The sequence below is a fragment of the Virgibacillus alimentarius genome, from assembly GCF_017874635.1.
GTDB classification, from domain to species: Bacteria; Bacillota; Bacilli; order Bacillales; family Amphibacillaceae; genus Virgibacillus_B; species Virgibacillus_B alimentarius.
Window position 1 is genome coordinate 57,672 of sequence record NZ_JAGIKX010000004.1, and the last position, 57,671, is coordinate 115,342.

Consider the following 57,671-nt stretch of genomic DNA (forward strand, 5'->3'; position numbering starts at 1 on the left):
TGAAAATCATGGTAAAGATAATCAAAAGTGTAAATAAACCATATAACAAATGGGACGTTGTTAATACCACATTACCTTCTTCCTTTCATTCTTGACTTGTGTGATTAGCCTATGCGCAATCAAAGAAAGAGGTGATGGAAATAGGGTAATAAATAATAACGAACATACAACGTGAAAACAACGATTATTAGTTCAAGCTCTTTTCTTGTTCTTCTGCGCAATAGTTACATAAAAGTGCACCATCTTTTTGATCCCCATCAAAAAATCCGTTTTCACAGTACACATTTTTTCCGCAATGCTGGCATGTTCCGATCAATTCTCGCATGTTATACACTCCGTTTTTACAATTTTCTTTATTATAGAAGGAATAGTTTTTAAGAAAAAGAGATATGCTTTTATTTTCATTAGTGATTAATAAAAGGCATAAATGGGAATGGATCAACATAGCTATTTATTTGGAGGGTTTTTCTGATGACAAAAACGAAATGATCGTTGACTGGCATAGTTCGATTGAATTTGTTGTGAAACATATGAAGCAAAGGGCACATTTAATTCGTATGATGCGGATATAATGTTTATGGTAAATGTCATAAGTATTGATACCAGGCAGAAGGATCGGGATGAACATGGAATACTACTTTGGAGACGGGTGGCATTCTTATTGACAAGGAGGTAAGTATGAATATTGAAATCAAAATGCATAAACAAGAACCAAGTAAATAAAAAGTGTATATCAGGGCAATACTAGCGTCTAGTATTGTCTTATTTTCGTTGAACTCTTTTGCGTTCTGTTGGAGGGTAAAAAAAATCAATATTAAAGGAGGAAAAATAGAATGGCTTTGAATGTTGCAAAGAAGTTAATAAAGGATCATCTTGTATCAGGAAAGATGGAAAAAGGGGAAGAAATAGGTCTAAAGGTTGATCAGACTTTAACACAAGATGCAACTGGAACAATGGTAATGTTAGAGCTTGAAGCGATGGGACTAGACTACGCGAAAACAGAGGCCTCTGCACAATATGTCGACCACAACCTTATTCAAGTGGATAGCAAAAACCCGGATGACCACTTATTTCTAGAAAGTGCGGCAAAGAAATTTGGGCTTTATTATAGCAGACCGGGAAACGGCGTTAGTCATCCTGTACATATGCAGCGACTGGCTAAGCCCGGTAAGACATTGCTTGGTTCAGACAGTCATACATGTGCAAACGGATGTATGGGGATGCTTGCAATGGGTGCTGGTGGAATTGACGTTGCGATGGCTATTACAGGCGAACCCATTTATATTAAAATGCCGGAAATTTTTGGGGTAAAACTAACTGGCGAACTGCCGGATTGGGTAAGTGCGAAAGACGTTATTTTTGAATTGCTCAGGAGATACGATGTAAAAGGCGGTGTCGGTAAAATTATTGAATATTACGGTCCTGGTCTTGATAACTTATCAGCAATGGACCGCCATGTCATCGCTAATATGGGCGCTGAACTGGGCGCAACTGCCACTGTTTTTCCTTCTGATCAAGAAGTGAAACGCTTCTTGAAGCAGCAAAATCGTGTTGATGATTGGATTGAATTAGTAGCGGATAAAGATGCTACCTATGACAAAAATGATGAAATTAATTTATCTGAATTAGAACCGCTTATTGCAAAACCATCAAGTCCTGGAAATGTAGTGCCTGTTAGAGAAATAGCTGGTACACCTATTTACCAATCCTATATTGGATCATCTGCAAATCCAGGATACCGCGATTTTGCTATCGCTGCAGAAACCGTAAAAGATAAAACGATCGCATCAGGCATGTCTTTTGATATTAATCCGACTTCCAGACAAATGCTCACTAGCTTGGTCGAAAACTTTCATATAGCGAGCCTTCTTCAATCCGGAGCAAGATTGCATCAAGCTGGTTGTAATGGCTGTATTGGGATGGGGCAGGCACCTGCTTCAGGAAGAAATAGTCTGCGAACCACTCCAAGGAATTTCCCGGGACGCTCAGGTACGAAGGAAGATAGTGTTTATCTATCCAGTCCCGAAACTGCAGCCGCATCTGCATTAACTGGAAAAATTACAGATCCGCGGGATTTAAATATGCCATATCCAAAAGTGAAAGAACCAACAAAAGTAAATGCGAAAGATGACCTTCTGGATCAACCGCTGTCTCACGAAGAAGCAAAAAAGGTTGATCTAGTAAAAGGTCCTAATATCGTTTCCATACCAGCAATGGATAAGCTGCCGGATGAGTTGGAAATTCCGGTTTTATTAAAGGTAGGAGATAATATCTCAACGGACGAAATCCTAGCAGGTGGAGCAAGGGTTCTCCCATACCGGAGTAATTTGCCGGAAATTAGTAAATTCACCTATGAAGCTGTCGATCCAACCTATGTAAAACGCGCCATGGACACGAAAGAAAAAGGTGGTCACGCAATTGTTGGTGGGTACAATTACGGACAAGGATCAAGCAGGGAACACGCAGCGTTAGCACCACGATATTTAGGTCTACGAGCGGTACTTGTCAAAGATTATGCCCGAATCCATTGGCAAAATCTTGTTAACTTTGGTATATTGCCACTTACATTTGTAAATGAAAAAGATTATGATGAGCTAGATGCAGGTGAAGTCATCAAGTTAACCAATCTAAAAGATACATTTATGAAAGAAAATAAATTAACTGCCACACTAGCTAACCAAAATAAAGAAATTGAACTAGCGTATAGTTTATCCGATAGACAAAAAGAAATTATTCTGCAAGGCGGGTTAATCAACTGGATTGCGGAAAAGAATAAAGCATCCAAATAAAATAAAAAGGAATGGGACAAAACCCTAGCACATGTAAAAAAGTCAGTTAGTTCATCTTTCGATGGACTAACTGACTTCTTTTATGAATGAGATAATTCTCGGTAACTTCGTTAGCTTCATAGAGGGCCAACCTTTTTACATGTATCGATTTGCATTTTATCGATTCAGAAATTGCCTTTCGTTAGTTAATAATAGTAAACAAAAAGGACACCATCTGATAAAATTAAAATCCCATACAATAACTATCGGAGGTTGTACAATAGAAATAAAGGAGGAGATGTCGTGATTGTTTATTATGATGGAAATTGCATGATGTGTACAAATACGTCGAAGTTATTAAATAAAATGGACATACGAAATAAGCTGACATTTACTTCGTTTCGTAAGATAGAGGACTATCCAAAAGCAATGAAAGAAAGTCTTCATGTTTATTACAAACACATAATCTTTCAAGGATATGATGCATTTATCCAAATTGCAAAGGTGTTGCCTATTATGTGGATTTTTTTGCCTCTCATGTATATTTTTAAGTGGCTTGGCCTCGGTGAATTTATTTATAAAAAAGTCGCTGCGAGCAGAAAGATCATCCCTGTAAATCAATGTGAAACAAACTGCAGCCTCTCAGACCGAACAAAACAATAAGCATTAATTTTCTGGTTCCCCGGTATGGACAGAAGAATATATTTTAATTCGCATTTCACCATCGTCTGCTTTGGCACGGATTAAAATTGGCTGGGAAAGCTTATTTTTAAATGAAAAATCAGGCCCCCACCAACTAACTGTCGCATCGCGTCCAGGTGGTACATACGGAACACTCCTGCTATGTGAATACCGCTCGACAATTTCAATTCCTTTAACGTCGACTGCATTATAAAGTGTGGAAGAAAGCTGACAAATTCCTCCGCCTATATCCTCCGTAAGCTCCCCTTCTTCAATAACCGGAGCACGTTTATAGCCTTTTTCTTCTGTTCGCTCACCGACTGTTTTATTAAATGAAAAGGTTTCCCCGGGAAAAACGACTTGATTATTGATAGCATCGGTAGCAAGTTTAATATTCGTTACGCGTTCTTTATTATCTTTTTTAAAATGCGTCACATAATCGCCAATTTCTTTTTCCCGGATTTCGGATAATAATTCACTATCAACCCGTGGATAAACACGCCTCATCGGCAGTTCCATTTCCGAAGGTTTTCCCTGATAAACGAATTTGCGAAAGGCGAGCTCAAAGGCTCGTTTATCCAGCGCTGTTCCGGGTTTACCAGAAACAATATTACCCTCATCATCCAACGATGCATCCACAGGCTTTTGATATACTTGATCATTTAATTGATCAAGCAAGACTTCTAGCTTACTTTCGTTGATGATAAACGAAAAAGCATATTCCCCAGGATCAATGGTTTGAACAACCTCACCATCCTTTTTTACCAATAGAGGATCGGATTCAGCTGCAGCAGATACCAGGGGGGTCATTACTAAAAAGAAAGACATCAAAAGAATTTTCATACACGATACCTCCTAATGATAGTATTCGGTATAATGCGAAAATCATGTAAAATAAAAAAACCAGGAATTCTCCCGGATTTTTAATAAAAGTAAAGATAAATTCCAAAAGCAGCGAGTGACAGCACAATCGTAATGGAGTAAATCCATATTTGCAGAGGCACGTTCGATTTTAATGAGCTTTTTTCATAATCAAGGGACCGCTTCATTTCATTTTCGATCGTATCCCCTTCTTTTTCATATTTCTTTAATTTATTCTCTTCTTGTTTAAAAATATAAAGTGTCCATACTGTAGCAATCATAAATAAAAGGATAATAACGATAATTAGTCCAAGACTCATCATGAGAACCCCTCCTATTCCTATTATATCCAATTTCTATTATAATATATTTATTATATAATGTCTGTGACTTAGAACATTTCACTATAAAAAAAGCCGCCTTGCCCTATATTATTCCTGGCAAAACGGCTTTTATGAACGCATCATTAACGAAAATCTCTTGTTTCTTCCATGCAGCGACCTGCAACTGCATAACCTACAACCGCTGCAATCGCAATTAAAAGACTATATAAAATCCCATTCTTCATTCAAAATTTCCCCCTTCTATTTGGAGCTTCATTGATTTAACATATTTTAATGGAAAATTAGAAAGGACGATATTTTCCTTTTTTAAGTAGCGTTCTTGTACCGCCCATTAAAAGTAAAGAACGGTTATCAACTACTTTTTTCATTGTTGCAGCTGGCTTTCCTCTTAGTTTTGTTCCAGAGAAAACGGTTCCGATTCCATCTGTTACACCAAGGGAAGCGACTGTTCCTTTATCATCAAATACAAAGTTTTCAAATGGCTGATTGTGCATTAATGCTTTAATATTATTTGCACAAACTGATGCATGTTGCATTGCTGCTTGTGCTGTCGGAGGGAATGGACGGCCTTCCTTCTCATTCATTACCCATGCACAGTCGCCTAGTACAAAAATGTTTTCTTCTCCAGGTGCACGCAGGTCACCATTTACAGTTACTTTACCTTTTGTAATTTCAAATCCGGATTTGCTAAGAACTGAGCTTCCTGTTACACCACCGGTCCATACAATTGTACCTGCTTTAATCTCTTCATTGTCTTCCCCAACTACAAAGCAATCTTCTTTACATTCTTGGATTTTTGCTCCCAAGCGGAATTCTACACCGCGATCTTCGAGTGATTTTTTCGCATATTCTACAAGATCTTTATCAAACATCGGTAAGATAGATGGCATAGCTTCCACATTGATGATTCTTACTTTACTGCGGTCAATGTCGTATTTTTTGCAAAGCTCTGGAACCTTTTCAGCAAGTTCACCAACAAATTCAATACCAGTAAAACCTGCTCCTCCAACAAGAATCGTAAGACTATCTTCGTCTTTTTCTTCTTCGTTGTTATATTTAGCAAATTGATATTCGATATGATCACGAATAAGGCGGCTTGAATCAATATCTACAATAGAGAAAGCGTTTTCTGCCATACCTTTAATTCCAAATGTATTTGTTTCAAATCCTAGGGCAATAACTAGGTAATCATATGTAATATCACTGTTTTCAAGTACAACGGTTTGGTCGTCCTTTTTCACTTCAACAACCGTATCATAAATCAGGCGAACGCGATTAGGATTAACAACATCACTGAGCATATAACGTGCTTGGTTTGGGTTAATCGTTCCGGCTGCCACTTCATGAAGCCATGTCGTTTCATAGTGGTAATTGTGTTTATTTACAAGTACAATTTCCGCTTCTTCTGGCAGTAAATTTTGTGTTAATTTTTTTGTTGTCATCAATCCTGCATAACCTGCTCCAAGGACAACAATTTTTGGTTTATTCATAGTCATGAACATCCACCTTCCTTGTTCTAAATAATAAATAAAATGATGTGTTGAGAAAATCGTTTTCTACACACAAATTAAGCCCATTGCAAAAAATAGTATCATACGATAAATACCTTTAAATAACATATCAATAATACCAAATTTTTTCTATTTAGGCTAATAAACCTATTTCTATTTGTCATATTTATTTATAACATATCTTGATAAATCTGTGAAATCTATTATATGATTTAGTTAGCATTTATATGAGGTGGATTATGGATAAACGAATCATTCATAAAGAAGACGAAGCAGTGAAAACATTATGTGCGAATGACCCCATCATGCGCAAATTAGTAAATGCTGTGGGGAGCATAGAGATCACATTGCGAAGTGATTATTTTAAATCATTAGTACGCTCCATTATTGGACAGCAAATTTCTGTAGCAGCTGCAAGCGCGATTTATGGCCGGCTTGATGCGATGTTAGATCATGAAATCACGGTCTCGTCCATCTATCAATTATCCGAAGCAAAATTGCGCGAGGCTGGATTAACCTTCAGGAAAATAGAATATATCAAAGATCTAGCAAATAAGGTTTACCATGCAGAGATAGACTTACAAGCATTAGCATCATTTGATAATCAAACAATTATAAAGCAATTGACAAGTATCAAAGGGATTGGAAAATGGACGGCTGAAATGTTCCTCATTCTATCTTTAGGCAGAATGGATATTCTGGCAATCGACGATATCGGTATTCAACGAGCTGCTAGATGGCTATACGAGACTGAAAAATCCGAGCGACGCAATATTTTAAAGGAAAAAGCCAAGCTATGGAAGCCTCATTATTCCATCGCCTCCTTTTATTTATGGGAAGCAATTCATCTTGACTTTGTCAAAAATTATGCATCGATTGATGATATAGAGGCCTGACTCACCGTTGGAGACAGACCTCCTTTTTATGGTTTATACCGGTCTTACGGTTATTTCATTCACATTTACATAGTCGGGCTGTGTAACGGCGTAAACAATTGCCCGGGCAATATCGTCTGTATCAAGTGGCCTACGATCACTATTGCTGCGCCCGCGTGACCGAGCAAGATCTGTGTCTACCATTCCTGGAGATATATTGGTAACCCTAACCCCAGTGCGTGCCAATTCTTTTTCCATTCCCATGGATAGCGCACGCACCGCAAACTTGGTTGCACTGTAAACAGAGCTGATCTTTGTTACTTCCTGTCCAGAGACAGAGGCAATGTTAATAATATGGCCGGTTGAGCGCTCGATCATTGTTGGAGTTACAGCATTTATACCATAAAGTGCGCCTTTGATGTTCACATCAATCATTTGTTCCCACTCTTCTACTTTCCCTTCCCGAACTCTCGCATCTAGCATTAACCCTGCATTATTAACATAAATATCGATATCACCAAAGGTTTCAGCAGCTTTTTTCACCATTGCCTCTACTTCGCTTCGATTTGCTACATTCGTAGGAACAGCCAATGCTTGTCCTTCCCCTGCTGTATTAATCTCTTCTGCTATTGTCCCCAGTTTTTCTTTTCTTCTCGCTGCCAGTACGACATTTGCCCCTTCATGTGCGAGATGCTTAGCAATAGTAGCACCTATCCCGCTGCTTGCTCCTGTTATAATCGCATTCTTTCCTGTTAACTGTCCCATTAGAAAATCCTCCTTATGATTGCTCATCCTCTTGTTCTTGTTTTTCATTATTAGGGTTATGGTTGGTCTGTTCGTTACCAGAACTAGCTTCTTTGTTTTCTTCATCTGATTCTTTATTAGATTCTTCTTCATTTGTGTCATTTTTTGTTTCTTCTTCATTATTCTGGTTTTTATCCTCTTCCCCCATCCCCTCATCATTTTCTACATTATCAGATTCTATTTTATTATTCGAATCAGCCGAAGAATTGGGTTCTGTACCCGGGCCTGACTTTGTTGGTGATGGGGTTGAAGGAGAACTTGAAGAATGTGAGTTAGTTGCTTGGTTCCCTGGTTCGTCATAACTGGAAGTTGTATGGCCAGAATCGTTCGATACAGATGAAGAATTTGGATCGGTTGCTGCTGGTTCTTGTACTGCATCTACTTCTTGTACATTTTCAACTTCTTTTTCCTTTACAACAACATTTTCCTCTTCTAAAGTTGGCTCCTCTTGAATTTCTTCCGTTTCTTCATTTTCTAATGTATCTTCTAATACCTCTGTATCCTTCTTTGCTACTTGGGACTGGGAGTTTATGTCTATTTCCTCCAGCTTTCCACCAACAGACATTTCATTCTTTAAGTCATAATAGTCTTGGATCAGGAAAGAAAAAAAGGTTGGTTTTTCCTCTTGTCTTTTATCTGCTAATTGGGTTTTTGGCGTTTCTATGTTTCTGAGTCCAGTACTTACAACAATAATAAAAGCAATAAACAGGACCAGATTAATGATGAGTAGCTTCTTATTGGCCATGTGATAATCTCTCCTTAAAAAAGGAACTTTTTTCCTAAATCTTTATACCCATTGTATATAAAACTCGACTTAAATTTCAAATTTTCTAAGAAATAAAACCAAAAAAAGAGATGACTAAATTTAGGGTAGTAATCTCTTCTTTTTGAGTTAAATTTATTTTTTGATTACGACTTGAATAACATGTCCAAGGCCTATATGTCTTTTTCCTTCATGGCGCTCCGCTTCACCGTAATAAAAATGAATACATTTATAGTCGTTAATCCAATTTAGAATGTCTGTTGGATCGTATAGCATATCAATCGACTTAGGGCCACCTGTTTGATAGGCGAGCTGATCTTTTGAATATACTTCAAAGATAACATGGCCGCCAGGTTTTACTGAATCTATCATGCTTTCCATTAAAAATTGCTGATCAGCTTTTGGAACATGACCAAAAACCATAATGGCAGCATCAAATTGATTTGACTCTACTTTTTCTTTTGTTAAATCGATCTCTGCGGTTTTTACGTTGACATTATGCTGACTTGCTAATTTATTCGTTTTCTCTAAACCGACAGCAGATTGATCATAGGCTGTTACGTCATGACCTAGCGTTGCTAAGTAAACTGCATTTCTTCCCTCACCTTCCGCAAAGCAGCCAATTTTGGAATGCTGGCGAATGATATTGCTTTTATGGTTTATAAATTCGTTTTCCGTCTCCCCATAAACAAAATCTTTATCTGAAAAGCTATTATCCCAATGTTCTTTTGACATATTGATTCTCCTTTTACTATCATACATTCTCTTACAATGTATCACAGGCTCATCAAATAAATGTAAGAATACGCTTATACTAATTTTTCAAATAATGAAAGCATCCTGGCTCGTGCCCGCGGAAAGCAGCCATCTGTAGTGAAAGGCAACGAAGTTACCAAAAAGTCAGGAACTCCATCGAAAGATGAAATATCTGACTTTTTTACATTTACTAGGGTTTTGCCCCAACCCCAAGGTTTAAATTCGGTTCTCCTATTAATCAAAACATAATTTTTTCATTCGAAATTGCTTAATTTTCCAAATAACGATATAATGTTGATTTACTAATGCCTGTCTTATTTTTAATATCGGCCAAGCTGTATTTTTTACTCTCATACATAACGATAGCACGCTGGACATTTTCATCAGGCTTTCTTGGTCGTCCTGTTGAAATACCTTTCTGTTTTGCTTTATTCAATCCCTTTTTTGTTTTTTCACTGATCACATCACTTTGGAATCCTGCAAGACACGTTACAACATAACGAAAAGAGTAACCATTTTTATTGCTCGTATCTATTCCTTCCTTTAATGATTGAAAATATACTTCTTTAACTTCCATTATATCTAATAACTCCATCAAATGGCGTGTTGAATCTGCTAGTGTATATAATTTATGGACAACAATTTCATCCCCTTGCTGAAGATGTTTCATCATATTCTCAAGTTGGATTCTTTTTTTAGCTGAAGCATGCGCTTCAGAGATAATTTGAGCGCAGTTTTGTTCTGTTAATTTTTTCACCTGTACTTCACAGTCTGGGTCATCTTGATCAGGTCTCATATATCCTATTCGCATCGATATTCTCCTCACTGAATTGATCACTTTAATAATAACATAGAGTTTAACATTATTTTTCCCATAATGGTTCCATTTTGGGAAAAGTAATGTTAAACTGTTGCTATTCCCTTTCAGCACCGACTTTTATGCCACTTTAAAAGTCTGAATATAAATAAAGAGGAGTAGGATTAGATTGATTGAAAAAATAAAAAGAGATTGGTTTTCCAATATTAGAGGAGATATTCTGGCCGGAATTGTCGTCGCATTGGCTTTAATACCAGAAGCAATTGCTTTCTCCATTATTGCTGGCGTTGATCCAATGGTCGGATTATATGCATCCTTTTGTATTGCTGTCATTATTTCCTTTACGGGTGGAAGGCCGGGCATGATTTCAGCAGCAACTGGTGCAATGGCTTTATTAATGGTTCCTCTGGTGAAAGAGTATGGCCTCAATTATTTATTGGCGGCAACGATATTAACAGGGGTCATTCAAATTCTTTTTGGTGTTTTTAAAATTGCTAAATTCATGAAGTTTATCCCAAATGCGGTGATGATTGGCTTTGTTAATGCTTTAGCTATTTTAATATTTATGGCTCAAGTACCACATTTTCTTGGAATATCCAATATGACGTATGTGTTTGTCGCTGTTACACTTGTGATTGTCTATGTTGTACCGAGATTTATTAAATCAATCCCTGCACCTTTAATAGCTATTATTCTATTAACGAGTGTTGCACTTTATACTAACATAGATTTGCGAACCGTTGGCGATTTAGGATCAATTTCAAGTTCACTCCCTGTATTTTTAATACCTGATGTCCCATTTACTTTAGAAACACTTGCAATTATCTTCCCGTATTCTCTATCATTAGCTATTGTTGGTTTACTCGAATCTTTACTGACTTCATCCATTGTAGATGATATGACAGGAACAGAGAGTAATAAGAACAAAGAAGCAAGAGGACAAGGAATCGCCAACACGATCACAGGCTTTTTCGGTGGAATGGCGGGGTGTGCAATGATAGGCCAATCTGTCATTAATGTAAAATCAGGTGGCCGTGGCAGACTTTCGACACTTGTTGCAGGATTATTCTTAATGTTTTTAATTATCGTATTAGGTAATTTAGTTGTACAAATTCCGATGCCCGTGCTTGCAGGGATTATGATTATGGTATCCATTGGCACGTTTGACTGGTCATCATTCTCCTATATCGTAAAAGCACCAAAAAGTGATGCAACCGTGATGCTAGCAACCGTAATCATTGTCGTCATGACAAATGATTTATCCAAGGGTGTTATTGCAGGGGTCATCTTAAGTGCAATCTTTTTTGTTGCTAAAATTTCAAAGATACAAGTGACGAAACAGTTAAAAGGGGACAATATCCTATTTCAAGTGAAAGGACAATTATTTTTTGCGTCTGTGGAAAGTTTCGTAAACGCATTTGATCTTGATAGGAAAGACGAAAACATTATCATTGATTTTTCTAATGCGCATGTTTGGGATGAATCAGCGGTTGGAGCCGTGGACAAAGTGATATTAAAATTCCGCGAAAGAAATAATACAGTAACCATACAAGGATTAAATGCCTCAAGTAAAAAGATGATTGATAAGCTTGCTATGCATCACATATAATTCATTACTAATTTATGTAAGGAGTGTTGGAATTGTATCAAAGAATACTCTTAGCAGTGGACGGGTCTGAACATTCGCTTCGAGCAGCCCAAGAAGCAATCAAAATCGCTTCCCTATCTACAAATTGTGTCATTGAAGTCGTACTGGTAGCTGAATTTTCTAAAGCGAAGGATGAGGTTCTTCATTCTCAAGGAAAAGAAGAATTAGAAATCTCCCGCAGGAACAGAATTTCCCCTGTGGAAAAAAAGTTACAGGCGAAAGACTTGTCATATGAAGTCAAAATATTACACGGGGTACCTGGTCCAACGATTGTTGATTACGCTAATAAAGGAACGTTCGATATCGTTATCATCGGAAGCAGGGGGCTAAATACCTTACAAGAAATGGTTTTAGGAAGTGTAAGCCATAAAGTCGCAAAAAGGGTAAATTGCCCTGTAATGATCGTGAAGTAAATAGAATAGATGAAACACAAACAAATGATGCTCCTTGCAATATGCAAAGAGCATCATTTGTTTACTTTTCTTCATCAGGATCAATGACATCAAACGGACGCATCATGTCATATTCTTCATGCTCTAGAATATGGCAATGCCATACATAACGGCCGGTATGCGGAGCAAATTTTACAATAACACGGGTAAACTCACCAGATGGTGCAGTCACAGTATCTTTCCATCCACGTTCATTAGGTTCTGGTGCAGCCGCTGGTGCAGTGAATTTGATTTGACCGGTTTCATTATACCAATCTAAATCAAATGGACGGCGATCTAATACTTGAAACTGAATTAAATGAATGTGCATCGGATGGGGAAAATCAGTAATATTCATAAAGGACCAAATTTCTGTCGATCCGAGCATCGGTTTTTCGGATACTGGATCCACCCATCTTTTATTATCAAGCAGAAGTATTGGTCTCCCGTATTGATCCGTTGTGCTTGTAAGCTTTAAGTTTCGGATTGTCGTAATGTTATTATTTTTTAAAGATGGGATTGGAGATAGATTTCTAGGAATCCTACTTTTGTCCTCACTTGATAGCGGCAGGGTAACCCGAAACTGCATCACATCATGTGTTTCATCCTCTGGATCTGCATTTTCGCCAAGGTCATTTTTCAAATGAATGGTTTCTCCTTCGAATTTGGAAAAATCAATGATCACGTCAACGCGTTCCGCCGGATCAATGGCTAACGTCCCCATTTTTTCTGTTTTTTGCATCAGACCGCCATCTGATCCAATTTGATAGAAAGACTCTCCTGAATCAAGATAGAGTTGATAGGCTCTTGAATTGGCAGCATTTAAGATGCGAAAACGATATTTTCTTGGTTCCACCTCTAGATACGGCCATACCTTCCCATTCACTAGATTTGTATCTCCATTAAAAAAAGGCTGAATAGATGGATCAGGTAATTCAGGCATATTCGGATCTTGCTCCGGCTGCCTTGGATAAGAAAGAGACCCATCGCCATTAAATGATCGATCGACAATCATTAAAGGAATCTCGTATTTTCCTTCAGGCAAATGTAACGCCTTTTCTTCTTTCCCGCGAATAATATACATGCCTGCGAGCCCTGCATATACATTTAATCTTGTTAACCCCATCGCATGATCATGGTACCATAATGTCATTGGCCGCTGCTTATTGGAGTATTCATAAACTTCTCTTTCAAAAAACGGTCCTACTTCTTTAAAACCATTGGTATACCATGCCTCAGGATACCCATCACTGGAGGACTTCGTTTCGCCGCCATGTAAATGGGTAACGGTTCGTACTTCCGGTTGCCTTCCTACATCATGTATGGATCGATCTACGGGGAGAATGTGTCTTGGCGGTAGATCATTTGCCCATTTTACTTGGATTGCTTCCCCTTGCTCCACATCAATCAAAGGTCCGGGAAACTGGCTATTATATCCCCATAATCGGGTCGGACGTAGATCTTTGTGCAATTTTGCCCGGAACTCCCTCATACGCATTTCATAATAACTCCCATTTTTATTCTTTTGAAACGGTTTAGCTGCTTCTATCATTGGGAGCTGATCTACAAATTTTCTGAGTTTTGGACTCAAGGTTTTCATCTCCTATAGTTTAGTTTTACTACAGTAGATGTTTATCCCAGCGAAAAGGTTCGTTTCAGTAAAAAGGATTCAGATAAGATAAAACTCGCCCGAATGTTTTGGAATACGTAACAATTAAGGTCTTGAAATATCTTGACCAAAACCTGAAAAATTGGTGAGATATCCCTGTATTTCCCCATCTTCCAGATCCAGCACCTTATTCACAACCTCATCCAAAAAGTACCGGTCATGGGAAATGACAATAATTGTTCCTTTATAGCTCTGCAAAAAATCCTCCAGCCATTCGACTGCTATCAAATCCAATTGATTGGTCGGTTCGTCCAGCAATAAAAAATCAGGATTTTTCAGCAAAATCAGAGCTAAACCAACCTTTGTTTTTTCCCCTCCACTCAAAGCAGAAAATGACTGGTCCAAAAGAGCATTGATATGGAGACCGGTTGTGATTTTTTCTATCATTGCATCGATTTCATAACCGCCACTTACTGTAAAACGGTCCTGAAGAACGCCGTATGTTTCTACTAACTTTTGCAAGTTTTTTCTTCTGTTTCTTTACTCATGGTCTCCTCAAGATTTCTCATCTTCTCTTCCAATTGTAAGAGCCCTGTAAAAGCTGTCTTTAACACATCTTTTGTGGTAAAAGAATGTGGAAAGCTAGGAATTTGCGCGAGATAACCAACCTCTGTCCCCTTTTTCCAGTGGATTTGACCAGCGTCAGGTGTTATATCACCATTTAACAACCGCAATAATGTCGTTTTCCCGCTTCCATTACGGCCGACTAAACCTACTCGAGCACCCTCTTTCATTTCAAATGATATATTTTTAAAAATGGCGTTGCCTCCATACATCTTTTTCACTTGATTCACACTACACGTAATCATGTATATACCTCCTCGATCGGCAAAATTAAAAAAAGCCACGGGAAAATACACTTCTCCCGTGACTAATAGGCATGAAAAAAAGAGAGCATGAAAAGCCCCCTTTCAACCTTGTATATAAGTGGCGTAAGAGATGTTTTTCGCTGTTTTAGATTTGCTATTTAATTGCTAAATGAGGACATACGTATCCCGTCAGCAACAAAAATAGCAAATTTTGCACGGACAAAATATAGGAACTCGGTCCAACATCCATGCACAAAAACAGCTTGATCGAACATCCTTATCCACCTCCGTTCATAATTAGTACCTTTTATTTTATTCTTTCTGGAATTATTTTTCAAGGATTTATAAGCTAAAATCTAAAAAAGCTAAACAAAAAGAGTACATATAGCCTCTACCTTCAGCGTGCTATAGTACTCTTCCTGTTATTATTGGTCAGATGTTAACTCAGATTTCACTTGTTGAATTTCTTGTTGGGATGCAACTTGGGGTGGCTGATAATGTCCCTTTTGCAATGCATAATCATACACTTTTTTCTGACGCGCTTCATCCCCGTTTCTTAAATTAACTAAGGTTTGTCTAAGTGCTTGATTATTTGCATCACTGATGTAGCCTGCATAACCTTTCATACTAGCATTTAATCCATTTAGATAATCGTTCGTAATATCTTTATCTGTAATCATACATTTTCCTCCTTACTGTAAATAAGTTAATAGTTGTTGCTGAGCCTGCCTGGCAGATTGGGCATCCTGCTGCAACATTGATTTTAGTTCCGGGCACATTGCTGATTGTGCATACGTTTCTAATTTATTTGCGATCATCCCATGTTCACCAATGATTTGGCGCAAATTTTCCAGTTCAGTCTGTGTTAATGATTCAGCCATACAAAAAGCTCCTTTCCAAAGAATTTCAAGTATTAGTGTTCCCAGTCAAACAAGAGGTATTCTAGGAACAACATCATTTTTTCAAATTGACTTTTTCAGCATGTAATTGTAAAATAAATATCCAAACTTAGATCGAAGGAGGATTATTAAAAAATGACACACGCGATGAGACTTCGCTTCCCAACTTTGAACCAGTAATGAAATACGTTCAAAGGCTCTGCTTGTGGATGCAGGGTAAACGGGAGTAGTCTGTCCTTTTTTAATAATCTTCATGTAGCATATATCATCATGTCATATGTAGAAAGGTGGACTCGTCTGCCTTTCTTTTTTGTATCTGTATGGATATTTTTCCTTCAAAAGATGGGATTTACCATTTTTTTAGGATGCAGGTTTCTTTGGTATATCCATTCCATTTTAAACATTTTTCATCAGGATAGGTTTTCCTTCCGTTTACACTGATCACAGGCAGAAACCTGTGATTTTTTGTTTGACCAAACAGGAGGGAATAAATGATGGAATTATTAAGTGTAGAACTCTCAAATATCGAAGTAACGTTTTTAGATCAAATGATAGTTGACATCCCCCACTTAGCTATTCATCAGTTTGATCGAATTGGATTAGTTGGAAAAAACGGAGAAGGTAAAAGTACCTTATTGAAGGTGATCAATGGCCAAGTCATTCCAAGTAAAGGAAAAGTTAACCGACTTGTCGATTTTGGATACTTTGAACAAACAACGAAACCTGTAGAGAGTGAAGTCGATTATGAATTACTCGGAAAGTTATCGATTCCTAAAACAGAAATAAGCCAGCTAAGCGGCGGAGAGCAGACAAAGATGAAATTAGCGCAGCTGTTTTCCACTTATCATGAAGGATTATTAATTGATGAACCGACAACACATCTAGACGCCTCCGGTATCGATTTTCTTATTGAAGAATTAAAATATTATTACGGAGCACTCGTTCTCGTAAGTCATGATCGTTATGTGCTAGATCAACTCGTAACAAAAATATGGGAAATTGATGAAGGGAAAATAACAGTGTATCCAGGCAATTATTCTGATTATGAAGAACAGAAAGCATTAGAAAAAAATCAGCAACAGGAACAATATGATAAATATGTAAAAGATAAACATCGCTTGTTAAAAGCTGCAGATGAGAAAATGAAAAAGGCTGAAAAAGTAACAAAAGCAAATAATAAAATGTCGAAAAAAGAAACAAAAGCAAAAGCTAATAAAATGTTTATGACGAAATCAAAAGATACCAGCCAAAAGTCCATACAACGAGCAGCTAAAGCGCTTGAACAACGGGTGAATCAGCTTGAGGAGGTCGAAGCTCCAAAAGAAGAGAAAGATCTTTATTTTCCTCAACCTAAAGCACTCCAAATGCATAATAAGTTTCCTATTATGGCAGACCGACTGACACTAGATGCTGGTGGGAAAACGCTTTTTAAAGAAATCAGTTTTCAATTTGCTTTAGGCAAAACCATTGCAATTACAGGAAATAATGGTTCCGGCAAAACAACACTGCTGCAACACATTGTCAACAATGGAGAGGGCATTATGCTTTCACCTAAAGTTATTTTTGGTAAATATAAACAGATGGATTATCATTTCGAACAAGCAGAAACTGTGCTTTCGTATATGAAAGAACGAACTGATTGTAATGAAGGCAGCATACGTGCAGCTCTTCATGCGATGAATTTTACTGGCAATGATATTAAGAAAGATGTACGTGATTTAAGCGGTGGAGAAGCTATTCGCCTTATCTTATGTCAGCTTTTTATGGGAAAATACAATGTACTTGTATTAGATGAACCGACAAACTTTCTTGATCTGCATTGTATGAAAGCATTGGAAAAATTCCTCAAGGCTTATCAAGGCACGGTACTTCTCGTATCCCATGATCGCACATTTATTGAACGTACAGCTGAGCAGGTTTATAAAATCGAAAATCAAAAACTTTTTTTAAAAAGAGAATGAATAAACATTAGAGGGAGCTGAATTTGGGTTTAAAAGAAGGAGAACCGGTGCCTAAAAATGCGTTAGGTGTTTCTTGCGTCCACCTGAGCTTAAATCCAATGTTTAAAGAAACGAAACCCTCGATGATTCGAAGAGAAATTATCGAGGGTTTCGTTTCTTTTGGTTAATATGCGATATGCGACATTCTAGTTTTTGCAGTAAACAGGTAACAACAGGATTTTTTCTATTTAAATATACGAATAACGTCCCTTATCATTGTGAAAACCCATTTACAAATGAACGATCAAGCCTTACTGACTTCTCAAAATGATACGCACAAGCCCCAGTCGCCTCGTGTATATCCTGAATATTATTAGATGTCAAACCTGAACCGGGCATGATGATCGGACCGTCCAGCTTTCTGGATAATCCGACAAGTTTTGCGAGTTGCTCCTTTCCTGCTCCTCCTCCATACAAAAAGTCCGGATTTACCATGTTTAAAACACGATAAATACGGACTTTTGTTCGTTAAGAAACTATCCTCTTTTTCCTGTTCTGCCTTTTTTTCCAAAGTACAAGAGTCCCGCTAATAAGCCAAGCAAACACATAGCGACGGAAAAAATGAAAAATGGAAGTGCTCCAAATTTAAAGATCAACGGCACAGATAGTGCTGTAACAATTCCACCGCCTAATAAAGGCTCATAGACAAGCTGCTTGTATCCAAAACTTTCAAGTGCTGGGGATTTATTATCTGGGTCAACAACACGCATTAATAATAACCCTGTTGCCGTAACTCCCATGGATTGTCCGAAATCTCCTATTGCACGCTCAAACCAGTAAGAAGGAATGATGCGCGGTGCTAGAATAAGTATACCAAATACATTCCATGCAATACCTGCCGCTGCAAGCAATAAGAAAGGGACAATATATTCTCCTATGATATCAAGTGAAATCGTTCCCATTGCTGATACGATTAGAACATCAAGCGCAAACCCTTGAATACGATTTACCATTTTTCGGTCCATAATTTCCGTTTTGTCTATTTTTTTAAAGATAAGCTGAATAATGATACCGCCAATCATCGCAAGTGGAAAGAGCGGAATGTATGTCATAAACGCTGAATCGGTGAAAGCTCCCCAGGTAACATCTTCAATCAAAATTAATAATTGTAAAATGAAGTAACCGACTAGTATAGCCAAACCTACTAAAGCAAAATGCAAAGATAATGGTTCAATAGATTCCGGACGAACCGTCATCTTAGCTGCGGGTTCTCTATTTTCAAATTCGATAATTCCCTGCTTTTTAAGTTCTGAAAACCCTTCCACATTATCGACAACTTTTGTCTTATTTCTTCGGATAGCCCAGTTGATTAAAACGATTCCAACAATGACACCAGAAAGAAGACCAACAGTAGCTAAACCAACAGCCAGATCGTAACCTTCAGCGAAACCCATTTTTTCAAACGTTCCTGCCATTCCAGCTGCAGTTCCATGTCCTCCTTCAAATGCTATTTCAATCAGCGCACCTGTCATTGGAGGTAATCCAAAAACTGGTGATAAGATCAAGAGTGCAATAGCAACACCTACCACGTATTGCCCCCACCCCATTGTCCAGCCAAAGGCTATCTGAGGACCGGCTAAATTCCATACTTTTGATACATGGGGAATGGTTGATCCAAGAAATAATGTCGCAAATACAACATTGATCATTAAACCAGGCAATGTGCTCCATGTTTCTATCACATTTTCACTGACGATGCCGTTTGTCCAAAAAGAATCTTCGCTAACAAACGATCCGAGTATTTTACCAAGCACCTGTGGTCCTAAAAGCAATGCTAAAAAACCACCAATGACAGACGATGGTAAAAATAGATTTTGCAGCCATTTTACTCTTACCCGAAGCCATTTACCAAGTAGTAAAAAGACTCCTAGATAAAGTAAGGCAAAGCCTATTTGGTCAGGTGACATATCAAAAACTCCCTTAAATTAAATCAATTTTCTATCTTTTTTTACATAATTTTCGACCCTTAAATAACTTACATGAAAACCGTAACATTTTCAAGATAAATCTATATTTAATAGATATTTGAATTTTTGTAATAGAATTGCAGATGGGACATACGGAAACAGCTTATTGCGGATCGCAATCGCAAAAGGATTTTCCAGCTGGGCACCGATGCCAATATTTCGGGACATTTTTATTATTTTCTTTGTCCGCTTTATACGTTTATTTTCGTAACGGTTAAAAGCCTTATGAAGATCTTTCTCTTTATTAAGAGACTTCACAAATACAATAGCATCCTCCAAAGCCTGTCCTGCTCCTTGTCCCATGTTTGGTGTTGTTGCATGCGCAGCATCGCCCAATAATACAATCCGCCCATAAACAAATTGGTTCAGTGGTTTGAGATCGTATATATCATGATGAAGCAATTCATCCTCCTTTGTTAAGCGAATTAGCTGTGTGATATGTTCTGGAAAAGAAGAAAAAATTTGCGCGACGTCCATTGGTGTTCTATTTTTATACTTTGGATCGTTTGGTTTTCCATTAACACAAGCAAACCAATAAACTTGTTTACCCTTTAGTGGGACGATACCTATTCTCCCTGCTCTTCCCCATAGTTCATACGATGTTTGCTTCGTAAATCGATGATCATCTGTTTCTACTACCCCGCGCCAGCATGTATAACCTGCATAGCGCGTTTTTGCATGCGGAATTAATTTATTTCGAAAAACAGAGTGGATCCCGTCCGCAGCGATGATAATATCCCCTTCGACTTGTGTGCTATCGTCAAAATATACTTCAACCCCAGTTTTGGTTTGTTTAAAATCGAAACATCTTTTATTTAAATGAATCGTATTTGGCTTTATAGACTGATATAAAACGTGATGCAAATCTGCCCGGTGGATGGTGAAACTATTTAAACCAAATTCTTGTGCAAATTTGGTAAAATTCATTTTATTTAGCTGTACACCTTGCTCGTTTTGAAAAATCATCTCATGCAAAGGGTTTCCCCTTTGTTCGATTTGCTCTCCAACACCGGTTTCATAAAGTGCTGCTAGCGCATTTGAGCCAACTCCAATTCCTGCTCCAACAGCCTTTATTTGAGCGGCCGCTTCAAATAATTGGACATCATCGCCATTTTTTTGCAACATGAGCGTCGTACAAAGTCCCCCAATACCTCCGCCGATCACGATGATTTTTTTCATCTTTATCCCTCATTCATGTATTTTACTTTTATATGTATGGTACTACCTTTTAGGCATTTTCTACAGCATTTGAATGGATCCAAAAAAAGCATAGAAAGAGGCATTCGCCGTCTTTTCTATGCTTGTGATTAAAAAAGGTAAAATCTTACACCTATTTTTGCGGTTCGGAAGGTGTGGATATACTTGATAATGCTTCTTCTGCTTCATTATTCAATTGATTATCAACAGCTAAATCACCTAAAGCAACCATTCCAATCACTTGTCCATTTTCAACAACCGGTAACCGGCGTATTTGATGCTGAGCCATTAATTGTGCTGCTTCATGCGCATCCATCTCAGGTGTACCCTGTACAACTTGTTGTGCAGTCATTTCCTGGGAAATTGGCGTTTGAGCAGCTTCACCTTGGGCTGTTGTACGCAGTGTAATATCACGGTCTGTGATAATCCCTACCATTTGGCCTGCGTTATTTACGACTGGAACAGATCCGATATTATACTGACTCATCAAATTCGCTGCGTCTTGTACAGACTGTGTTTCATTTACTGTATAAACATTTGAAGTCATGAATTTATTTAATTGGTGCATGAAATTACCTCCTTTACATATCATATTTTGCGTCATTCATCTTTAATTATTCCAGGTAATATTTTCTTAAAGATATAACATGATATTTTCGGGATCAATCAGACAAACTAAAAAAGATAGGAGGCGATGTATGTGGATGAAAAGAAGAAAAAGAAAGTGATCGGGGATAATGTCGTGGCGCCTGGAATCAACGAAGAGGATGCATACGGTGAAAAAGCCACAGAAGCTGAAATTAAAAGTGGTGAATCGATTAAAGTAACCCAGTTCGTCTATGATGAATACGATCCAAGTGAAAATGATGAAGAAAATGAAAGGTGAAGAGCATCAGCTAGCTCTTCACCTACTTTACATATGCTCATGGATGAACTGCACAATTTTATCTTCTATTTCAGGACCATCATCTTCATCCAGTAAGTTATTAACAATGATCGAAAAGATAACTGTCTCCCCGCTTTTTCCTTCTAAATAACCAGATAAAGAACTTACTGTGCCAAGTGTTCCGGTTTTTGCTCGTACATTCAGCTTACTTAATCGTTTTTTTAATGTTCCGCTCTCCATTCGTCCATTTTCTCCGGACACTGGAAGAGCATGAACATACGCATCAAACCAATCTTTTTTCTGTACTTCATATAACAGCTTCGAAATTTCATTAGCAGGAATCATGTTCACATGGGAAATTCCTGACCCGTCCCTAATGACCGATGTATCCGTGTTTATGCCAATTTCATCTGCCGCATTTCGCAATACATCGAGCCCTTTTTTCCAGCTTCCTTCATCATGGACCACCTTGCCCATTTCTTTAACAAACATTTCTCCGTGTCCATTATTACTTAATTTCATAAAAGGAACCAGAATTTCTTCCAGCGGCATCGATGGATATGCAAGCACAGCCTTTGCCTCTTTCGGTGTTTTTCCCGTCTTCGTCTCCCCACTCCAGGTGATATGATGTTCTTTCAATGCTTGTCCGAGTAAGTCCAACACATAATTCGTAGGCTCCCAGACGGCTATCCATTCTTTCATTACGTTAGATCCTGCCGGGATTTCCCCTTCGACAGTGATGCTATTTTTCCCGTGCTCGCGTTCTATTTTCAAATTCTCTTTTTCATCAGTAGAAACCGTTTGCGCCTGATTCATCATTTGTATGTAATCTGTTTCCGGTTCAACCTGTATAGATGGCTTTTCTCCCTTTTCATTTGGCGTAACTTTTACAAGAACTGTCCCTGTATCATAATCTTTATCCGGGGAGATAGTCAGAGCGGAAATTTGAGAACCGTAATGGAAATGCTCATCCCTCCACGTTACATCCTGTGATAAGCGAACAGCATCATACCATGTGTCATCCCCGATTATATTTCCTTTAACGGAACGGATTCCTCTTTTTTTAAGGTCTTTAGCTATTTTGTCTAAATCGGACGGGATTAATGTTGGATCACCCTTTCCTTTTATATAAAGATTGCCATCAAGCATCCCGTTCTTCATGGGACCATCTGTATGTATTTCCGTAGAAAATCTGTATTTTTCCCCTAAAACAGAAAGTGCTGCTGCAGCGGTCAATAATTTCAGATTAGAGGCTGGCTTCAAACGCGTATCTCCTTGATGTTCATACTGTAGTTCGCCTGTGTCTGCCGACCGAATACTTATCCCAATTTGTGCACCTTGTAATGCTTTTTCCTGCTGAATAAACTGATCTACTTGTTGCTTTAACTGATGCTTGTTGTTATTACTATCTTTTGCCGACTTCCGATCGTTTTCAATTGGCAAGATGATGAGAAGGATAAATAAAAAGCCTATTCCAAGCAAACATTTTTTGTGATGTATGGCTGATCACCCTTTTCTTTTCCTGATGTACACAAAGATTATTGCCATTATCAAAGCATTTCATTCTTTTTATCAGTAAAGAACCCTTCTGCATACCTTTTGAGATGACGGGTAAAGCTAATACCATCAAATTCTGTTGGAGGATAAGTTATGACAAAATATCAGTTACCAAAACATCCTGAATCTTACTGGAGAGAGAACATGAACATTCCTGATTTCCCTCCGCTTGACAAAGACATTGAAGTGGATGTTGTTATTGTTGGTGGCGGAATTACCGGAATCACTTCTGCTTACCTTTTAGCAAACGAAGGAATGAAAGTTGCCCTTTTAGAGGCGGATAAAGTATTAGGTGGGACAACCGGACATACAACGGCTAAGATCACAGCTCAGCATGGTTTAATTTATGATGAGCTGATAAAAAGTCTTGGAAAAAATAAGGCAAGATTATATTATGAAGCAAATAGGGATGCATTAAATTTTATAGAAAAAACGATACACCAGCATCAAATCAATTGCGATTTCCGCAGGCAAGATGCATATCTCTATGCAGAGAATGAGGAATACGCGCGTAAAATCAAACAAGAGGCCAAAGCATACGAAAAACTTGGGATTGACGGAGAAATCGTGGATAAGCTTCCTTTAGATATCATCATCAGAAATGCTTTGATCATGCGAAATCAAGCGCAGTTTCATCCATTAGAATATTTATCCCATCTTGTTCAGCATTTTACGGACAAAGGCGGCCATATCTTTGAGGGGACGACAGCAGTTAATGTGGAATCGGAAAAAGAGAAACCAGTGGTACAAACGCGTGAAAATAAACGGGTTACCGCAAGTTATGTTCTTGCCTGTTCCCATTTCCCTTTTTACGAAGGGATGGGATTTTATTCGACCAGAATGTATGCGAATCGATCGTATATCGTTGCTGCGAAAACAAAGAAAAGCTTTCCAGGCGGAATGTATATAAGCGCAGGTCAACCAACACGTTCGTTAAGATCCGTTACGATTAACGGGGAGGAAATGGTGCTTATTGTTGGCGAAAGTCATAAGACCGGTCAAGGCGGGAATACCATGAAGCATTACGAGGCGCTCGCGTCCTTTGGGGAATATGTTTTAGGAATGGAAGAGATTCCTTACCGGTGGTCAGCCCAAGACCTCACAACGCTTGATAAAGTGCCTTATGTCGGTGAAATAACTTCTCACCAGCCGAAGATCCTCATCGCTACCGGGTATAGAAAATGGGGGATGTCTAACGGAACAGCAGCTGCACTTCTTCTGCGTGATCAAGTTTTAGATAAAGAGAACCATTACCACGCATTATTTACACCAGCAAGATTTCATGTTCATCCGAGTCTTAAAAATTTCTTCACGCAAAATGCGGATGTAGCTACCCATTTAATCAAAGGGAAACTCGATATCACGGATACAAATCCAAAGAATTTAGCAAATGATGAGGGTGCTGTCTTTCGAATGAATGGCGAAAGGAAAGGCGCTTATCGGGATGATAAAGGAGAGCTTCATATCGTGGATACCACCTGTACACACGTGGGGTGTGAGGTGGAATGGAATGAAGGTGAAAAAACATGGGATTGTCCGTGCCACGGGTCACGATTTTCTTATACTGGAGAAGTAATGGAAGGTCCTGCTGAAAAACCGCTTCAAACGTATGATTTTAAAATGTTGGACATTGCTACTTCCGAAGATTCCGGCTACTAATGTTTTTCATTCATAATGATGCACTTTCCGTAGGCTACTTTCATACATTATAGAAGCACTTCTTCTAGAAAAGGCGTAGCACATCAATCACTTGTTCTCCGAAATGAAAAAAGGAACCAGGCAAGCTTTCATTGCCCGATTCCTTTTTATTCTTATTTTATTCTGTCAAGAGCGGATAAACTCCTTCTTCATCATGTGTTTCTTTACCAACCAAAGGAGGATTGAATACGCATACCATACGCATCTCTGTTTTTGCTCGCAAGTAATGTTTATCATGATCATTTAGAACATAAATGGTACCGTCTTTAATCGGGTGAACTTCCCCAGTTGCGATATCTTCAATCTCGCCTTCTCCCCCGACACAATAAACGGCTTCAATATGATTTTTATACCAAAAATAGCTCTCCGTTCCAGCTTTAATGATAGTATCATTCATACTAAATCCGACGTTATCTTTTTTATACAAAAATCTGCGACTCGACCAGGTTTCACCTGATGTTTCATCTTCTGTTCCGATAATTTCGTCAAGTGATTTTACGATCATTTCTATATCCCCTTTTTCATTTGTGATTTTTATTTTGAAGCAAGTACATGCTGAATACTTTCTTCAAGCATTTTCATGCCTTTTTCAAGCCCTTCTTCATCAATAATGAGCGGTGGCAAGAATTTAACCACTTCATCATTTGGTCCAGAAGTTTCTACAATTAGACCGCGTTCAAATGCTGCAGAACAAATTTCATTTGCAAGTCCGTCTACATGCATTGCGATTCCTTGCATTAACCCTCTGCCGCGAGCTTCCGCCTTTAATTCAGGGTAATTTTTCACCATTGCTTGAATAAATTCTTTTAAAATCGTTGCTTTCTTATTAATCGCTTTACTGAAATCATCATTTTTCCAGTTAGAAAGCGCTTCTTCTGCTGCGATAAATGCTAAGTTATTTCCGCGGAAAGTACCATTATGCTCACCAGGCGTCCATTTATCATACGCTGGTTTAATCAGCGTGATCGCCATTGGAAGACCAATGCCGCCAATTGATTTGGAGAGACAAACGATATCCGGATCAATATCAGCTGGTTCGAAGCTGAAGAATGTTCCTGTTCTTCCGCTTCCTGCCTGGATGTCATCGATGATCAATAGAATTTCCCAGCGTTTACAGATCGCTTCTATCTTTTTAATCCATTCCATACTTGCAGCGTTAATACCGCCTTCACCCTGAACTGTTTCTAAAATAATGGCTGCCGGAAGAGCTACACCACTTCCTTGGCCTTCTAAGAAACTTTCTAAGTAGGCAATGGAATTTTGATCTTCTGTAAAATCATCAAATGGCATAAAGACTGAATTGTGTAAAGGTATGCCAGCCCCTTCTCGCTTCATGGAATTGCCGGTTACGGATAGCGAGCCAACTGTCATCCCGTGAAATGCATTTGTAAAGCTGATTACCGTATCTCTTCCCGTCACTTTACGAGCAATCTTTAATGCACTCTCTACGGCGTTTGTGCCTGTTGGTCCAGGGAACATAACCTTATAGTCAAGATTTCTAGGTTTCAGAATGATATCTTGAAAACTTTCAAGAAAATTCTTTCTCGGAATGGTTCCCATATCGAGGCTATGAATAATTCCGTCTTGTTTTATATAATCGATCAGCTTCTGCTGCATTTTTTCATCATTATGTCCGTAATTTAACGTACCTGCTCCTGCAAAAAAGTCTATATATTCTTTACCATCTATATCCCATAGCTTATAGCCTTTGGATTTCTCAAATACCGTAGGCCATCCTCGGCTATAGCTTCTGACTACTGACTCAAGTTCTTCAAAAGTTTTCATTTTCGTATCATTTAATACTGCCGTTGTCAATTGAATATCTCCTTTATTCTTTATTATTTTACTGCTTTACTGCCTCTTCTTGAATCGGTCCAATTCTAAACAGTAATTCGTCTTCATGACCATCTTCTGGAAAATCCTCAGAAGAAATATAATCTGATATAACACAATTGCTGTCTAGTTTTCTCGAAAGCCCCCAAAACAAATTATTTGATGGCGTATTCGATGGTGACACTGTTGCTTCAAGATAATGGACAGCTTCCTGATAATCACGTCGCAGCAATTGGAACAACATCTTCGTTCCTAATCCTTGACCTCTCTGTGACTGATTAACAGCTACTTGCCAGATAAACAATGTATTCGGCGTATCCGGATGAATAAACCCGGAAATAAAGCCAACTATTTCCCCATCTCTTTCAGCCACGATCGATGTGTCGGAAAAAATTTCACACCACATGACATAGCTGTAAGAAGAATTAAGGTCAAGAACTCCTGTACCCTTTATTAGCTCCCAAACAGCTGCTCCATCTTCCTTATTTGGTTTACGAAAATGAAATTTTGTTTTTGTTTGCGTCATTTCACTAGTTCCAATGGAATAGATGCTCCCACCTCCTAAAATTCTAAAAGCATATTTATAAGCTTAAAGGGAAATGTTGCATGCGTCAAAACGCTTATAGCTTTATTTGCAATGATTAAATAGGATCTCATGCGATTAACTATAAATAATTGGCCTAGTCTATAATTAGCTAGCAAATAGTACAGAATAGACGGAATCTTAGAGAATTAACTGAATTATTTTTGAGTTATCCCTTGATTTATCGCAGTTTTTCCCCTTTTGAATGAAATTTTTTATTTAAGAAGTCTTTTTCATTCATAACCGCCATTGATTTAGGTTGGATTTTTCGGGAATCATTTCTTCTTTTGATGACCATTTTTGGCCGGACTTTATTTCCCGGGTATCATAAATTTGATTTATAAACAGATAGAATGAACAGCAGCTGAAATTATAGTATAATAATTGAAAACTTCATTTAGAATGGCTTATCAAAATAAGGGGGCTATATAATTGGAATCATTAAATATGTTTGCCTATTCGCGTGATGCTTCTTTAATTCTACTTTCGAAATTAGATGAAAGCATGTGGGATATCGAGCCGGATGGTTATCCAAACTCAATTCGTTGGAATGCTGGACATGTGTATATTACAGCGGAGGATTACTTGCATAAAGCCGATCACACATATGAAGTCAAGCCACCGGAATGGGTCGACCTTTTTATCGACGGAACACACCCATCTCAGTGGAAAGAGGAAGGGCCATCCAAACAGGAAATTATTTCAGCTTTCAAAGAACAAAGAGAGCGCATTTTGAAGCATTTTAAGGGCAAAGAACAAAATAAAGCATCTGAAGATCACATTATTCGAACACTCAATCTTAATACGGTAGAAGCTGCCCTGCAATTTGTAACATGGCATGAGGGGATCCACCTTGGAATCCTTAAATCATTAAATAATGCACTTAAAAGTAAATAGGCATAAAAAAAGAGACTGGGATAAAACCCCAGTAAATGTAAAAAAGTCAGATAACCCATCGGGCCTATCTGACTTTTTTAGGTGAGATAATTCTATTATATTTTTTACTAATCGATACGGATGGTAGTCCCGTTGACTTCCACTACAGGTGTCTGCTTTCCGCGAGCACGGCTTCAGTTTCCACGGAAGAAAACCACTTCACGTGGGGTCTTCAGACACGTGCTTTTTCCGCAGAAGTTAGCCACCTTTCGTTCCAGTCAACGTAATAGTGGGCTAAATTTTCACATGTATAAATGAAAGTTTCATTGATTTAAAAATTGCCTTTAAATCGATAATACTAGTAAACAAAAAGAAAGTAACTACACAATAACAATTATCGGAGGTATCCTTCTGTTTTAAATATTATACCTTGAATCAAGTTATATAAGACAGCAGCTTTCAAATGAAGCAACTGGTGAAATTTATGGTAAAAATGGCTCCAATCATCAAAAACGATGATTGGAGCCATTTTTAAGACCTTTCGGCTAGTTATGTTCCAGCCTCTTTTCTCTTCTTGTTTCTTGTCCGATTTACAGGGATGGGACATGTTTGGCACCTGTTAGGAGGATTATCCTTTAACAAATAAGCAAGACAGCACGTTTTCCTGGTTTCGACAATTTTTTTAACATCCATCCGACCATAGAGCCGTGCAAAAGGATTTCCCCCATCGATTCCAAATAAATAACCGTCCGCTGTTTGAAGAATATAGTGAAAATCCCGATCTAATTGATTTTTAATTGTCTCCCTGGATGATGAATTTCGCATTTTATGAAAAATCCAGGAAACATATTGATGTATATTTTCCCACATCACTCTTTTTGGCAATGTCACTTGTTCAGAAAGTCTTTCGACAATTGGCGTGAGGGTTTCCTTGAAAACATGCCAAATGATTTCATCTATCCACTTACGCCGATCATTGCGTTCTTCTTCAACCTTCATGTTTCCTAAATAAAAATCAGGAAGCCAAAGATTTGAAGGAGCTTGCTCGGTAAGTAGTACATTTTCTCGGTCAACGAGGAGTCTTTTATTAAATGCGGACATGGTGTAAAGATGTATCACAGCGTAAAAAGCCATTCGCTTACTCAGCATGGATGCCGCAACTTTATAACTGGGTGCTCCCATTTGTTCGCTTATCAATGCAAGCACATTTACTAAACCATCTCGCTGCAACATCCTTTCCAAGCGAATAGGATTACTAGCTTTATGCACTTTTTGTGTAAGCCGAAATTTGGTAAGGGTCTGTATTTCTTCCGTGCTTAATTTATTGGACAGCATTTAATGGACCATCTCTTCGAATGCATCGACCTTTGCCGTGCGGAATACAAAGTGGTGTTCCAAATAATGGATCGGTTAATACTTGACAATGCATGTCAAAAACATCCTGAACCAGTTTACAATTAATTACTTCCTCCGGTTTTCCGTGCATATATACTTTTTGATCGCGGATTGCGACAATATGATGTGCATAGCGGCAAGCGAGGTTCAGATCATGCAATACCATCACAATGGTTCTGCCTTCTGTTTCATTCAGCTCAAACAATAGATCAAGTATTTCAATCTGATGGGTCATATCCAAGTAGGTTGTTGGTTCATCAAGTAATATAATATCTGTATCCTGTGCTAAAGTCATCGCAATCCAGGCACGCTGTCTCTGCCCACCAGAGAGTTCATCAACGGGACGATCCTTCAATTCTACCATTCTCGTTGCTTCTAGTGCCCGGTTAACAATTTCCTCATCCTCATGAGACCACTGGCTAATCCAAGATTGATATGGGAATCTTCCTTGTTTAACAAGTTGTATGACGGAAAGCCCCTCCGGTGCAGATGGGGATTGCGGAAGAATCGCCATCTTTTTTGCGACGGCTTTGGTTGACATTTTTGCAATGTTCTTTCCATCCAATAATACGGATCCATTCTGAGGCTTAAGTAATCGTGCAATGGATCGTAATAGTGTAGACTTTCCACAGCCATTTCCACCAATGAATACTGAGATTTCGCCTTTTGGTATGGTTAAATCTAATTCGTCTATAATTATTTTATCGCCATAAGATAATGTCAGCTCATTTGTACGGATCGTATCCACGCTGATCCTCTCCTTTAACTCACACTTATATGTTTCTCGTTCTAAATAATAAATAAATGAAATATGGTGCACCGATTGCAGCAGTGAACACCCCTGCAGGAATTTCAAGTGGTAAAAATACGGTTCTCCCAATTAAATCAGCGAGTAGTACAAGCATTCCGCCAATGAATGCTGATGCCGGAAGCAATGCACCAAAAGCAGATCCCACTAATCTTCTTGCCATATGCGGAGCCATAAGACCAACAAATCCAATTCCACCGGCAAACGCCACAGCAATACCTACCAGCCCTGTGCTGACCAATAGTAGAAAAAACCGCTGGAGCTGTACACGGCTTCCGATACCTGCTGCAAGATCATCTCCTAGCTCTTGAACATTCACTTTCCTGGCAGACATAAGAGCTACAATCAATAATAATACAGCCCATGGTACAAGTACGGCAACATCTTCCCAGCTCGATCCATTCACTGTTCCGGTGATCCATATATTAGCCTGACTTGCTCGATAAATCGGCCCTAAAATCATAACCATCGTAGTAAAGGCTTGCATAAGCGCAGAGATGCCAATCCCGATGAGTACTAGCCTAACCGGAGAAACACCGCCGCGCCATGCTAATAGATATACCAAAAATGCAGTGATCGTCGCTCCGATAAAAGCTGCTACTGGAAGCCATCCGATGCTGACTGTCAGTGTGTTATCTGTTTCCGTACTGAAGATGGCGAGAAATCCAACAACAAAAGCCCCAGCTCCACCAGTGATGCCAATGATATCGGGAGAAGCTAATGGATTTCGAATAATGCCTTGCAAAATTCCCCCAGCAACAGCAAGGGACATACCGACAAATAATGCAACGATGATGCGCGGCATCCGAAAATCTAGCACAACAAGTCGTTCTAACTCCGTTCCCCCGCCAAATAGTACGTGTATAATCGTAAGCGGATTGATCTTCATATCCCCTAAAGCAGTGCTACCAACGATCATAGCAACTGTTAAGATCATTAATACTGCTGTTATTGCAACAGCACGACTATCCATTAAAAATGAAATTTTTCCTTTAAATAATCGAAAGCTTTTATATTGCCGCATTATTGGTCAAACCCCCTTCTCGCTATAAAAATAAAGAAAGGTGTTCCAATAACGGCAGTCATCACACCTACTGGTACTTCTTGAGGCATAATAACGTATCTGGCACCAATATCGGCGGCTACTAGCAGGATCCCGCCAAGCAATCCTGAAAATGGGATCAACCACCGATGATCCACACCAATTATTTTTCTCGCAATATGCGGAATAATGATACCAATAAAACCAACTGGGCCTGCCACAGCAACAGCGCTGCCGGCTAGAAAAATAACGACCAAACCTGCGATAAGTTTCAGCAGGCCTGTTTTTAAACCCAAGCCTGTTGCAAGGTCATCCCCCATGGATAATACATTCATTTTCGGGGCGATGAAAATAGCAATCACCCAACCGACAACCATATATGGCAACACAGATGTCAAAACCTCTAAATCCCTGCCCGCTACTGATCCTGCTAACCAAAATAAGACTTGCTCAAGAGCCACTTCATTTAATACGAGCAAACCTTGCGTAAATGAAGCAAAAAGTGCTGCCATTGCCGCTCCTGCAAGTGTCAGCTTCATTGGTGTTAAACCTTCTCTACCAGCTGTTCCAATAATATAAACCGAAACAGCTGCTACTGCAGCGCCTGTAAAAGAGATCCACGAGAATGCCTGCAGATTGGATATATTAAAAAATGTGACAGCAACTACAACTGCAAAACCAGCTCCTGCGTTAACACCCAGAATACTTGGTGAAGCGAGTGGATTTTTTGTCAACGTCTGCATGATTACACCCGCCATCGCTAGGCATGCTCCGACAGCTGAAGCAATGAATGAACGGGTCAAGCGAACTTCTCTAATAATAATATGTTCGTTTGAACCATTAAAGTCTGTAAATGCATGAATTACTGTATTTATTGATGTATTTGTATACCCTAATACAATCCCCATCCCCATAAAAAGAATAAGGATGATACTCGCAAAAATAAGGCATACTAATTTATTTTTGTTGTTTTGTATAGTCATCACTGGTAACCTTTCACATTACATTCATCCTTATTTTATTTTAAACGTTCTATGAAGTCAACGACTTTGAAAATCATTCTCAATTATTTATTGATTTTTTTTCTGATTCCATATATGATAAAAATTGATTGAAAATGATTCTCAAATAATAGGAGGCATATTAGGATGAATAAAAAGTACAAACAGCTCTTATTTAGTATAGGTATACTTGTTTTACTTACACTGACTGCTTGTAGCAGCAGTGATACAGATAACAAAGAAGAGAAATCAAAAGATAAAGAAGGTGCAGCAGATGCTTATACGGTGGAACATGCGATGGGCACTACTGAAATACCCAGCAATCCGGAAAAAGTTGTCATTTTAACGAATGAAGGTACAGAAGCATTGCTCGAATTAGGCATAAAACCTGTCGGCGCTGTGCAATCATGGACTGGGGACCCTTGGTATGATCATATTGCAGATCAAATGGAAGGGGTAGAAGTTGTTGGTACAGAAAGTCAGGTAAATGTGGAGGCTATCGCCAAACTAAAACCCGATTTAATTATCGGAAATAAAATGCGACAAGAAGATATCTATTCCCAATTAGAAGCGATTGCTCCTACTGTTTTTGCAGAAACATTAAGGGGTGACTGGAAAGAAAACTTTAAACTGTATGCAGAAGCAGTTAATAAGGAAGACAAAGGTCAAGAAGTTTTAGAAGCCTTTGATAACCGAATCAATGAATTAAAAGAAAAATTCGCAGACAAACTTAATATGGAAATCTCTCTCGTACGTTTCATGGCTGGGGATGTTCGAATTTACCATAAGGATACATTTGCGGGTGTGATTTTGGAACAAATTGGTTTTGCTCGTCCAAAAGAACAAGATAAAGATGATTTTGCGGAAAAAAATCTTTCTGAAGAACGGATCCCGGCAATGGATGGGGATATTCTCTTTTATTTCACCTATGAAACGGGAGACGGTGAAGCAAAAACCTTGGAAGAAGAATTTCTAAATAACCCGCTCTTTAAAAATCTGGATGTAGCGAAAGAAGAAAACGTTCATAAAGTAGATGATGCCATTTGGAATACTGCTGGTGGTGTCATCGCTGCAAATAAAATGCTGGACGACTTGGAAAAAATTATGGAAGAACAATAGAGCAGAAAGAAAGACTGGGACATAACCCCAGTAAATGGAAAAAAGAAGTCTTAGTAGGTTTCATTAAATGATGAGCTACTATGACTTCTTTTTTTACGAAAAATTACCACTTTCAATGACCATAATAATATGGAAAACAGTTTCAGGATGATGTCGTACGTAATCAAAAATAGCAGCGTGCCATGGAAACCTTCGGAAAGAAAATGTCCTATGACATTTGATAATTTTGCTCTACGATATAATTTTTCTTTGGCATACGATTCATAATTCGATCCATAATCATTTCCAAGTACATGGAAAATGCTGGTTGCGTGCGCTGTCTTGGCCTCGCAAGCGGAATCTCCTGATTCATCATGATCATCCCACTTTCAATTAAAATAACTCGGTCCGCCAGTGCAACTGCTTCTTCCACGTCATGTGTAACCAGGATCGATGTAAATTTTTTCTGTTGCCACAGCGATTCGATAAGTCCCTGCATTTCCATTCGTGTAAACGCATCCAGCGCTCCTAGTGGTTCGTCTAAAAGAAGTAATTCAGGATCATGTACTAACGCTCGTGCCAGTGCCACCCGTTGTCTTTGTCCTCCTGATAAATTATTTGGCCACTCCTTCTTCTTATCTCCCAATCCTACATTTTCAAGAGCTTCCGTGGCCTTTCCTTTCCATTCACCCGGTAGACCAATTCGTATGTTATCAATAACACGTTTCCAAGGAAGGAGCCGGCCATCTTGAAACATGATACGAGCGTGTTTATTTAATGATTTCAATGGTTTTTGATCCATGTAAATAAAACCGCTGCTGGATTGCTCAAGTCCCGCTACTAATCGAAGAAGCGTGCTTTTCCCACACCCGCTTTTTCCTACGACTGCAATAAACTCTCCTCTTTCCGCTTGTAGATCCATTCCTTTTAGAACGTTTAATTCATTGTACCATTTTTCCACACCAGCTAGTTGAACATGAATAGGTTCCTCTGTATGAAAATTCAACGGTTTCCCTCCTTTTTTACGTATTCCAGTGTAATAACTTTTTCTCAAAGTACCTCGCAATCATATCGGATAATTTCCCAAACAGTGCGTAAATGACAATACTTAATACAATCACATCCATCTGCATAAATTCCCGAGCATTCATTGCCATATAGCCAATTCCAGAATCGGTAGATATCGTTTCGGCAACGATTAATGTCAACCACATAACCCCCAAGGAAAAGCGAATGCCAACCAAGATGGATGATAGTGCTCCCGGAAAAATAACGGAAAAAAATAAAGATTTCCCTTTTAGGCCGTATGCCCTGCCCATTTCAATTAATTTTTTATCGACCGATTTTATCCCATGATACGTATTAATATAAACGGGGAACATTACACCTAATGCTACCAAAAAAATCTTCGAGGTTTCATCGATGCCAAACCATAAAATGACGAGCGGAATTAAAGCTAGATGTGGAATATTTCGCAACATTTGGATGGACGTGTCAAAAAGTAAATCAGAGTATTTTGAGATACCGTTAAATAAACCAAATAAAAACCCAATAACTCCCCCAATTAAAAACCCTGCAAGTGCTCTCCATAGACTGATGGAAACATGTTCATATAATTCCCCAGTCCCAAGCAGGGAAAGTCCCGCCTGGAAAACGTCACTGGGAGCAGGTAATATTTTCTCCGGGATGATTCCCATCCACGAGAATACTTGCCAGCAAATGAGCAATAAAAATGGAACAACCCAAGGCACAATTTGTTTCATGGATCCTTTTATCCGATCCATCACCAGACACCCCCCAATGTTTTCATGATTTACTCCATGACATCCTTGACATGAATTTCTTTGGGAATAATATTTAGCTGATAAAATGTGTCTGCTATTTCTTGCTGTTCTTTTATAATTTTGTCGTTTATTTCATCTACACCGTACTCCCTGCGTTCAATTGATTTCTTAATCGAAGCTTCATCGATCTTTAAAATAGGCGAGAGCATTTCTATTAGCTCTTCGTGGTTGTTATTTGCCCACTCCGATGAATCCTCTACTTCTTCCATGATGATTTCCGTTATATCTGCATGTTGATCGGCGAAATCATTTGTTGCCAAAAAGAAGTCCCGATCTGTAGAAATCCCTTCTCCATTAATCAATAGCTTGCCACCTGAGTTGATCTCCGTTGAAGCGGTATATGGATCCCAAACGACCATGGCATCAATATTTCCTTGTTCAAAGGCCACTCTCGCATCTCCCGGGGTTAAGAATTCTGGATGAATATCTTCATACTTTAAGCCCGCTTCTTCTAGTGCTTTTACAATTAAAAAATGGGAGCTGGACCCTTTCGCAAAGCTGACTTTTTTATCTTTTAAATCAGATACGGATGTGATATCTGAATCTTCCGGGACTAGGATTCCGCTCCCATAAAATTTTGATTTTCCCGCTGCCAAGGTTGTAAAAGGGGCGTCTGCTGCTTGAGCAAATATAGGTGGTGAATTTCCGGTTCGACCAACATCAATGCCGCCAGCATTTAAAGCTTCAACGAGCGCAGGACCTGCCTGAAACTCTTTCCATTCCACTTCCCATCCTTCTTCTTTCAAACGTTCATCCAAGTTTCCAAGCGATTTTAAAATAACGAGCGGGCCATTTTTCTGATAACCTATCCGTACAACTTGATCTGTATCTTCATCCGTTGAACCCTCTTTACTGCATCCGATCACGATTACCATTACAAATAGGCTGACCAATGCTGCGATAAGTATTTTTCTCATATTCCTACCCATCCTTTACCAGATTTGTTTCTGATTTTAGCCTATGCATAAATGAAAACTAGGTTCCTGTCCTAGATAAGTCTTTTATCATAATTTCATTCTTTTATGGGAAACTAAACGCAGTGATTAAAATAGGAGGCCTTTTCATGGGTATTTTAGATGGTAAAACAGAAGATGAACCGTTGCATGCAGGAGAAGTATTTTATGTTTGGTCTTACTTACACCATACAAAGGGATACATGGTCGCATTACAAATTTTTATTAACCACACAGACGATCACGATTTAAAAGTCCTGTTAGAAGACCTTCTTGAAAATAGTTTTTCCCAAGAAAACCAGCAAGTCGAAGCGATGCTGAAAGAAACGGGCATCCGGCTTCCGCCTGCACCACCTGATCGTCCTAATGTTGACGTACAGGATATTCCAGCTGGAGCACGATTTTATGACGGAGAAATTGCTGCATTCGTTAAAAAGGAGTTAATGACAGGAAAAATAACATGCAGTTCTATTATGGGGATTGCTATACGGGAAGACATTTTCTCCATGTTTGAAGATTTTCATTCGCAAAAGGCAGAATACGAACGAAAACTGTTAGAAGTGATGAAAGAAAAAGGATGGTTCGTATCTCCGCCAATCAATGTACAGTAAAAAATGAGGAGTGAAGAACCGTGGCATCAAAAAATAAGGGGATGGCCATTGCAGCCATAGGATCCATCCCGCTGATCATGACACTGGGAAACTCCATGCTCATTCCCATCTTCCCTCAAATGCAGGATGCACTGAACCTATCCCAGATGCAGGTAAGTTTAACCATCACTGTATTTTCGATCGCTGCAGCTATCTTAATTCCGATTGTAGGCTATCTTTCCGATCGCTTCTCTAGAAAAGTTGTGATTGTTCCGTCTCTCATTTTATTTGGGATTGGCGGACTGCTTGCTGGGTTTGGTGCACTAGGGTTTTCACATGCGTATGTATGGATTTTAATTGGCCGAATTATTCAAGGGATTGGCGCCGCCGGGACTGCGCCAATAGCGATGGCTTTAGCTGGGGATTTATTCAGAGGAGCAGAGCAAAGCCGAGTACTGGGAATAGTTGAGGCATCAAACGGACTTGGTAAAGTATTAGCTCCTATTCTCGGATCACTGTTAGCAATTTTTACATGGTACGCTGTCTTTTTTGCATTTCCGGCCATCTGTCTTGTGTCCATCTTATTAACATGGATATTTATAAAAGAAAAAAACGATCGCCAAGCACCGCCCCCTTTTGGCAAATACGTAAGGAGGCTTCTTAATGGTTTTAAACAGGAAGGAAGATGGCTATTTACAACCTACCTGGCAGGAGGCACTTGCTTATTTACCTTATTTGGCATTCTTTTCTTTTTATCCGATGTGCTTGAAGAAAAATATAGTATTGAGGGGGTCATGAAAGGGTTAGTTTTGGCCATTCCATTACTTGTTATGGTTACCTTTTCTTATATAACCGGGAGCAAGATCGGAAAAGATTTGGCGAAAATGAAGAAGTTAATGGTCATCGGATTTATACTTATGACAATTTCCTATGGTTTCCTTGTTTTCTTTGAAAAGCTCATTCCATTTCTTCTTGTTCTTTCTATAAGCAGTGTGGGCGCAGGCCTTGTACTTCCATGTGTCAATAGTTTTATTACCGGATCTGTAGGGAGAGAGCGCAGAGGCATTGTAACTTCCCTTTACGGTTCTGTCCGCTTTCTTGGTGTCGCCAGTGGACCTCCCGTATTTACACATTTAGAGGACTGGTCAAGAAATGGAATGTTTTTATCCATCGCCACCTTCACACTCCTTGTTGGTCTTTTGATCCTAACCCTTATTCGTGTAAAAGGAAAAGATGATCATAAAAATAAAAAAGCGAAGGTACGCTATCATTATATTTAAGGTTTTTTTCGAAAGTCGAGTGTATAGGACGCTTGAAACGACATACGGCAAATAAGATCAACCACTGTCGTTGAGATCCATTGACTGATGAAAGCGAGGAGAATAATTTTCCAGCTGATGATAGCACCTGTAAGGAAAAAGATAGAACAGTTGATAAGAAATAATGGTTTGCCTGGGAGAATATCCCTGCCCAGCGCAACCATAAATGCAATTACCCCGACGCCACCATTCGAAACACCCTGACGCATCAGGAGCCCAATCCCAGTTCCAAGCAAGACAGAACCGATAACAAGGTCATACACGAGATTTCTGTTAAGGATAAAAAAATGACTTTCAAAAAAATCGATGGACAAGGATGTCATTGTAATCCCGATAATTGTCCAAAGAGCGAAGCGTTTCCCTAAATATTTCACAGCAATCACAAGCATGGAGAAATTAACCATCCACAACGCAGGTCCCATATTAATGTGAAACAAATAATTGAACAAAACAGCAATCCCTCCAGCACCTCCAGAAGGAATAAAATGCGGAAATAGAAACAGGCCCATTCCCAGCCCCTGAATAGCTCCTCCAGCTAGGACCAGTGCCCCTTTTTGTATTCGATGCTTCATAAGGGTACCTCCCATTGTATTGCTCATTTGGACAACCGTCTCTTCCTATTCTTATTCCGATATACCGATAAACATGAATAACGCTCTCTTCAAAGAAAAAACACACTTATCAAGGGATTCATCGGATAAGTGTGTTTGCTATGTTGTCTGTTAATTAATTAAAAACAATTGTTTTATTTCCATGAACAAGGATTGCATTATCAACATGCCAGGAGACCGCTTTTGCAAGGACCTGCTTTTCTACATGACGGCCGGCAATCTTTAAATCTTCTGCTGTATACCGGTGATTAACTCTTTGAACATCTTGCTCAATAATTGGACCTTCATCAAGATCGTCTGTAACATAATGGGCGGTAGCCCCGATTAATTTGACACCACGGTTAAATGCTCTTACATACGGATTTGCACCAACAAATGCAGGAAGGAAGGAATGGTGAATATTGATGATTTGCTTGGAATACTGCTCTACGAAGTGTGGAGTAAGCACTTGCATATATCGTGCTAAAGCGATAAAATCCACTTTCCCTTTCAATAATTCAAGCTGCTTTTTCTCTGCTTCTTTTTTCGTTTCACGCGTTACTGGAATATGGTAATACGGAATCCCAAAAGCTTCCACTTCCTCTTTAAAATCAGGATGGTTACTGATAACCATCGGAATATCTACAGGAAGCTCCCCGGACTTCCATCTCCAAATCAATTCCATCAGACAGTGATCTTCTTTCGAAACAAAAATGGCCATACGTTTTCTTTTCTTCTTGCTACTCAATTTCCAGTCCATTGAATACTCCCGTGCAATCGTATGAAGATCTTCTTCAAGCTTTCCATATGTTTCATCAAATTCTTCCATTTCAAACTCGATCCGCATAAAGAACATGCCGGATTGCGGATCAGTCGTATGTTGATCAAATCGTACGATATTGGCATCATGCTCTAATAAAAAATTAGATATCGTCGAAATGATACCAGGCTTTTCCGGACACGAAATTAATAATTTTCCACGGTTTTGGTTCATATACGCTTCTGTTTTCATTGTACTTCCACCTCGTATAGTATATTTAGGCATTGTTTTTCCGCCTATTTGATTTGATTCATTTATAAATTATACAAGCTGTTATAACTCCGTTACCTTTCACTACAGGCGGACGCTTTCCGCGGGCATGGCTTGAGCCTCCTCGCTCACAAAAATCGTTCGCTGTGGGATCTCAAGACTCATGCTATTCCCGCTGGAGTCACCGCCTTTCGTTCAAGGTAACTCAGTTTGTGCATGCCTTCATAAAAACATTAATCACCTGAGTCACATATCACTCACTTGGACGCTCTGAGATATTCCTAGATAATGGTCTTAGGATCATTTGGGACAATTCTTTTCCCCTTTGCGGGCATAACCGCATTAGGAAGACTGTTTCCCAGTGTACGTGCGGATCTTCATACACGCAGGCTGTACACCTTGTTATTTGAACCTAGATGTTAGTAGCTCTAGGGCGGCTTTCAAAACAAGGATAGTACTTATACACGAGGCTGCTGATCGGCGTCCACACTAGGGATATCTCAGAGCGTCCAAGCAATAAGTTCCAATGATTCTAATTCGAAGGGAGGAAATACCCTATGAAATTATTGTTGGATTAGACGTGAGTTCGTATGATATCAAAGCTTATTTTTTAAATGGCGAAGGTGCTGAGGATTGGGTTGGAGCCCACAAGTGTCTATAGTTTTCATCCATCCATGTTTCTGCACAATAGATAAATGAAGCATAAATAGCTTCTGTATCCTGTTGAGTAACTTCCAGTAATTTACATTTAGTTACTGGTCTAGTTTGTATTGCCTTTTTTAAACAATTTGAACCTTGACAATCAAATATCTAATCATTTTTCTCTTGACATATCACCGCAGGTCTTTACGCATTATTTTTAATGAAGGAAAATAAAAAAATCTAGTGATGATCTGTTCGAATACTACCCATGAATCTCCTGTCCATGTACTGCCAGTGCTGCCTCACCAATTGCTTCAGCAAGTGTCGGATGCGGATGGATGGTACTTCCAATATCCATCGCTGTTGCTTCAAGCACTTGCGCAAGCCCTGCTTCCGTTACCATATCGGTTACATGCGGGCCAACCATATGTGCGCCTAGTAGTTTGTCTGTCTTTTTATCTACAACCAGCTTCACGAAGCCGTCCGGAACACCAAACACGAGTGACTTTCCTATGGCCCGGAAGGAGAACTTCCCAGTTTTCACCTCATATCCTTCTTCCTTCGCCTCATCCTCCGCGAGTCCGACACTTGCGGCCTCCGGACTCGAATAAACACATTTTGCTACAAGGGCAGAATCAAGTGGGGATGGATTTTTTCCTGCCATATGTTCAACGGCAATCATCCCTTCATGTGAAGCTACATGAGCAAGCTGCAATCCGCCAATAACGTCTCCAATGGCGTAGACATTTGCTTCATTTGTCTGGTAATGCTCATTTACTTGAATGAATCCGTGGTCTATTTGCACTTTCGTATCTTCAAGTCCTATATAATCAGTGACCGGTGCACGTCCTACTGAAACAAGCAAGCGATCAGCAGTAAATTCTTTTTCCTTTCCTTTATGTTCAGCCTGAATGGATACCCCATGATTTTTCTTTAACGTTTCGGAAAGTACTTTTGCACCTGTTATTATTTTTACACCTTTTTTCTTCATTAAACGTTGCAGTTCTCTTGAAACGTCTTTATCTTCCGCTGGTAAAATCCGCTTTGCATATTCGAGTACGGTTACTTTTACACCGAAATCATTTAGCATGGAAGCCCATTCCATTCCAATTACTCCTCCCCCTATAACGAGGATAGATGCGGGCAACTCCTCCATATTCAAAGCCTCATCTGACGTCATGACATACGTCCCGTCCACATCAAGACCGGGAAGCGTTCTCGGACGTGACCCGGTTGCAAGAAGAATATGTCGAGCTGCTAAAAATTCTTCTCCACCGTTATTTAGCTTTACCGAAACATCCTTTTCTCCTGTAATGACACCTGTTCCTTCATAAACATCAATTTTTCCTTTTTTCATAAGATGTTGTACACCTTTGAATAGACGTTCCGTGATTTCTTCTTTACGAGCTTGCACTTTTGAAAAATCGAGATTCACCTCAGGAGCAATCACTCCGAAATTTTCTCCGTTTTTTGTATTCGCATACACTTCAGCACTTCTCAGCAAAGCTTTACTGGGAATACAGCCTGCATGCAGACAAGTTCCTCCCAGTTTTCCTTTTTCAACGACTGCAGCTTTTAAGCCTAATTGCGAAGCACGAATCGCTGACACATATCCCCCCGTACCTCCACCAATGACCACTACATCGTAACCCTGTTCCATCATTTATCTCTCCTCTTCCGCTAACCCCGTACTTGATTCCATCTATTCAAGGATATTTATTGGAATATTCCGTAAATTGTAAGGTTTCGTATGACACGTGGCATAAATGGATGGCCCCTTGCTTGGGCCATCCATTTATGCCTTACTTTTTTACACCTTTACTAAATCATGATGTAATGGATATGCCTCACAAATTGCGCTTGTCACCTCTTTGGAACTCGCAATCATTTCAGCATTTCCTTTGCTCTTAAGGACGTCCGCGATCACTTTAGCAATCTGAACCATCTCTTCTTTCCGCATTCCACGTGTCGTAAGAGCCGCTGTTCCAATACGTACACCACTTGTTACAAACGGGCTTTCCGGATCAAATGGAATCGTATTTTTATTAACCGTAATTCCCGCTTTCTCAAGCAATGCTTCTGCATCTTTTCCAGTTAAATCCCACGGACGCAAATCGAGCAAAATCAAATGATTGTCGGTTCCGCCAGTTACTAAAGATGCTCCATGCTTCATCAATTCCTCACCTAGCGTTTTTGCGTTTTCCACGACTTGTTTCGAGTAATCTTTAAAAGCTGGATTTAGCGCTTCTTTAAAAGCAACTGCTTTAGCAGCAATAATATGCATTAAAGGACCGCCCTGGATGCCTGGAAACACCGATTTATTCATTTTCTTTATCGTATCTTCATCATTTGATAAAATGATTCCACCACGCGGACCGCGTAATGTTTTATGTGTTGTACTTGTAACCACATCCGCATATGGAATCGGGGAAGGATGAATCCCTGCAGCTACAAGACCGGCAATATGTGCCATATCAACCATCAATTTGGCACCAACCTGATCTGCTATTTCGCGAAACTTTTTAAAGTCGATGGTTCTTGGGTACGCACTTGTACCTGCAATGATTAATTTTGGTTTTTCCCTTTTTGCAATTTTTTCAAGCGCTTCATAATCAATCAGTTGGGTATCTTTATCCACACCGTAAGAAACAACTTCAAACCATTTTCCAGATACACTTACCGGACTTCCATGTGTCAGATGCCCCCCGTGAGATAGGTTCATTCCCATGATTTTATCGCCAGGCTCAAGCAAAGCAAAGAAGGCTGCAAAATTTGCCTGTGCACCCGAGTGGGATTGCACATTTGCATATTTCACGTCAAATAGTTCCTTCAATCGGTCAATTGCTGCTTGTTCTGCAACATCAACATATTCACATCCTCCGTAATACCTTTTCCCAGGATAGCCTTCTGCATATTTGTTTGTCATCACACTGCCCATTGCCTCAAGTACATCTTGACTTACAAAGTTCTCCGATGCAATTAACTCCAGTGTCTCCAATTGTCGTTGTTGCTCCTGCTTGATTGCCTCAAAGATGGTGGCATCGTTTTTCTGTAAACTCATAAGAAATCCTCCTCCTATTTTTTAAAGTCCATCTTTAATCATTGGAATTTTCACTCTTTTTATACCCTTCCCATCCTTCTCGCTTTCTGCTTATCAAAAAGAACATAAAAAGGACAGAGAAGGGTAAAAGATCTCCCTTCTCTGTCCTTTCACCTGAAAGTTTAACTCTATCATTTGATAAAGCCTTCCCCTTTGGTGGCGTTTCATACGCGCTCTCCAGAGATGCGTCTTATTGTGGTTCTTCTACCTGAGAGATTTGTTCCAAGGGAATTTTTTGGAACTTGCTCCTTCGGTGGCTTTCACTTAGCACTCTCCCACAATCGTTAACCGCTTTTTGTTTATCATAATCAAAAGATGGATGATTGTCAAACACTAATGTGAATTTTCTTAGAACTTTGATTGGATCGATTTTCAAATTTTCCATTTACACTTTAGCAATCGTTGGAAGCCGTTTTGTGAGTCTTTCAATCGATTTATCTGCTTCACGCAGTACAATATCTTTATCTACCGTCTTAACAATGCCCTTATCCATCACCATTTTTCCATCAATGATCGTTGTTTCTACATCTGCTCTTGTTGCAGCATACACGATTCTTGAAATTGGATCTACGTTGGAGGAAGGGTATGTGTGAAATTGATTTAAATCCAGAATGGCTAAGTCTGCTTTTTTACCAACTTCAAGACTTCCAATTTCATCATCAAGACCTACTGCCTCAGCTCCCCCAATTGTAGCCATGCGGAAAACCATTCTGGCACCCATAGCAGTTGGACCATGCTCTGGTTTTTGTATGATGGAAGCTAATCGCATTTCATTAAACATATCCAGATTATTATTACAAGGTGCACCGTCTGCTCCCAGGCTGACACTTGCTTCAAGTTCTAACATATCCGGTACATCAGCAATACCAGAAGCCAGTTTTAAATTAGAACCTGGACAATGACTCATTTTTACCCCGCGCTCTTTAATAATACGTTTTTCCTCATCATCAAGCCACACACAATGTGCCAATATAAGATCTTCATTTGCAAGACCAATATGATCAAGATAAACCACATTCCTCATCCCTCTTTGCATTTCTACAATTTCAATTTCGCCTCTGTTTTCCGAAGCATGTGTGTGTACTTTCACGTTATATTGTTTTGATAAATCTCTGACCTCTTTTAAAAGATCTTCGGTACACGAAACGACAAACCGTGGACAAAATGCATAACGAATTCGTCCATTATCGTGATTGTTCCATTTTTCAAGCAGGTCGACACTTCTTTGGATTGAGGAAGTTGTATCTTCCAGCAATAAATCAGGAAGATCATCCCCCATATCCATCATTACTTTCCCTGCCAGGCAGCGAATACCACTTTCATCCATCGCTCGAAATGCAGCATCTGTGTGATTTACTGTTTCCATATCCACAATTGCTGTCGTACCACTTTGGATTAATTCACCAAGTCCAAGCATGGCAGAATAATAACTGGATTCTTCATCGTGCGATGCTTCAAGTGGCCAGATTTTCTTCTGCAGCCAATCCATCAGTTCTAAATCGTCCGCTTGACCGCGGAACAGTGCTTGACAAAGGTGTATATGGGTTTGGATGAAACCCGGTATAACCGTTTTATTTTTTGCATTAATTACTTTATCAGCCCCGTAATCTAAATTTCTGCCAATTTCTTTTATTCGGTCATTCTCTATATATAAATCTCCTTGAATGATTTCCTCCTGCTGATTCATCGTGATGATTTGTACATTTTTTATTAAAATTGTAGACACATGTTTCACACCCTTTTAATAAATCTCTTCTCTATCACTTTTCTCGTATTCCACTTAGATTTCCTTCTTTCACATTGCTAAATTGCTCTGCCAATTTTTTATAAAAATCAATCGATCGTAAGTAGCTTTTAATATCCACATATTCATCTGGCTGATGGGCCAGCTTCTCATCTCCTGGTCCATAGATCAGGGTAGGAATTTTACTTTCAGGATTTAAAACTGCTCCATCTGTATAGTAAGAAACTCCGTGAACATCATCTCTATCCAGCTCTTTTATCTCCAGTGCGGTTGAAATGATCGGATTAGCTTTATCTGTACGTATCGATGGGCGATCCAGTTCGGTTTCCACGAAGAATGCTGGGGCTCCGTCACCGGAAAGTAAGGTCGTTAGTTTTTCATTTATTTTAGCTAGTAATTGTTCATGTGATTGAGGAGGGACAGATCGGATATCAATACCTAGACTGCACCGATCTGGTATCACATTTGTTTGTACACCGCCATCTATTTTTGTTACTGCCATACTACTCGTCCCTAAAGATGCTGCGGAGATATTCCAATCTGATTTTAACGATTCAATCATCTCCATCACCTTTTGCGACCATTCGACAGCATTTATACCTTCCTCAGGCATTGAACCATGGGCAGTTTTCCCGCAAAGGGTAATGTTTAGCCAAAAAGCCCCTTTATGGCCGATTACTACTTTTTCTTTCGTTGGCTCACCGATGACCATTGCCTCAACATCTTCCAGATTCTGATCTTTCAAATATTCTCTTGCACCACAACTATCGACTTCTTCTCCCGCTGTAGCAAGGAATACAATATCTTTTTCCAACTCTTTCTGCTCTAAAAACAATGACTCGACGGCTAAATACATGGCACAAAGCCCACTCTTCATATCTGACGTCCCGCGTCCGTATAGTTTCTCTCCTTCTATTTGCGCAGAAAAGGGAGGGGATCTCCACGGCTGCTGGCCGGGAAGAACCGTGTCCATATGTCCACAGAAAAGTAATTTTCCTTGCCCTTTTCCTTTTAAATGGATCTCTAAATTACTTCTGTTTGATTCAAACGGAGTTATATGATAAGGGATTCCTGTTGACTCACATCGTTTAGCTAAGGCTTTTGCTATTTCATGCTCATTCCCGGGAGGGTTTGAACTATCAATTTGAATCATTTCCTGAAGAAAACGAACAGCATCATCCATTTAGTTCGCCTCCACAATTTGCATCTTTAGTGATGTAACGTTCCATCCGTTTACAGGAGCCATGTCCTGTGAGCATGTGGAGCAAGCGATCACAACTTCATCAAGTGCCTTCAGACGAACGTAATCACCTGGTTTAGATAAAGGTTCACTGATTTCATAATCCCCTACATCATTTAACACATTGTTCATAAATAAGTTGATCGGATCAGGCACTGGCTCATTACCTAAACCAAAAGAATTTAATGCATTTTTTAAATTATCGTGGCAGTTTGGATGATCATCTTTGCCGTAATCCACTTTATAGCGATAATAATCACATGCAGGGAAGAAAAAGTCATGTTTACCAACCGTATCTTGCTCAAATGTCATCAACGGACGACGCCTGTTACTATATAAATAATCTCCTTCTTTAAGGCGTATACTACTGAGAGAAGCTCTCATATGAACGGGCGAGACAAACTCTTTTGGATCGTTTCGATTAAAACATACAAAATCACCTACCTGTTTCCCGTCAACATCAATAATAAGTACCTCTTCACCCGGATGAAGAACTGCACTTCTACCTTCATAAGGCGGGATCAGGATTTCTTCTTTCATTCTTTCACGTTGTGAATGAACCATTACATACACCCCTCATCCATATATAATCCAGTACATTAATCTAAAAATACGGCAACCGCTCTGACCGGAGAACCCGTTCCTTTGCGGATTTTTAGCGGCAGTCCAAAGTATAAAAACCGTTTATTTGCAACCTCATTTAAATTGGCGAGATTTTCCGTGTTCGTCAACCCATACTCCTGGCATACTTGGTGTCCCGAAAATTTTTTATCCTTGGGATTATCAATGGCCGGTGTATCAATACCAAAGTTTACAACCCCTTTTTCTGCTAGCCATTTTGCTCCTTCGTAATCTAGACCAGCGTGACGATACAGCCAATCGTCTGTCCCATAAGAGCGGTTGTAGTGTCCTGTATAAAGGAGAACTATGTCTCCTTTTTCAAGTACTTGTTGTGATTTACGAAGTGCATGCTCCAGCTCATTTGGCGTAATATATCCATCGGGTGAAATATGGGATACATCGAGACAAATAGCAGGTCCGTAAAAATATTCCAATGCCATCTCGTCAATGGTTGGTCCATTTGGATCATATTCAAAAACAGCATCGGAATGCGTAGGACCGTGTTCACTTATAATTAGATTATTCGTACAGAATGGGAAGCCCATTTGTTCAATGGATTCCTCATGTGTCATGTTCCGAAAAATCATTGTTTTTTGATGGGGCGGAAATACTGGCATTCCCTGGTAAATTTCTTGTGAGAGATCGACTAATCGCACTCCCATTATTTACTCCCTCCTTGTTCTACTACAGGCGAAAGCACTTCAAATTGATCAACATCAATTAATCCCATATCGGTTATCTTCCATTCTGGACTTGTTACAAGCGACCAGAAGGAAAGATGCATAAATGGTACATCCATGCCACAACCAAGCTCTTCGCTTGCTAAACGCGTAAGGTCCGCTATTTTTTCACTTAATTCAACGCCTGTTAATTCATCCGAAATTAAGCCACCAACTTTAAGCGGCAGGTCTCCAACGACTTTTCCATTTTTTATCATGGCAATTCCGCCTTGCATCGCAATCACTCGGTTAACTGCTGTAACCATATCTTCATAGTTGGTTCCAGTAACAATAATATTATGGGTATCATGTGCTACACTTTCTGCGATCGCTCCGCTTTCAAGCTTGAATCCATTGATAAACGCTTTACCTATGTTACCGGTTCTTCCGTGTCTTTCTACAACCATTAGTGGAAGGACGTCTTGCTGCAAGCAAGGCTGTACAACACCATTTGACACATTCAGATTGAATTCCTGTTTCCCTGTTAAATTTTGAAACGGAATTCCTACTATGGAACGAACGCGCGCTTTGCTTCCACTTGCTTTAATATGAAGATCTTCAGCTTTGATAGGAGTTACTTTAACAGATTGTTTTACACTTTCTGGGTAGGCGTAAGAACCCAGTTCAATCGTCATTTCCCCTTTTTCAGCTGCAAGTGTACCATTCAAATAGACTTGATCAATGACCATTTCATTCAAATCACTGATTACGGCCACATTTGCTTTTTTTCCAGCAGCCAGCACACCTACATCTTTAAATCCAAAATGTGTAGCCGGATTAATGGTTGCCATCTGAATTGCTTCAACCGGATCAACTCCTTCAGCAATTGTTCTGCGGATAATATCATTCATATGTCCGTCTTTTAGCAGATCTTCAGGGACCATATCGTCAGAAACTAAAATAGCCCGGCGAGAATCCATTCCTTCCTCGGTTACAGCACGGATACACTCAGCCATATTCCGTTGGGATGATCCTTCACGCATAAATACACTAACACCTTGTCGGAGTTTCTCCATCATTTCTTCTTTCGTTGTTGTTTCATGACAAGAGACATGCGTTCCTCCCCCAATAATATGTGCTGCAAGTTCTTTTCCAAATAACCCTGGTGCATTGCCCTCTACTGTTTTTCCAATACGATTTGCATACGAAACAGATGCAATTAAATCATCGATTAATTCCGGAGCATGATGATAGACAGGATGGATATTACTAAAGCTTTGAATTTCACCGATCCCTTGAACATATGGATCGTTTAAAAGTTCTTCCATATGCTTGGAATTAACATCAAAGCCAGATGTCTCCAGTCCTGGTGCATCCGGAACTGCACAAGGTACTGTAAACAAAATTTGGTTTGGTAGTGTTTTTGCTTCTTTTATCATCTCTTGCATTCCATGTACACCTAAAACGTTTCCAATTTCATGTGGATCATTAATGATCGTTGTTGTACCGGTTGGAATAGAGAGCCGAGAAAATTCTGTGGCCGTAAGCATGGCACTTTCAAAATGCATATGGGAGTCAATAAAACCAGGTGAGATAAATTTCCCTCTTACATTTTCAACTTGTGTCCCGTCTCCAATCAATTCACTCACGTCGCCGACAAGAACAATATGCTCCCCCTTCATCGCCACATCTGCTTCATAAATTTCTCTTGTTACCGTATTGATTACATAACCACCTTGAAGAACAACATCAGCAAATTGATTGGAATCTAGCAGTACATCGATAAGCTTTCTCCATTGAATTGCCTCTTTTATATTTTCAGCCTGCATTTTCTTTGTCATCCTTTCAAATCCTCGTATTCTAAACTATCAATAATACCTACGATTGCTGCATCCACCGGGGAATCTTTATTAGACATTGACCGGGAAGCCATACTCCCCCTAACAAAAATCACCTTTTCGCCAATCCCCGCTCCAACTGTATCCACCGTTATAATTGGCTGAGCGTTAAGGGGGGCACCATTTAAATCGATCGGCTGTGTGATTAATAATTTCGTACCGACCAAGTTATCATCTTTCCTCGTTGCCGTAACTCTTCCAGCTACAATTCCCATCTCCATGTTATTTCCCCCTTGTCACTCGCTGATCTCGATTTGATATTTGTTTGCTGTATCTCTTGCCAGTGGTGTAATGATTGTTCCTTTTGTTCGTTGGATATACCTCTGACCAGATGCAGCGAATTTCATCATTGTTTCGGATGTAATGATTTTTTTCTTTTGTTTTTGGTAAGTGGAATGTATAAAATGAAAGATCTGATCACTATCATCAAATAAATGAATGCCAAAGCCCCGTAATTCTTGTAATTGATTTTTCATCTTATGCTTGAAGTAGGATGTGCCTTGATTTAGTCCTGAGTCCTGCCAAATGGTATGATAGGGATCAGCACCTGCAGACAAGGCACTGACATTCCTGCCACTCATCAATGCAAAGAGCAGAATTCGAATTGCGATATGACGATCATTAAAGCGCATTAGATCGGAGACGACGGAAAATGGTAAAACGGGTAGCAAAAAATGATCAAAATCTTCTTTATGCATTGCAGCCTGATCGAATGACAGCAAGTCATCGTTTTTCATCCGTTTAGCAAGATGATTTATTTGGTAATGTTCCAGTATGCTAGCGTCCAAGCATACACGAACGATAATCCCATGTTCACGAAGCATTTTTAAAGCCTCTAAGCCTTCGTCCATCCCATTCATATGATAGAAAAGAAGCGCAAGTACTCTACTCTTACGTACATTTGCTGCCTCTTTTCTATTTCGATTCATTAATTCCTGCAAAGTTGTTGATACAATTGCACTTTGCCGGTTAAGCGACAAGCTTATTCACCTTTTGAAAGCAGTGCACGTTCAATTTCATTATGTGGTCTAGGGATGACATGGACGCTTATCAACTCTCCAACACGACTTGCTGCATCTGCACCTGCATCAGTAGCTGCTTTTACAGCACCAACATCACCACGAACCATCACAGTTACCAGTCCAAAACCAACTTTTTCATAACCACAGATTTCGACATTCGCAGCCTTTACCATTGCATCCGCTGCTTCAACCGCACCTACAAGTCCTTTTGTTTCTACTAAACCTAATGCTTCACCCATTTGTAAACCCTCCTCATAGTGTTTGAAATACATTATGCTTTCTTTTCGTCATTGCTATTTTTTTGATTTTGTGTTTTTTTCGCAGACGAAGTCTTTTTAGCTGTTGTATGCGCCTTCACTTCTTTTGCTGGTGCTTCATCCACATTTTCTTTCTCAGCCTTTATTTTTGAAGCTTTTTCCGTCGGCTGATCCGTACTGTCTTCTTTTTCATGAAGAAGCGATTTGGATTCTTCCAACAAAGAAAATTTACTTAATAAATGATCATTCACGTTCGAATGGGCACGCGGGATAACATGTGACGAAATAATTTCACCCACTGCCTCACCTGCCTTATTTCCCGCTTCAACCGCTGAAGTAACAGCAGCAACATCACCGGAAAAGTGTACCGTCACTCCAACATAACCACTAACTCCGATTACTTTTTCCATACCAATTATTTCAACATCTGCAGCTTTCACTGCCGCATCTGCGGCGGACACTGCAGTTGAATATCCTACCGTTTCGATAAGACCAAGTGCTATCAATGATTCATCTCCTCCTCTCTACACCAAACCCGTTATCACCCACGTTACGTGCTTATCAATCGAGGTGCTTCTTTTTTCAGCGCTGTAATCAGTTTTGAGACAACTTGTTCATTTCCAGTTAAAAGTAAATAACATTGTTTTATTTCAAAGTTAAATGAATCTTCTTTAAATTTTTTTAGCAAGAAATCCATCAAAACGATCCCTTTGTAATAAGGAACTTCTTCTAATAAAGCAATTGCATCAACGGCCCCCACATGAAGCTGTTTTGACAGCCATGTGCTTGGCGATTTTTCTAGATATGTCTCGTATTGCTTTAGTGACCTGCGATTTATTTTTTGATAGGCATCCTTCATAATCCGCTCAAGACGGTCTACATCGTCATCATACAATTCCGCTCTAAATGGAGCATTGCCGTCAACATTCCATGATAAATCACATGTAATACGTTGATTATTTCTGATAACCTCATTAACTAATAGTAAATAACTTGGCAAACAATCCGGCATAGCGATGACGCCAACTGCCGAAGCTCCTTGTGCCCGATTAAAATTGTTTTTTAGCTCTGTCGGTATGTTTGGGAAAAATAATACATGACCCCCGTTTTTTACAGACCCAATGACTTTTGCACTTTTTTCTCGAGGACCACCTGAATAATGACTTCCTCCCGTCATTTGCCCCTGTGCTAATGACAATGAGCTTAATTTAGAAATTGATGCATCGTTCAATTGTTTCGGTGACATCGATCTGGAACGAGTTGATTCAGAAGCTCTTTCTTTGATCCGGCCTGAGAGATTGGAAGCACTCGAACGCTTATTTACAGCATTTGATCCTTTTGCTGCAAAAGAAAGCCTTTTGTCCTTCTTTATTTGCTGGTAATTGGGTCGTTTAATATTGGCAAGAGGCGAACTCGGGTTGTTTCTATTCCTATTCACCGCCTGTCTATTTGTTTGATTTGTTCGATTGGATACAATTGTTTTATTTCCTTTGATCACTTCCTGTACGACTTGCTTCATCATATCCGACATTCCTTACACCTCCTTCGTTAAAGAATTTTTTTCAGCTCAGGATGGGCACGTGGAATGACATTTGACGAAATAAGTTCTCCACCTGTCTTGGCGGGTGCTAATCTTCCAACTTCAACTGCAGAACTTACATCGGCAACATCTCCTTCGATAACAACCGTTACTAAGCCTGATCCGACTCTTTTTAAATCTACTAAACGGATGTTTGCAGCTTTTGCCATCGAATCCAATGCTTCCACAGCTGCCGTAAGCCCCCTCGTTTCGATTAAACCGATTGCGCTCATCATCTTGTTTCTCTCCCATCTGAATCAAAATCTTGCAGATAATCTTCTAAGTTAATCTTATCAACCGGGATATATGCTCTTCTGTATGCTTCTTTTTCACTTAATGGATAGGTTGCATCGATGCCCATTTTAGCACTCGTTCCCCGCAGATTATGGGACGATTCCAGGGGGGAACCTTTTGCACCGGGGACAATAAAGATATCTTGATCGGCTTGACACCTCGTTGCTATCGCCCATTCCACGTCCTCTGGGTCAAAAATATCAACATCTTCATTGACAACAACCACGTGTTTTAAGTCTTTATCACTGGCAAATGCAGCTAATGCTGCTTGTTTCGCATCTGCGTCCGATTTTTTATCAATTTGAATGATTGCATGAAGGCGCGCTGCAGCTGCAAGCGTCACATGAACTGCTTTGATATTCGGTACAGTTTGTCTTACTGTACTAAGTAATACCATTTCACGAACCAAACACATCGGAAGCTTTTCTTCAGAGCTAGCTGGTAAAATCGTTTGTGAAATAGGGTTATTTCGGTACGTAATTGCAGACATTTCAACGATCGGCTGTGGCATATTCCCGCCGTATGTTCCACCTAATTCTGCAAATGTACCTTCATCGTCTCGTTCATGTGGAATAATTTTACCTTCCATGACAATTTCGGCCTCTGCGAGTACTTCTAAGTCAACCGTTTTACATGGAACGACGTCGAGCGCTTGCCCTAGTAATCCGCCCGCTGCATCAAGTTTATCTGCATGATACAGATGCGTGCTAAACTGGGAAGTCAATACGATGGCCGGAATGACACCAAACATGACTGCCACTTCTAAGGCCTCTCCTCTTTCTTCACATTGGGCAAATTGCCGGCCGAGTTCTGGGGAGGTAATTGTGATATTTGTACGGTTCCCACCTATGAATCCCATCCTGCGAATGGAGGTATACCTTTTCTCACCCTCAGGGTCTTTCACTACTAAGACTCCTGAAACATAATAAGGTCCGCAATCTTCCGCATGGAAAGTGGGAACGGGGAAAAAGTCATCCAAGTCAAATGGTCCCATGACAACATTTTCATGAACCGGTCCATGCGAAACTAAATTTGTTGGGATTGGACGAACGAGTGCATGGATCATTCTAGGTATCAGCTCTGATTCGTCTGCACCAATGCTATCTGCCATTAATGTGCGACTGCCTCCCAATCCCGCAACCATTGGGACATTATAGCCTTTAACCTTTTCAAATAAGAAGGGTTGCTCGCCTTTTTTGGTCTTCACCACAGCTCCTAGTTCATATTTCGCATTCACTTCTTTTTTTACTTTATATAGTAGTCCCCTTGCTTCCCAATCAGAAAGCAATTCTCTTAAGTTTAAAGGGGTCATTTCTTCTCCCCCCATCTCTCCATTAATTGATGTTCAATCTTTAATTCATCTAGTATTCTAGCTACCATAAAATTGATTAATTCCCATATTTCTGTTGGGTGATGATAAAACCCTGGACTTGCTGGTAAGATGTGAACACCTGATTCGGCTAATGTCGTCATATTTCGCAAATGAATGACATGAAATGGAGCTTCTCTTGGCACAATAACAAGGTTACGTTTTTCTTTTAAAACAACACTAGCAGCCCTGCTTAGTAGAGACTCTCCCATTCCATTTGCTATCGTCCCCAGTGTATTCATTGAACACGGAACAATAACCATTCCATCTGTTTGAAAAGAACCACTGGCCACAGGTGCAAATAGATTTTGATTATCATGTACGGTTGCAAATTGCTTCAACTCATCCATTGTTATGCCGCATTCATATTGCATTACCTTTACTCCCGTTTCGGTAGCAACTAAATGGGTTTCAATTCCCAATTGATGAAGCGCACGGATCAAAGTATAAGCATACAATGATCCGCTAGCTCCTGTTATACCTACTACAATTCTCATTGAAGATCCCTTAAACAGTTAATTGACCTTGGGAGATTTTGTTTTTTATAGCTTCCTTATATGCATCTACGGAAAGTATTTCTCCAAATATACCGATATCAACTAGACCTGCTTCGTGCATAGCGTTTGTTTTTGAAGCTGTTGCATCCGACAGCGCAACTACGTTGTAACCGTTATACAATGCATCTGATGCTGTACTACGCACACAAACGTTCGTCCATACGCCAGTAACAACCACTGTATCAATTTGCTCCTCTCTCAAGAAAAGATCAAAATCTGTAAATGTGAATGCACTATGACGACGTTTTTGAACGATGTAGTCACCTTTCTCTTCTTCTGGTTGTAATTCAGGAATAAACTCATGACCCCAAGTTCCTTTAACCGCGTGAACTGGACGTACTCTGAAGTCAGCATCGTTTTTACGATGTGCTTCTTGAATATGAACTACTTGAATATCATTCTCATGACAGAAATCCATTACATCTCTAATTTTAGGGATAATGTCACGTCCAGCTTGCCCACATTCCATTACGGACCCTTCCGGAATAAAATCATTCAACATATCAATAATTACCAATGCGTGCTTCTTTCCTTTTACTTCAGCCATTTAAAACCATCCTCCCTCTCAATAATGAAGCCTTTTTATAGCTGTCATATTTTAAGCACTTATTTTTAGTTCGTTACGAGTGCTTTTTCAACTCGTTTATATGCTTCTGCAGCTTTGGCATTTTCTTCATACGTTTCATACTTTATTTCGCGATCCAATCTTTGGATGCTTTGTCTCTTAACAAACTCACCGTATCCTACATCTCCAACGATACCGCCATTATCTTCATCATAAACGACATTACCGCGTACAATGGTTTGGATGGGCTTACCCTTTAGCTTCATGCCATGGAACGGGCTGTACTTCGCCATTGTTTCCGTTTTCTTTTCATCAATTGTATATTCACGTTCAAGATCAATGACCGTAAAGTCTGCGTCACTTCCAAGTTCCATCGAGCCTTTCTTAGGATAAATACCATTATGGATAGCAGCATTTCTACTAGTAACTTCTACAAAACGTGATAAAGACAAACGTCCTTTATTTAGACCTTCACTAACAAGAATTGGTACCATTTGCTCAACGCCAGGAAATCCAGGGAAGCTATTCCAGATATCTGAATCTGGAGCGTCTTTTTCAGTTTCGATTTCATATGGCGCATGATCCGTACCTACGAAATCGATTGTTCCATCAGCAAGGGCTTGCCAGTGAACCAGGTTATCTTCTTTTTCACGAAGCGGAGGAGCAACTTTTGCAAATGTGCCACGCGCTTCCAAAGCTTCATCTCCAGTTAACACAAGATAATGTGGGCAAGTTTCAGCCGTTATTTTTACACCTCGTTTTTTAGCATCACGTACAAGCTTCACTCCGTCCTTAGAAGTCATGTGCACAATATGCACCCTTGCACCTGTAGCTTCAGCAAAAGTAATAATCATTTCAATTGCAGTTTTCTCAGCAACTACATTTCTAGCGTGTCCCCATGCTGGGCTGTCAAGACGACCTTCTTTTTTCAACTTTTCAGTATAGAAAGTGCAGATATCATAGTTTTCGGCATGTATCCCAATTGGCATGCCTGTTGGTGCGATTTTATTGAAAATTTCCAGCATTTCCGGGTCTGTTACCTTAGGGAAACTTGGAACTGAAGGTGTCATATAAACTTTAAATGCAACGACTCCTTCTTCAATTTGTGGATAAATATTATCCAGCAAGCCTTCTCTAACATCTTCGCCTGTCATGCCTCCCCAGAAGCAGTAATCAATATACGCTTTATCCTTGACTGCTGACAATTTCTTATGAAAGCTTTCAGCATCACGAACAGATGGTTTACTCGTACATGGCATATCGATATGAGAGGTTAATCCACCTGCAGCTGCAGATCTTTGTCCAGTTTCAAATGTTTCACGATGTGTAAACCCAGGATCATTGAAATGTGTATGTGGATCAATACACCCCGGAACAACAAGATTTCCTTTCATATCAATGGTTCTATCCGTAGAGATACCCCTAATATTGTTCATGATCCCAGCGATTTTTCCATCATTAACAAGAATATTTGTTTCTACCTTTCTGTCTCCTTGAGGTATTACTGCATTTTTTAATATTAAATCCATAAATGTTTTTCTCCCCTTTCAAAATATCGATGTGTTCTTCAACATTCTGCTGCTTTCTGTTATAAAATCCGATAGAACCTAGCTAAGCTGACCATCTCATGAATCATCAAAAGGATCGTTCCACTCATCGTGTGTTTCGATTCGTTTCTCCTCCAATAACAGACAGAAAATATCGTTGCGTCCAAAAACAGATTAATATTTTATATTTTTCTGTAAATTATCGGTATATTACGAGTCAAAAAATTTGTTTCTCCATTTTTACAACACACTTAAGCTTTTGGTTGCCAGGATATCTTAGCGTCAGTTCTTGTTCACCTCCTTAACAGAATAAACTTTTATTCGTTATTTTGTTTTTATATATAAAAGAACCGCAGATTCAGATTGATTTCCCATACCAAACACACTGGTATTTTTGGAATTCAATCAAATCTGCGGTTCAATTAACATCCGTAAACAGAGGTTATATGTAACCGCTCCGATAACAGTGCCAGAACAAAAGCGACCCTGCGCGATTGATCTAGAAATGTTAAAGAATTAAGTTATGATTTGTTTTTTATAATTTTTCGTTAAAATATATGACACAACATGCATGCTCACTTTTGGTATCATAATCTTTGAGAACAGAAATGACCGTTCTACCTGTTAATTCCTCTACGCTATCCCTTAGCTTGAATTTAAATTCAGAAATGAGC

61 protein-coding genes, 1 pseudogene and 1 riboswitch (2 of these 63 cut by a window edge) are annotated in these 57,671 nt (G+C 39.4%); of the genes and pseudogenes, 13 read left to right on the top strand and 49 right to left on the bottom strand.

Annotation, left to right across the window (positions count from 1 at the left end):
* Both J2Z81_RS04525 and J2Z81_RS04530 read right to left on the bottom strand, forming a co-directional pair.
* Window positions 1–70, bottom strand: partial view of a hypothetical protein gene (locus J2Z81_RS04525; RefSeq protein WP_226370811.1) — the 5' end (the start) only. The gene continues 1,349 nt to the left of window position 1, outside the view; 70 of the gene's 1,419 nt are visible here — the first part of the coding sequence; it begins with the start codon at window positions 68–70; its stop codon lies beyond the left edge, outside the window.
* A 117-nt stretch (window positions 71–187) separates the two neighbouring features.
* A complete protein-coding gene (locus J2Z81_RS04530; RefSeq protein ID WP_198020919.1) occupies window positions 188–325 on the bottom strand; it encodes a hypothetical protein in 138 nt (45 codons plus the stop codon).
* Window positions 326–833: 508 nt separating this feature from the next.
* Between J2Z81_RS04530 and J2Z81_RS04535 the strand changes: the two genes are divergently transcribed.
* Window positions 834–2,789, top strand: coding sequence for an aconitate hydratase (locus J2Z81_RS04535; protein ID WP_029268368.1), 1,956 nt, complete (start codon window positions 834–836; stop codon window positions 2,787–2,789).
* 282 nt (window positions 2,790–3,071) lie between these two features.
* Complete coding sequence (locus tag J2Z81_RS04540) at window positions 3,072–3,431, top strand: thiol-disulfide oxidoreductase DCC family protein (protein ID WP_226370812.1); 360 nt, start codon at window positions 3,072–3,074, stop codon at window positions 3,429–3,431.
* A gap of 3 nt (window positions 3,432–3,434) precedes the next feature.
* Here the strand turns inward: J2Z81_RS04540 and J2Z81_RS04545 are convergent, their stop codons facing one another.
* The 3 genes from J2Z81_RS04545 to J2Z81_RS04555 all read right to left on the bottom strand — a co-directional run bounded on the left by J2Z81_RS04545 (window position 3,435) and on the right by J2Z81_RS04555 (window position 6,144).
* A complete protein-coding gene (locus J2Z81_RS04545) occupies window positions 3,435–4,292 on the bottom strand; it encodes a VanW family protein (RefSeq protein WP_038221065.1) in 858 nt (285 codons plus the stop codon).
* An 80-nt stretch (window positions 4,293–4,372) separates the two neighbouring features.
* On the bottom strand, window positions 4,373–4,633 hold the full coding sequence (locus tag J2Z81_RS04550) for a hypothetical protein (RefSeq protein ID WP_226374337.1): 261 nt from the start codon (window positions 4,631–4,633) through the stop codon (window positions 4,373–4,375).
* 302 nt (window positions 4,634–4,935) lie between these two features.
* Window positions 4,936–6,144: an NAD(P)/FAD-dependent oxidoreductase gene (locus tag J2Z81_RS04555; RefSeq protein ID WP_226370840.1), complete on the bottom strand. Its 1,209-nt coding sequence runs from the start codon at window positions 6,142–6,144 to the stop codon at window positions 4,936–4,938.
* A gap of 260 nt (window positions 6,145–6,404) precedes the next feature.
* Between J2Z81_RS04555 and J2Z81_RS04560 the strand changes: the two genes are divergently transcribed.
* A complete protein-coding gene (locus tag J2Z81_RS04560; protein WP_226370813.1) occupies window positions 6,405–7,061 on the top strand; it encodes a DNA-3-methyladenine glycosylase family protein in 657 nt (218 codons plus the stop codon).
* A gap of 33 nt (window positions 7,062–7,094) precedes the next feature.
* On the opposite strand, the gene J2Z81_RS04565 is transcribed toward J2Z81_RS04560, so the two are convergent.
* The 4 genes from J2Z81_RS04565 to J2Z81_RS04580 all read right to left on the bottom strand — a co-directional run bounded on the left by J2Z81_RS04565 (window position 7,095) and on the right by J2Z81_RS04580 (window position 10,174).
* Entirely contained in the window at window positions 7,095–7,805 is a 711-nt protein-coding gene (locus J2Z81_RS04565) for an SDR family oxidoreductase (protein ID WP_029268374.1), read from the bottom strand.
* A gap of 13 nt (window positions 7,806–7,818) precedes the next feature.
* Window positions 7,819–8,589 (bottom strand): hypothetical protein, encoded by a 771-nt coding sequence (locus tag J2Z81_RS04570; protein ID WP_226370814.1) that lies wholly within the window; start codon window positions 8,587–8,589, stop codon window positions 7,819–7,821.
* A gap of 153 nt (window positions 8,590–8,742) precedes the next feature.
* Complete coding sequence (locus J2Z81_RS04575; protein WP_029268376.1) at window positions 8,743–9,342, bottom strand: class I SAM-dependent methyltransferase; 600 nt, start codon at window positions 9,340–9,342, stop codon at window positions 8,743–8,745.
* Window positions 9,343–9,631: 289 nt separating this feature from the next.
* Window positions 9,632–10,174 carry a recombinase family protein gene (locus J2Z81_RS04580; RefSeq protein WP_029268377.1) on the bottom strand — a complete coding sequence of 181 codons (543 nt, stop codon included), beginning with the start codon at window positions 10,172–10,174 and terminating at the stop codon, window positions 9,632–9,634.
* Window positions 10,175–10,349: 175 nt separating this feature from the next.
* Here J2Z81_RS04580 and J2Z81_RS04585 point away from each other — a divergent pair, with 175 nt between their 5' ends.
* Entirely contained in the window at window positions 10,350–11,789 is a 1,440-nt protein-coding gene (locus J2Z81_RS04585; RefSeq protein WP_084179111.1) for a SulP family inorganic anion transporter, read from the top strand.
* 32 nt (window positions 11,790–11,821) lie between these two features.
* On the top strand, window positions 11,822–12,241 hold the full coding sequence (locus J2Z81_RS04590; RefSeq protein ID WP_226370815.1) for a universal stress protein: 420 nt from the start codon (window positions 11,822–11,824) through the stop codon (window positions 12,239–12,241).
* Window positions 12,242–12,302: 61 nt separating this feature from the next.
* Here J2Z81_RS04590 and J2Z81_RS04595 read toward each other — a convergent pair whose 3' ends face one another.
* The 5 genes and pseudogenes from J2Z81_RS04595 to J2Z81_RS04610 all read right to left on the bottom strand — a co-directional run bounded on the left by J2Z81_RS04595 (window position 12,303) and on the right by J2Z81_RS04610 (window position 15,618).
* Window positions 12,303–13,850, bottom strand: coding sequence for a multicopper oxidase family protein (locus J2Z81_RS04595; RefSeq protein WP_029268380.1), 1,548 nt, complete (start codon window positions 13,848–13,850; stop codon window positions 12,303–12,305).
* 138 nt (window positions 13,851–13,988) lie between these two features.
* Window positions 13,989–14,737: pseudogene (locus tag J2Z81_RS04600) on the bottom strand (ATP-binding cassette domain-containing protein); the annotation flags it as partial.
* Window positions 14,738–14,895: 158 nt separating this feature from the next.
* Window positions 14,896–15,012 carry an RAxF-45 family protein gene (locus J2Z81_RS16055; RefSeq protein ID WP_319023819.1) on the bottom strand — a complete coding sequence of 39 codons (117 nt, stop codon included), beginning with the start codon at window positions 15,010–15,012 and terminating at the stop codon, window positions 14,896–14,898.
* Window positions 15,013–15,162: 150 nt separating this feature from the next.
* Window positions 15,163–15,414: a spore coat protein gene (locus tag J2Z81_RS04605; RefSeq protein ID WP_226370841.1), complete on the bottom strand. Its 252-nt coding sequence runs from the start codon at window positions 15,412–15,414 to the stop codon at window positions 15,163–15,165.
* A gap of 15 nt (window positions 15,415–15,429) precedes the next feature.
* Window positions 15,430–15,618, bottom strand: a complete 189-nt coding sequence (locus J2Z81_RS04610; RefSeq protein WP_226370816.1) for a hypothetical protein — start codon at window positions 15,616–15,618, stop codon at window positions 15,430–15,432.
* Window positions 15,619–15,771: 153 nt separating this feature from the next.
* Here J2Z81_RS04610 and J2Z81_RS16165 point away from each other — a divergent pair, with 153 nt between their 5' ends.
* A complete protein-coding gene (locus J2Z81_RS16165) occupies window positions 15,772–15,816 on the top strand; it encodes an erythromycin resistance leader peptide (RefSeq protein WP_142301762.1) in 45 nt (14 codons plus the stop codon).
* A 314-nt stretch (window positions 15,817–16,130) separates the two neighbouring features.
* Window positions 16,131–17,597: an Msr family ABC-F type ribosomal protection protein gene (locus J2Z81_RS04620; RefSeq protein ID WP_029268383.1), complete on the top strand. Its 1,467-nt coding sequence runs from the start codon at window positions 16,131–16,133 to the stop codon at window positions 17,595–17,597.
* Between the two features lie 252 nt (window positions 17,598–17,849).
* On the opposite strand, the gene J2Z81_RS04625 is transcribed toward J2Z81_RS04620, so the two are convergent.
* The 4 genes from J2Z81_RS04625 to J2Z81_RS04640 all read right to left on the bottom strand — a co-directional run bounded on the left by J2Z81_RS04625 (window position 17,850) and on the right by J2Z81_RS04640 (window position 21,368).
* Window positions 17,850–18,071: a copper homeostasis protein CutC gene (locus tag J2Z81_RS04625; protein ID WP_029268384.1), complete on the bottom strand. Its 222-nt coding sequence runs from the start codon at window positions 18,069–18,071 to the stop codon at window positions 17,850–17,852.
* A 41-nt stretch (window positions 18,072–18,112) separates the two neighbouring features.
* Entirely contained in the window at window positions 18,113–19,543 is a 1,431-nt protein-coding gene (locus tag J2Z81_RS04630) for a sodium/glutamate symporter (protein ID WP_029268385.1), read from the bottom strand.
* Between the two features lie 90 nt (window positions 19,544–19,633).
* Entirely contained in the window at window positions 19,634–20,782 is a 1,149-nt protein-coding gene (locus J2Z81_RS04635) for an FAD-dependent monooxygenase (RefSeq protein WP_226370817.1), read from the bottom strand.
* Between the two features lie 151 nt (window positions 20,783–20,933).
* Complete coding sequence (locus tag J2Z81_RS04640; RefSeq protein ID WP_226370818.1) at window positions 20,934–21,368, bottom strand: CBS domain-containing protein; 435 nt, start codon at window positions 21,366–21,368, stop codon at window positions 20,934–20,936.
* 132 nt (window positions 21,369–21,500) lie between these two features.
* Here J2Z81_RS04640 and J2Z81_RS04645 point away from each other — a divergent pair, with 132 nt between their 5' ends.
* Window positions 21,501–21,686, top strand: a complete 186-nt coding sequence (locus J2Z81_RS04645) for a hypothetical protein (protein ID WP_226981237.1) — start codon at window positions 21,501–21,503, stop codon at window positions 21,684–21,686.
* A 27-nt stretch (window positions 21,687–21,713) separates the two neighbouring features.
* Here the strand turns inward: J2Z81_RS04645 and dacB are convergent, their stop codons facing one another.
* Entirely contained in the window at window positions 21,714–23,168 is a 1,455-nt protein-coding gene (gene dacB / locus J2Z81_RS04650; RefSeq protein WP_226981238.1) for a D-alanyl-D-alanine carboxypeptidase/D-alanyl-D-alanine endopeptidase, read from the bottom strand.
* 168 nt (window positions 23,169–23,336) lie between these two features.
* On the opposite strand from dacB, the gene J2Z81_RS04655 reads away from it, so the two are divergent.
* Window positions 23,337–24,902, top strand: a complete 1,566-nt coding sequence (locus J2Z81_RS04655; RefSeq protein ID WP_029268391.1) for an FAD-dependent oxidoreductase — start codon at window positions 23,337–23,339, stop codon at window positions 24,900–24,902.
* A 157-nt stretch (window positions 24,903–25,059) separates the two neighbouring features.
* Here the strand turns inward: J2Z81_RS04655 and J2Z81_RS04660 are convergent, their stop codons facing one another.
* The 3 genes from J2Z81_RS04660 to ectA are packed head-to-tail and all read right to left on the bottom strand — an operon-like array spanning window position 25,060 to window position 27,300.
* On the bottom strand, window positions 25,060–25,446 hold the full coding sequence (locus tag J2Z81_RS04660; protein ID WP_029268393.1) for an ectoine synthase: 387 nt from the start codon (window positions 25,444–25,446) through the stop codon (window positions 25,060–25,062).
* A 29-nt stretch (window positions 25,447–25,475) separates the two neighbouring features.
* On the bottom strand, window positions 25,476–26,726 hold the full coding sequence (ectB, locus tag J2Z81_RS04665) for a diaminobutyrate--2-oxoglutarate transaminase (protein WP_029268395.1): 1,251 nt from the start codon (window positions 26,724–26,726) through the stop codon (window positions 25,476–25,478).
* A gap of 58 nt (window positions 26,727–26,784) precedes the next feature.
* Complete coding sequence (gene ectA / locus J2Z81_RS04670) at window positions 26,785–27,300, bottom strand: diaminobutyrate acetyltransferase (RefSeq protein WP_029268397.1); 516 nt, start codon at window positions 27,298–27,300, stop codon at window positions 26,785–26,787.
* Between the two features lie 489 nt (window positions 27,301–27,789).
* Here ectA and J2Z81_RS04675 point away from each other — a divergent pair, with 489 nt between their 5' ends.
* Window positions 27,790–28,254 (top strand): DinB family protein, encoded by a 465-nt coding sequence (locus J2Z81_RS04675; protein WP_029268398.1) that lies wholly within the window; start codon window positions 27,790–27,792, stop codon window positions 28,252–28,254.
* Window positions 28,255–28,782: 528 nt separating this feature from the next.
* Here the strand turns inward: J2Z81_RS04675 and J2Z81_RS04680 are convergent.
* The 4 genes from J2Z81_RS04680 to J2Z81_RS04695 are packed head-to-tail and all read right to left on the bottom strand — an operon-like array spanning window position 28,783 to window position 32,461.
* Window positions 28,783–29,568, bottom strand: coding sequence for an IucA/IucC family C-terminal-domain containing protein (locus tag J2Z81_RS04680; protein WP_226370820.1), 786 nt, complete (start codon window positions 29,566–29,568; stop codon window positions 28,783–28,785).
* Window positions 29,555–30,376, bottom strand: coding sequence for an ABC transporter ATP-binding protein (locus J2Z81_RS04685; protein ID WP_029268402.1), 822 nt, complete (start codon window positions 30,374–30,376; stop codon window positions 29,555–29,557). Before J2Z81_RS04685 ends, J2Z81_RS04680 begins: the two co-directional genes overlap by 14 nt.
* 25 nt (window positions 30,377–30,401) lie before the next feature.
* Window positions 30,402–31,460, bottom strand: coding sequence for a FecCD family ABC transporter permease (locus J2Z81_RS04690; RefSeq protein WP_029268404.1), 1,059 nt, complete (start codon window positions 31,458–31,460; stop codon window positions 30,402–30,404).
* The gene (locus J2Z81_RS04695) at window positions 31,460–32,461 is read right to left on the bottom strand and encodes a FecCD family ABC transporter permease (protein ID WP_226370821.1); all 1,002 of its coding nucleotides are present in this window, start codon (window positions 32,459–32,461) and stop codon (window positions 31,460–31,462) included. The genes J2Z81_RS04690 and J2Z81_RS04695 overlap by 1 nt, the downstream gene beginning before the upstream one ends.
* A 165-nt stretch (window positions 32,462–32,626) precedes the next feature.
* On the opposite strand from J2Z81_RS04695, the gene J2Z81_RS04700 reads away from it, so the two are divergent.
* Entirely contained in the window at window positions 32,627–33,598 is a 972-nt protein-coding gene (locus tag J2Z81_RS04700; protein WP_029268409.1) for an ABC transporter substrate-binding protein, read from the top strand.
* A gap of 208 nt (window positions 33,599–33,806) precedes the next feature.
* Here J2Z81_RS04700 and J2Z81_RS04705 read toward each other — a convergent pair whose 3' ends face one another.
* From J2Z81_RS04705 to J2Z81_RS04715, 3 genes are read right to left on the bottom strand one after another with little or no spacing between them, the layout of a single operon-like run.
* Complete coding sequence (locus J2Z81_RS04705) at window positions 33,807–34,583, bottom strand: ATP-binding cassette domain-containing protein (RefSeq protein ID WP_029268411.1); 777 nt, start codon at window positions 34,581–34,583, stop codon at window positions 33,807–33,809.
* A 16-nt stretch (window positions 34,584–34,599) separates the two neighbouring features.
* A complete protein-coding gene (locus tag J2Z81_RS04710; RefSeq protein WP_390337510.1) occupies window positions 34,600–35,340 on the bottom strand; it encodes an ABC transporter permease subunit in 741 nt (246 codons plus the stop codon).
* 50 nt (window positions 35,341–35,390) lie between these two features.
* On the bottom strand, window positions 35,391–36,338 hold the full coding sequence (locus J2Z81_RS04715) for a sulfonate ABC transporter substrate-binding protein (protein WP_084179114.1): 948 nt from the start codon (window positions 36,336–36,338) through the stop codon (window positions 35,391–35,393).
* A gap of 146 nt (window positions 36,339–36,484) precedes the next feature.
* Here J2Z81_RS04715 and J2Z81_RS04720 point away from each other — a divergent pair, with 146 nt between their 5' ends.
* Together J2Z81_RS04720 and J2Z81_RS04725 are read left to right on the top strand one after the other, a co-directional pair.
* Window positions 36,485–36,985 carry a DUF3231 family protein gene (locus J2Z81_RS04720; protein ID WP_226370822.1) on the top strand — a complete coding sequence of 167 codons (501 nt, stop codon included), beginning with the start codon at window positions 36,485–36,487 and terminating at the stop codon, window positions 36,983–36,985.
* 41 nt (window positions 36,986–37,026) lie between these two features.
* Window positions 37,027–38,244, top strand: coding sequence for an MFS transporter (locus J2Z81_RS04725; RefSeq protein WP_226370843.1), 1,218 nt, complete (start codon window positions 37,027–37,029; stop codon window positions 38,242–38,244).
* On the opposite strand, the gene J2Z81_RS04730 is transcribed toward J2Z81_RS04725, so the two are convergent.
* From J2Z81_RS04730 to J2Z81_RS04830, 20 genes are all read right to left on the bottom strand, one after another.
* Entirely contained in the window at window positions 38,241–38,855 is a 615-nt protein-coding gene (locus tag J2Z81_RS04730) for a YitT family protein (RefSeq protein WP_029267014.1), read from the bottom strand. The genes J2Z81_RS04725 and J2Z81_RS04730 overlap by 4 nt on opposite strands.
* Before the next feature lie 154 nt (window positions 38,856–39,009).
* On the bottom strand, window positions 39,010–39,918 hold the full coding sequence (gene purU, locus J2Z81_RS04735) for a formyltetrahydrofolate deformylase (protein ID WP_226374298.1): 909 nt from the start codon (window positions 39,916–39,918) through the stop codon (window positions 39,010–39,012).
* Between the two features lie 889 nt (window positions 39,919–40,807).
* Window positions 40,808–42,205, bottom strand: a complete 1,398-nt coding sequence (gene lpdA, locus J2Z81_RS04745; RefSeq protein ID WP_226370823.1) for a dihydrolipoyl dehydrogenase — start codon at window positions 42,203–42,205, stop codon at window positions 40,808–40,810.
* Between the two features lie 150 nt (window positions 42,206–42,355).
* Window positions 42,356–43,606 (bottom strand): serine hydroxymethyltransferase, encoded by a 1,251-nt coding sequence (glyA, locus tag J2Z81_RS04750; protein WP_029267028.1) that lies wholly within the window; start codon window positions 43,604–43,606, stop codon window positions 42,356–42,358.
* A gap of 225 nt (window positions 43,607–43,831) precedes the next feature.
* Window positions 43,832–43,933: riboswitch (glycine riboswitch) on the bottom strand.
* 97 nt (window positions 43,934–44,030) lie between these two features.
* Complete coding sequence (locus J2Z81_RS04755) at window positions 44,031–45,371, bottom strand: 5'-deoxyadenosine deaminase (protein ID WP_029267030.1); 1,341 nt, start codon at window positions 45,369–45,371, stop codon at window positions 44,031–44,033.
* A gap of 34 nt (window positions 45,372–45,405) precedes the next feature.
* Window positions 45,406–46,572, bottom strand: coding sequence for a M20 family metallopeptidase (locus J2Z81_RS04760; RefSeq protein ID WP_029267031.1), 1,167 nt, complete (start codon window positions 46,570–46,572; stop codon window positions 45,406–45,408).
* The gene (locus J2Z81_RS04765) at window positions 46,573–47,193 is read right to left on the bottom strand and encodes a DUF1989 domain-containing protein (RefSeq protein WP_226370824.1); all 621 of its coding nucleotides are present in this window, start codon (window positions 47,191–47,193) and stop codon (window positions 46,573–46,575) included.
* A gap of 35 nt (window positions 47,194–47,228) precedes the next feature.
* On the bottom strand, window positions 47,229–47,912 hold the full coding sequence (locus J2Z81_RS04770; RefSeq protein WP_029267033.1) for a cyclase family protein: 684 nt from the start codon (window positions 47,910–47,912) through the stop codon (window positions 47,229–47,231).
* Entirely contained in the window at window positions 47,912–49,750 is a 1,839-nt protein-coding gene (locus J2Z81_RS04775; RefSeq protein WP_226374299.1) for an adenine deaminase, read from the bottom strand. Before J2Z81_RS04775 ends, J2Z81_RS04770 begins: the two co-directional genes overlap by 1 nt.
* Window positions 49,747–50,028, bottom strand: a complete 282-nt coding sequence (locus J2Z81_RS04780; protein ID WP_029267035.1) for a EutN/CcmL family microcompartment protein — start codon at window positions 50,026–50,028, stop codon at window positions 49,747–49,749. Before J2Z81_RS04780 ends, J2Z81_RS04775 begins: the two co-directional genes overlap by 4 nt.
* Before the next feature lie 15 nt (window positions 50,029–50,043).
* Window positions 50,044–50,787, bottom strand: coding sequence for a hypothetical protein (locus J2Z81_RS04785; protein WP_226370825.1), 744 nt, complete (start codon window positions 50,785–50,787; stop codon window positions 50,044–50,046).
* 2 nt (window positions 50,788–50,789) lie between these two features.
* Window positions 50,790–51,068: a BMC domain-containing protein gene (locus J2Z81_RS04790; protein WP_029267049.1), complete on the bottom strand. Its 279-nt coding sequence runs from the start codon at window positions 51,066–51,068 to the stop codon at window positions 50,790–50,792.
* Between the two features lie 32 nt (window positions 51,069–51,100).
* Entirely contained in the window at window positions 51,101–51,592 is a 492-nt protein-coding gene (locus J2Z81_RS16060; protein WP_084178965.1) for a BMC domain-containing protein, read from the bottom strand.
* A 44-nt stretch (window positions 51,593–51,636) separates the two neighbouring features.
* Window positions 51,637–52,617 (bottom strand): hypothetical protein, encoded by a 981-nt coding sequence (locus J2Z81_RS04800; RefSeq protein WP_226370826.1) that lies wholly within the window; start codon window positions 52,615–52,617, stop codon window positions 51,637–51,639.
* 17 nt (window positions 52,618–52,634) lie between these two features.
* A complete protein-coding gene (locus J2Z81_RS04805) occupies window positions 52,635–52,898 on the bottom strand; it encodes a BMC domain-containing protein (protein ID WP_084178988.1) in 264 nt (87 codons plus the stop codon).
* Window positions 52,898–54,271: a UbiD family decarboxylase gene (locus J2Z81_RS04810; RefSeq protein WP_029267055.1), complete on the bottom strand. Its 1,374-nt coding sequence runs from the start codon at window positions 54,269–54,271 to the stop codon at window positions 52,898–52,900. Before J2Z81_RS04810 ends, J2Z81_RS04805 begins: the two co-directional genes overlap by 1 nt.
* Window positions 54,268–54,825 carry a UbiX family flavin prenyltransferase gene (locus tag J2Z81_RS04815; protein WP_029267057.1) on the bottom strand — a complete coding sequence of 186 codons (558 nt, stop codon included), beginning with the start codon at window positions 54,823–54,825 and terminating at the stop codon, window positions 54,268–54,270. The genes J2Z81_RS04810 and J2Z81_RS04815 overlap by 4 nt, the downstream gene beginning before the upstream one ends.
* A 10-nt stretch (window positions 54,826–54,835) precedes the next feature.
* Window positions 54,836–55,432, bottom strand: a complete 597-nt coding sequence (locus J2Z81_RS04820) for a cysteine hydrolase family protein (RefSeq protein WP_029267059.1) — start codon at window positions 55,430–55,432, stop codon at window positions 54,836–54,838.
* 65 nt (window positions 55,433–55,497) lie between these two features.
* Window positions 55,498–56,979 (bottom strand): allantoinase AllB, encoded by a 1,482-nt coding sequence (gene allB / locus J2Z81_RS04825; RefSeq protein ID WP_029267062.1) that lies wholly within the window; start codon window positions 56,977–56,979, stop codon window positions 55,498–55,500.
* Between the two features lie 553 nt (window positions 56,980–57,532).
* Window positions 57,533–57,671: the final stretch of a Na-translocating system protein MpsC family protein gene (locus tag J2Z81_RS04830; protein ID WP_226370827.1), read on the bottom strand. Its footprint extends 221 nt past the window's final position; only the last 139 of its 360 coding nucleotides appear in the window; the start codon falls outside the window, past its right edge — the gene reads right to left on this strand; it ends in the stop codon at window positions 57,533–57,535.

Coding starts and splice junctions, on each gene's coding strand:
- J2Z81_RS04530 (WP_198020919.1), bottom strand. CDS start 325: ATGCGAGAATTGATCGGAACATGCCAGCATTGCGGAAAAAATGTGTAC.
- J2Z81_RS04535 (WP_029268368.1), top strand. CDS start 834: ATGGCTTTGAATGTTGCAAAGAAGTTAATAAAGGATCATCTTGTATCA.
- J2Z81_RS04545 (WP_038221065.1), bottom strand. CDS start 4,292: ATGAAAATTCTTTTGATGTCTTTCTTTTTAGTAATGACCCCCCTGGTA.
- J2Z81_RS04550 (WP_226374337.1), bottom strand. CDS start 4,633: ATGATGAGTCTTGGACTAATTATCGTTATTATCCTTTTATTTATGATT.
- J2Z81_RS04555 (WP_226370840.1), bottom strand. CDS start 6,144: ATGAATAAACCAAAAATTGTTGTCCTTGGAGCAGGTTATGCAGGATTG.
- J2Z81_RS04560 (WP_226370813.1), top strand. CDS start 6,405: ATGGATAAACGAATCATTCATAAAGAAGACGAAGCAGTGAAAACATTA.
- J2Z81_RS04565 (WP_029268374.1), bottom strand. CDS start 7,805: ATGGGACAGTTAACAGGAAAGAATGCGATTATAACAGGAGCAAGCAGC.
- J2Z81_RS04570 (WP_226370814.1), bottom strand. CDS start 8,589: ATGGCCAATAAGAAGCTACTCATCATTAATCTGGTCCTGTTTATTGCT.
- J2Z81_RS04575 (WP_029268376.1), bottom strand. CDS start 9,342: ATGTCAAAAGAACATTGGGATAATAGCTTTTCAGATAAAGATTTTGTT.
- J2Z81_RS04580 (WP_029268377.1), bottom strand. CDS start 10,174: ATGCGAATAGGATATATGAGACCTGATCAAGATGACCCAGACTGTGAA.
- J2Z81_RS16055 (WP_319023819.1), bottom strand. CDS start 15,012: ATGTTCGATCAAGCTGTTTTTGTGCATGGATGTTGGACCGAGTTCCTA.
- J2Z81_RS04610 (WP_226370816.1), bottom strand. CDS start 15,618: ATGGCTGAATCATTAACACAGACTGAACTGGAAAATTTGCGCCAAATC.
- J2Z81_RS04620 (WP_029268383.1), top strand. CDS start 16,131: ATGGAATTATTAAGTGTAGAACTCTCAAATATCGAAGTAACGTTTTTA.
- J2Z81_RS04625 (WP_029268384.1), bottom strand. CDS start 18,071: ATGGTAAATCCGGACTTTTTGTATGGAGGAGGAGCAGGAAAGGAGCAA.
- J2Z81_RS04630 (WP_029268385.1), bottom strand. CDS start 19,543: ATGTCACCTGACCAAATAGGCTTTGCCTTACTTTATCTAGGAGTCTTT.
- J2Z81_RS04635 (WP_226370817.1), bottom strand. CDS start 20,782: ATGAAAAAAATCATCGTGATCGGCGGAGGTATTGGGGGACTTTGTACG.
- J2Z81_RS04640 (WP_226370818.1), bottom strand. CDS start 21,368: ATGCACCAATTAAATAAATTCATGACTTCAAATGTTTATACAGTAAAT.
- J2Z81_RS04655 (WP_029268391.1), top strand. CDS start 23,337: ATGACAAAATATCAGTTACCAAAACATCCTGAATCTTACTGGAGAGAG.
- J2Z81_RS04660 (WP_029268393.1), bottom strand. CDS start 25,446: ATGATCGTAAAATCACTTGACGAAATTATCGGAACAGAAGATGAAACA.
- ectB (WP_029268395.1), bottom strand. CDS start 26,726: ATGAAAACTTTTGAAGAACTTGAGTCAGTAGTCAGAAGCTATAGCCGA.
- ectA (WP_029268397.1), bottom strand. CDS start 27,300: ATGACGCAAACAAAAACAAAATTTCATTTTCGTAAACCAAATAAGGAA.
- J2Z81_RS04680 (WP_226370820.1), bottom strand. CDS start 29,568: ATGCTGTCCAATAAATTAAGCACGGAAGAAATACAGACCCTTACCAAA.
- J2Z81_RS04690 (WP_029268404.1), bottom strand. CDS start 31,460: ATGCGGCAATATAAAAGCTTTCGATTATTTAAAGGAAAAATTTCATTT.
- J2Z81_RS04695 (WP_226370821.1), bottom strand. CDS start 32,461: ATGACTATACAAAACAACAAAAATAAATTAGTATGCCTTATTTTTGCG.
- J2Z81_RS04700 (WP_029268409.1), top strand. CDS start 32,627: ATGAATAAAAAGTACAAACAGCTCTTATTTAGTATAGGTATACTTGTT.
- J2Z81_RS04710 (WP_390337510.1), bottom strand. CDS start 35,340: ATGAAACAAATTGTGCCTTGGGTTGTTCCATTTTTATTGCTCATTTGC.
- J2Z81_RS04715 (WP_084179114.1), bottom strand. CDS start 36,338: ATGAGAAAAATACTTATCGCAGCATTGGTCAGCCTATTTGTAATGGTA.
- J2Z81_RS04720 (WP_226370822.1), top strand. CDS start 36,485: ATGGGTATTTTAGATGGTAAAACAGAAGATGAACCGTTGCATGCAGGA.
- J2Z81_RS04725 (WP_226370843.1), top strand. CDS start 37,027: ATGGCCATTGCAGCCATAGGATCCATCCCGCTGATCATGACACTGGGA.
- J2Z81_RS04730 (WP_029267014.1), bottom strand. CDS start 38,855: ATGAAGCATCGAATACAAAAAGGGGCACTGGTCCTAGCTGGAGGAGCT.
- purU (WP_226374298.1), bottom strand. CDS start 39,918: ATGCCTAAATATACTATACGAGGTGGAAGTACAATGAAAACAGAAGCG.
- lpdA (WP_226370823.1), bottom strand. CDS start 42,205: ATGGAACAGGGTTACGATGTAGTGGTCATTGGTGGAGGTACGGGGGGA.
- glyA (WP_029267028.1), bottom strand. CDS start 43,606: ATGAGTTTACAGAAAAACGATGCCACCATCTTTGAGGCAATCAAGCAG.
- J2Z81_RS04760 (WP_029267031.1), bottom strand. CDS start 46,572: ATGGATGATGCTGTTCGTTTTCTTCAGGAAATGATTCAAATTGATAGT.
- J2Z81_RS04765 (WP_226370824.1), bottom strand. CDS start 47,193: ATGGTTCATTCACAACGTGAAAGAATGAAAGAAGAAATCCTGATCCCG.
- J2Z81_RS04770 (WP_029267033.1), bottom strand. CDS start 47,912: ATGGGAGTGCGATTAGTCGATCTCTCACAAGAAATTTACCAGGGAATG.
- J2Z81_RS04775 (WP_226374299.1), bottom strand. CDS start 49,750: ATGACAAAGAAAATGCAGGCTGAAAATATAAAAGAGGCAATTCAATGG.
- J2Z81_RS04780 (WP_029267035.1), bottom strand. CDS start 50,028: ATGGAGATGGGAATTGTAGCTGGAAGAGTTACGGCAACGAGGAAAGAT.
- J2Z81_RS04790 (WP_029267049.1), bottom strand. CDS start 51,068: ATGGGTGAAGCATTAGGTTTAGTAGAAACAAAAGGACTTGTAGGTGCG.
- J2Z81_RS04800 (WP_226370826.1), bottom strand. CDS start 52,617: ATGTCGGATATGATGAAGCAAGTCGTACAGGAAGTGATCAAAGGAAAT.
- J2Z81_RS04805 (WP_084178988.1), bottom strand. CDS start 52,898: ATGAGCGCAATCGGTTTAATCGAAACGAGGGGGCTTACGGCAGCTGTG.
- J2Z81_RS04810 (WP_029267055.1), bottom strand. CDS start 54,271: ATGACCCCTTTAAACTTAAGAGAATTGCTTTCTGATTGGGAAGCAAGG.
- J2Z81_RS04815 (WP_029267057.1), bottom strand. CDS start 54,825: ATGAGAATTGTAGTAGGTATAACAGGAGCTAGCGGATCATTGTATGCT.
- J2Z81_RS04820 (WP_029267059.1), bottom strand. CDS start 55,432: ATGGCTGAAGTAAAAGGAAAGAAGCACGCATTGGTAATTATTGATATG.
- allB (WP_029267062.1), bottom strand. CDS start 56,979: ATGGATTTAATATTAAAAAATGCAGTAATACCTCAAGGAGACAGAAAG.